The 57,671-nt window shown below is 71.0% G+C and carries 35 protein-coding genes (2 of these 35 only partly in view); 11 read left to right on the top strand and 24 right to left on the bottom strand.

Features of this window, described 5'->3' with window-relative positions:
* The 3 genes from HNQ61_RS03250 to HNQ61_RS03260 form a co-directional block, all read left to right on the top strand.
* Nucleotides 1-395 carry the 3' end of a hypothetical protein gene (locus HNQ61_RS03250; protein ID WP_205761159.1) on the top strand. 613 nt of this gene lie to the left of the window's left edge, so only the last 395 of its 1,008 coding nucleotides appear in the window; the start codon falls outside the window, past its left edge; it ends in the stop codon at nt 393-395.
* Nucleotides 396-578: 183 nt separating this feature from the next.
* The gene (locus tag HNQ61_RS03255) at nt 579-857 is read left to right on the top strand and encodes a type II toxin-antitoxin system Phd/YefM family antitoxin (RefSeq protein WP_170031766.1); all 279 of its coding nucleotides are present in this window, start codon (nt 579-581) and stop codon (nt 855-857) included.
* The gene (locus tag HNQ61_RS03260; RefSeq protein ID WP_170031769.1) at nt 845-1,255 is read left to right on the top strand and encodes a PIN domain-containing protein; all 411 of its coding nucleotides are present in this window, start codon (nt 845-847) and stop codon (nt 1,253-1,255) included. The genes HNQ61_RS03255 and HNQ61_RS03260 overlap by 13 nt, the downstream gene beginning before the upstream one ends.
* Before the next feature lie 33 nt (nt 1,256-1,288).
* On the opposite strand, the gene HNQ61_RS03265 is transcribed toward HNQ61_RS03260, so the two are convergent.
* Complete coding sequence (locus HNQ61_RS03265) at nt 1,289-3,139, bottom strand: DUF885 domain-containing protein (protein ID WP_170031772.1); 1,851 nt, start codon at nt 3,137-3,139, stop codon at nt 1,289-1,291.
* 308 nt (nt 3,140-3,447) lie between these two features.
* On the opposite strand from HNQ61_RS03265, the gene HNQ61_RS03270 reads away from it, so the two are divergent.
* Complete coding sequence (locus HNQ61_RS03270) at nt 3,448-4,776, top strand: PI-PLC domain-containing protein (RefSeq protein WP_170031775.1); 1,329 nt, start codon at nt 3,448-3,450, stop codon at nt 4,774-4,776.
* A 416-nt stretch (nt 4,777-5,192) separates the two neighbouring features.
* Here the strand turns inward: HNQ61_RS03270 and HNQ61_RS03275 are convergent, their stop codons facing one another.
* The 4 genes from HNQ61_RS03275 to HNQ61_RS03290 all read right to left on the bottom strand — a co-directional run bounded on the left by HNQ61_RS03275 (nt 5,193) and on the right by HNQ61_RS03290 (nt 10,032).
* Nucleotides 5,193-5,363: a hypothetical protein gene (locus tag HNQ61_RS03275; protein WP_170031779.1), complete on the bottom strand. Its 171-nt coding sequence runs from the start codon at nt 5,361-5,363 to the stop codon at nt 5,193-5,195.
* A gap of 355 nt (nt 5,364-5,718) precedes the next feature.
* On the bottom strand, nt 5,719-6,837 hold the full coding sequence (locus tag HNQ61_RS03280) for an alpha-hydroxy acid oxidase (protein WP_170031781.1): 1,119 nt from the start codon (nt 6,835-6,837) through the stop codon (nt 5,719-5,721).
* Nucleotides 6,838-7,032: 195 nt separating this feature from the next.
* Nucleotides 7,033-7,530 (bottom strand): hypothetical protein, encoded by a 498-nt coding sequence (locus tag HNQ61_RS03285; RefSeq protein ID WP_170031784.1) that lies wholly within the window; start codon nt 7,528-7,530, stop codon nt 7,033-7,035.
* Nucleotides 7,531-7,653: 123 nt separating this feature from the next.
* Nucleotides 7,654-10,032, bottom strand: a complete 2,379-nt coding sequence (locus HNQ61_RS03290; protein ID WP_170031787.1) for an ATP-binding cassette domain-containing protein — start codon at nt 10,030-10,032, stop codon at nt 7,654-7,656.
* A gap of 622 nt (nt 10,033-10,654) precedes the next feature.
* Here HNQ61_RS03290 and HNQ61_RS03295 point away from each other — a divergent pair.
* From HNQ61_RS03295 to HNQ61_RS03320, 6 genes are all read left to right on the top strand, one after another.
* The gene (locus HNQ61_RS03295) at nt 10,655-12,004 is read left to right on the top strand and encodes an amino acid permease (protein WP_205761160.1); all 1,350 of its coding nucleotides are present in this window, start codon (nt 10,655-10,657) and stop codon (nt 12,002-12,004) included.
* Nucleotides 12,001-13,089: an aminotransferase class I/II-fold pyridoxal phosphate-dependent enzyme gene (locus HNQ61_RS03300; RefSeq protein WP_170031790.1), complete on the top strand. Its 1,089-nt coding sequence runs from the start codon at nt 12,001-12,003 to the stop codon at nt 13,087-13,089. The genes HNQ61_RS03295 and HNQ61_RS03300 overlap by 4 nt, the downstream gene beginning before the upstream one ends.
* Nucleotides 13,090-13,478: 389 nt before the next feature.
* Nucleotides 13,479-14,270, top strand: coding sequence for a ThuA domain-containing protein (locus HNQ61_RS03305; protein WP_170031793.1), 792 nt, complete (start codon nt 13,479-13,481; stop codon nt 14,268-14,270).
* A 730-nt stretch (nt 14,271-15,000) separates the two neighbouring features.
* A complete protein-coding gene (locus tag HNQ61_RS03310; RefSeq protein WP_170031796.1) occupies nt 15,001-15,381 on the top strand; it encodes a hypothetical protein in 381 nt (126 codons plus the stop codon).
* 233 nt (nt 15,382-15,614) lie between these two features.
* A complete protein-coding gene (locus HNQ61_RS03315) occupies nt 15,615-18,122 on the top strand; it encodes a TonB-dependent receptor (RefSeq protein WP_170031799.1) in 2,508 nt (835 codons plus the stop codon).
* Between the two features lie 2 nt (nt 18,123-18,124).
* The gene (locus tag HNQ61_RS03320; protein WP_221239638.1) at nt 18,125-19,444 is read left to right on the top strand and encodes a sialidase family protein; all 1,320 of its coding nucleotides are present in this window, start codon (nt 18,125-18,127) and stop codon (nt 19,442-19,444) included.
* Nucleotides 19,445-19,774: 330 nt separating this feature from the next.
* On the opposite strand, the gene HNQ61_RS03325 is transcribed toward HNQ61_RS03320, so the two are convergent.
* Nucleotides 19,775-22,201, bottom strand: coding sequence for an alpha-ketoacid dehydrogenase subunit alpha/beta (locus HNQ61_RS03325; RefSeq protein WP_170031805.1), 2,427 nt, complete (start codon nt 22,199-22,201; stop codon nt 19,775-19,777).
* 401 nt (nt 22,202-22,602) lie between these two features.
* Here HNQ61_RS03325 and HNQ61_RS03330 point away from each other — a divergent pair, with 401 nt between their 5' ends.
* The gene (locus HNQ61_RS03330; RefSeq protein ID WP_170031808.1) at nt 22,603-22,779 is read left to right on the top strand and encodes a hypothetical protein; all 177 of its coding nucleotides are present in this window, start codon (nt 22,603-22,605) and stop codon (nt 22,777-22,779) included.
* A gap of 643 nt (nt 22,780-23,422) precedes the next feature.
* Here HNQ61_RS03330 and HNQ61_RS29460 read toward each other — a convergent pair.
* From HNQ61_RS29460 to HNQ61_RS03420, 18 genes are all read right to left on the bottom strand, one after another.
* A complete protein-coding gene (locus HNQ61_RS29460) occupies nt 23,423-24,769 on the bottom strand; it encodes an ATP-binding protein (RefSeq protein WP_170031811.1) in 1,347 nt (448 codons plus the stop codon).
* A gap of 117 nt (nt 24,770-24,886) precedes the next feature.
* A complete protein-coding gene (locus tag HNQ61_RS03340) occupies nt 24,887-26,272 on the bottom strand; it encodes a sigma-54-dependent transcriptional regulator (RefSeq protein ID WP_170031814.1) in 1,386 nt (461 codons plus the stop codon).
* Between the two features lie 11 nt (nt 26,273-26,283).
* Nucleotides 26,284-27,675 (bottom strand): TolC family protein, encoded by a 1,392-nt coding sequence (locus HNQ61_RS03345; protein WP_170031817.1) that lies wholly within the window; start codon nt 27,673-27,675, stop codon nt 26,284-26,286.
* Between the two features lie 493 nt (nt 27,676-28,168).
* The gene (locus HNQ61_RS03350; protein WP_170031820.1) at nt 28,169-28,903 is read right to left on the bottom strand and encodes an ATP-binding cassette domain-containing protein; all 735 of its coding nucleotides are present in this window, start codon (nt 28,901-28,903) and stop codon (nt 28,169-28,171) included.
* Nucleotides 28,904-28,938: 35 nt separating this feature from the next.
* Nucleotides 28,939-30,183, bottom strand: coding sequence for an efflux RND transporter periplasmic adaptor subunit (locus HNQ61_RS03355; protein ID WP_170031823.1), 1,245 nt, complete (start codon nt 30,181-30,183; stop codon nt 28,939-28,941).
* Between the two features lie 787 nt (nt 30,184-30,970).
* A complete protein-coding gene (locus tag HNQ61_RS03360) occupies nt 30,971-33,394 on the bottom strand; it encodes an ABC transporter permease (RefSeq protein WP_170031826.1) in 2,424 nt (807 codons plus the stop codon).
* A gap of 257 nt (nt 33,395-33,651) precedes the next feature.
* Nucleotides 33,652-34,686, bottom strand: coding sequence for a class I SAM-dependent methyltransferase (locus HNQ61_RS03365; protein ID WP_170031829.1), 1,035 nt, complete (start codon nt 34,684-34,686; stop codon nt 33,652-33,654).
* Between the two features lie 112 nt (nt 34,687-34,798).
* Nucleotides 34,799-36,109, bottom strand: a complete 1,311-nt coding sequence (locus HNQ61_RS03370) for a class I SAM-dependent methyltransferase (RefSeq protein WP_170031832.1) — start codon at nt 36,107-36,109, stop codon at nt 34,799-34,801.
* Between the two features lie 182 nt (nt 36,110-36,291).
* Entirely contained in the window at nt 36,292-37,872 is a 1,581-nt protein-coding gene (gene argH / locus HNQ61_RS03375) for an argininosuccinate lyase (RefSeq protein ID WP_170031835.1), read from the bottom strand.
* Nucleotides 37,872-39,098 carry an ATP-grasp domain-containing protein gene (locus tag HNQ61_RS03380; protein WP_205761162.1) on the bottom strand — a complete coding sequence of 409 codons (1,227 nt, stop codon included), beginning with the start codon at nt 39,096-39,098 and terminating at the stop codon, nt 37,872-37,874. Before HNQ61_RS03380 ends, argH begins: the two co-directional genes overlap by 1 nt.
* Nucleotides 39,095-40,156 (bottom strand): pyridoxal-phosphate dependent enzyme, encoded by a 1,062-nt coding sequence (locus tag HNQ61_RS03385; RefSeq protein WP_170031838.1) that lies wholly within the window; start codon nt 40,154-40,156, stop codon nt 39,095-39,097. The genes HNQ61_RS03380 and HNQ61_RS03385 overlap by 4 nt, the downstream gene beginning before the upstream one ends.
* Nucleotides 40,153-41,160, bottom strand: a complete 1,008-nt coding sequence (locus HNQ61_RS03390) for a GHMP family kinase ATP-binding protein (RefSeq protein ID WP_170031841.1) — start codon at nt 41,158-41,160, stop codon at nt 40,153-40,155. Before HNQ61_RS03390 ends, HNQ61_RS03385 begins: the two co-directional genes overlap by 4 nt.
* Before the next feature lie 64 nt (nt 41,161-41,224).
* Nucleotides 41,225-42,226, bottom strand: a complete 1,002-nt coding sequence (locus HNQ61_RS03395; RefSeq protein WP_170031844.1) for an ornithine carbamoyltransferase — start codon at nt 42,224-42,226, stop codon at nt 41,225-41,227.
* Nucleotides 42,223-43,491: a pyridoxal phosphate-dependent aminotransferase gene (locus tag HNQ61_RS03400; protein ID WP_170031848.1), complete on the bottom strand. Its 1,269-nt coding sequence runs from the start codon at nt 43,489-43,491 to the stop codon at nt 42,223-42,225. The genes HNQ61_RS03395 and HNQ61_RS03400 overlap by 4 nt, the downstream gene beginning before the upstream one ends.
* Nucleotides 43,492-43,538: 47 nt before the next feature.
* The gene (locus tag HNQ61_RS03405) at nt 43,539-45,314 is read right to left on the bottom strand and encodes an ABC transporter ATP-binding protein (protein ID WP_170031851.1); all 1,776 of its coding nucleotides are present in this window, start codon (nt 45,312-45,314) and stop codon (nt 43,539-43,541) included.
* Entirely contained in the window at nt 45,307-47,241 is a 1,935-nt protein-coding gene (locus HNQ61_RS03410; protein WP_205761165.1) for an ABC transporter ATP-binding protein, read from the bottom strand. The genes HNQ61_RS03405 and HNQ61_RS03410 overlap by 8 nt, the downstream gene beginning before the upstream one ends.
* On the bottom strand, nt 47,225-51,376 hold the full coding sequence (locus tag HNQ61_RS03415) for an amino acid adenylation domain-containing protein (protein ID WP_170031854.1): 4,152 nt from the start codon (nt 51,374-51,376) through the stop codon (nt 47,225-47,227). Before HNQ61_RS03415 ends, HNQ61_RS03410 begins: the two co-directional genes overlap by 17 nt.
* Nucleotides 51,377-51,378: 2 nt before the next feature.
* Nucleotides 51,379-57,671: the 3' portion of a non-ribosomal peptide synthetase/type I polyketide synthase gene (locus tag HNQ61_RS03420; protein ID WP_170031856.1), read on the bottom strand. Its footprint extends 9,076 nt past the window's final position; 6,293 of the gene's 15,369 nt are visible here — the last part of the coding sequence; the start codon falls outside the window, past its right edge; its stop codon occupies nt 51,379-51,381.

Here is a 57,671-nt window from a genome sequence, read left to right on the forward strand (position 1 = left end):
TGAAGAATGTGCCTGAGCGAGTGGTCAAGGAACTGTTCTGCGAGCTACTTGGTGAGGAATCGGTCCCGAAGGACTGGGGCGGAGAAGAAGCCGATCTATTCTCCAGCAATCTAAGTGTTAATGGAAGGAAATCAGTAGCAGCGTTTCTGCTCAAAGGCCCGTCTCGGTTTCACGAGATGACCCCGGCTGATTGCGGCAAAAACGGCGATCAGATATACCGGCTGTTCAATAGTCCTGCAGAAGTGTTTGTTGTCCAACATTGTCACAAGATTTCGCCTGCCGTGCGGAAAACGGTCGAGGCATTCGCCTTGTCGAAGTATGCGGACTCCTGCAGATACACTTTTATTGACGGCTATGACACGGCGCGCATCCTCCGCGCGCATGGCCGATTGTAGCGCCGCCAGCATTGCAAACCCGGGAAGAACTGGATTTTCCGTAGAGACCGCTTGGATAACTCGAGTTGTCACAGACGAATATCCCATGCAAGCTCCCCACATCAGTGCTGCGCCCCGCTGGACAAACACCCGCGAATCCGATAATCTGATTCATGCGATTCACCTGTTCGCAAGGATCAGCCGATGCACTTTTCTCCCTCAGTCACCGAAGTCGCCCGCAACTTCGCGGAGTACGTCAACCGCGTTGCTTTCCGGGGCGAACGCTTCGTCTTGATGCGCGGTCGCCGGGCAGTCGCGGAACTTCGTCCCGTGCCGATCGGCATGCGCCTCGGCGATCTGCCCGGGCTGCTTGCCTCCCTGCCACGTCTGAGTCCCGAGGACGCAGCAGCCTTCGAAGACGACCTGGACACCGCGCGCGGTCAGCTTGGAGCTCTGCCGGAGCACGACCCGTGGGAATCCTGATCGACACCAGCATCCTCATCGCGCACGAGCGGGGTCGGTTGGACATCACCGCGCACCTCGCGGGACGTGAGGACGAAGAATTCTTTGTGTCCGTGATTACCGCCAGCGAACTGCTGCACGGTGTTCACCGCGCCCAGGATGCGAGCGTGCGGGCCCGCCGCTCAGCCTTTGTAGAAGCGTTGCTCGAACGCTTCCCGCTGATCGGCATCGAGCTTTCGACGGCCCGAGCGCACGCGCGGCTCTGGGCTGATCTGGCGGCTGCGGGAACTCCGATCGGTCCCAACGACCTCTGGCTCGCGGCGACCGCGGTCACGCACGGATTTTCGTTGGTCACCGCGAACCTGCGCGAATTCCGCCGCGTCCCAGGGCTCAACGTCGTGGAGTGGCCCGCCGCCTGACGATCGGCTGCGGGCCGTTACGGGCTACGGCGCCTACCGCCGCAGGTACTCGTCCACGTTGCGGGCGAGGACGTCGAGGGGGACGTTGCCGCCGCGGACGACGGTGTCGTTGAACGCCTTGAGGTCGTAGCGCGCGCCGAGCGCGGCGCGCGCACGATCGCGCTGCCGGTTGATCTCGCTGTGCCCCACCTTGTATCCGCACGCCTGCCCCGGCCACGAGCAGTAGCGATCCACCTCGCTGGCCACCTCCAGCGGGTTCGATCCGTTCACATCCACAAAGAACCGCACGCCCTGCTCGCGCGTCCACCCCTTGGCGTGCAGGCCGGTGTCCACCACCAGCCGGCAGGCGCGGAACGCGATGGACTGCAGGTAGCCCAGCCGGCCGATGGGATCGCTCTCGTACGCGCCCAGCTCGTCGGCCAGCTGCTCGGCGTAGAGCGCCCACCCCTCGGAGTACGCGTTGAACGCCAGCATCTGGCGGACGAGCGGCATGCCGTGCGTGTACTCGCCCTGCCAGATGTGGCCTGGGATGGACTCGTGAAAGGTCAGGTCCGCCAGGCTGTAGCGGCTGTGCAGGTCCGTGGTGCGCAGGTTGATCCAGAAGCGGCCGGGGATGGCGCCGTCCACCGAGCCGGCGCCGCCGTACGCCGCGGGCGCGCCCGGCTCCTCCTCGGGCGGCAGGCGCTTTACCTCCATGTGCGGATCGACGACGGTGTTGAACGCCCGCGGCATCTGCGCGCGGATCCACGCCAGCCGGTCGTCGATGAACGCCCGGATCTCGGCGCGGCCCGCGTCGCCCTCCGCGAACTTGTAGCGCGGATCCCTGGCCAGCGCGTTCATCCGCTCGCCCACGGTGCCCTGCGTGTAGCCCGCCTGCTTGAGGATCACGTCCATCTGCGCCTGCAGCCGCGCCAGCTCGCTGCGGCCCAACTCGTGAACCTCGTCGGGCGACATGGACGTTGTGGTGGATGCCTTGAGCGCCCACCGGTAGAACTCTTCGCCGTGCGGCCGCGCCGAGATCCCCGCGTCGTTCGTGGCGACGGCGCGCTGCGCTTCCAGTTCGCGGATCTGCCGGTCCAGCGCGGGCGCGATCTCCCCCGCCGCGATCCGCCGCGCGCGTCCGGCCCAGTCCCCGGCGATGTTCCTCGTCCGCCGCTCCAGCGATTCCACCAGCGTGCCGCCCTCGCGCGCGTTCTGCGCGGAAAGCCGCATCTGCCCCAGCGCCTTGTCCAGCAGGAACGCGGGAGGGACGAGGCCAATCCCGCGCGCCGCCCGCACGCGCTCCAGCTCGCCATCCAGCTCGCGCGCGTACGACTGCATCCGCGCCAGGTACGCCTCGGCGTCGACGGCGTTCTCCACGCGGTGGTCGCTGTCCAGAAAGCGCGGCACGTCCAGGTACGCGCCCACGTTCTGGATGACGGTGTACGGCGTGTTGCGCCAGCCGCCCACGGTGATATCGCCGTACGGAAGCGCAAACCCTTCCAGCGCCGTCGTGTAGGCACTGCGGACGACTTCCACGCTGGTGCGCACTGGATGCGACAGACGACTGCCGTCCACCGCCGCGAGCGCCGCCAGGTCCGCGCGCAACTGCCGCGCGATCCGTTCTTCTCCCGCCGGCGAACGATCAGTCAGTTGCGCCCGTAGCCCGGCCCGCGCGCCCGTATCCAGCCCCAGAGACGTCGCCGACTCCGGGAACAGGTTCAGCAGATCGTTGCCGATGCGGTCTAGGAGCGCGACCGCGTCCCCGTCCGCGCCGCCCGCCGCAGACGACACCGGCGCGATGGCCGCGCCGCACGCGGACACGAGCGGCAGCGCGGCGGCGGCGAGCGCGGCCAGCATTTCCCTGCGCGTAAGAAGTCCGCGGGCGGTCAGATCGTTCAGCATCGTCGGGAGCTCGGGATCAGGCGTGAGGGGTTGAGACTACGCGGTTCAGCGGGATGCGACAACCCCGGACGGGCTCGCCAACTGATCGCCGGCCCATTTGAACCCGCCCATTCGCGGCCGGCGCGGGCCATCGGGCATCAGATACATTTCTTGCCGAAACTCGTCCACGGGGCTTTGGCCTGAGCATGGGCGCATCACACCGCTTCGGGCTGGCCGGAGGTCTTGCGCCCCGGCCCAGGTGGCCTGACCCTTATGCCATCAGGCCGCCTGGGCCTTCCGCTCTGAATACGCCATCCGGAGAGCACGTCATGTCCGTCGGTTTCCTCATCAACTTCGTCAACAACACTGCCGAAGACGTCGTCCTCACCGCGAAAGCCGCCAGCGAAAAAGATTGGGAAACGCCAGACCGGGCCAATCCCGAGGCCAGCATCCATGACATCCGGCTCGCCGCGTTCGCCGTCGGCGCGCCGATCCACCTGGAACGGCACGACAACCGGGCGACCGCGCCGTTCGCTGTCACGGCGGCGTTCTCGGGCGGCGGCGTATTCGTGTTCCAGCTCGACGGCTGCGACGCGACGGAGATGAACGAGCGGGCGTCGATCCCGGTCAGCCGCGGGGACGACGCGTTCTCGGCCATCCAGGTGCTCTTCCACGTCTCGGAAAACGGCGACGACACGTACAACAGCATGACCATCTTCCTGACGCCGCAGGTGGATACGAAGCGCTGGATGGCCAGCTACCCGGACCGCTCTCTTACGCAGCTCAACATTCCAGGTACGCACGACACGGGAACCTACGGCGGCAACGGCGAATCAGGCACGCGCTGCCAGACGCTCTCCATCGAGGAACAGCTCGACGCGGGCGTGCGCTTCCTTGATCTGCGGCTGGTGCTGAACCCGGGCGCCGACCCCGACGACCTCGGCATCTTTCACGGCGACTACTTTCAGCACGTGTGGCTCAGGAAGGACATCATGCCGAAGGTCGTCAAATTCCTCGCGGACAATCCGGCCGAATGCGTGGTCTTCTGCGTCAACCGCAACTCCGGCCTCCGGGGGGAAAAGGGCGAGCCGATCGACGCCGTGCTGCACAAGATCCTGCTCGAGACCGTTCCGCCCAACAAGCTGTATGATGACAACGCGACGGTGCTGCACGAGCGCACGCTGGCCGATCTGCAGGGATGCGTCGTGGTGCTGCGCCAGGACGTGCCGCGGACGTTCGGCTTCGACGTGTCGAACTGGCCGGACGACCAGGCGTGGTCGTCCACCGCCATCGGCGTGAACGGCAAAGTCGAGATGCAGAACGCGTATAGATACGGGCTCAAGCGGCTGCCGTCGATCACGTTCCACGACAAGTGGGTGAACGTCAAGGCGCATCTGGACCGCGCGTCGGCGCCGGCCGCGAATCCGGCGGACTGGTTTATCAACTTCAGCAGCGCGAGCCCCCCCGCCCCGGTGGCCGGCTACTATCCCTGGGACTTCGCGACCGGCGGCGGCTGGGGCGTCAACTACCTGTTGTCGCGCCATCTGGTGCAGTACACGGCGCCCGGCGGAGTGCGCTTCGGCACGATCGTGATGGACTTTCCGGAGAAGCCCGACGCCAACACGCTGATCCGGCTGCTGATCGGCCTCAACGGATAACGCGGGGCGGAAGAAGTTCGTGCAGGCCGCGAACCTCCCGTGAGCGAATGAGTCCACCGTTCAAACGGCGCCAAGCCCCGACACCGGCCGCTGGCGCGTCCGGTTCGGGGCTTCAACAGCCTTCGTGACCGCAACACGAAGTCCGCCGCCGCAGTCCGCGGGGGCGGACTTCGTGTTCTTCAAGGCGCGGTTTCAACCGCCGGGCCCACGACCGCCGACGCGCACCACCGTTTCCCGCCCTGTGGATGCGTCCGAGTCACCGCCCGCGGCGCCCCGTTCACCGGACCATGCGCACGGTGGGCGGAACGATGAAGGGCCGAGCCCGTGCGGGTTCGGCCCTTCATCGTGTAACACCGTCGCTCGGAACCCCGCTCACCAGCCGATGGTGCACCAGGAGCCGTCGACAGGTGACTGCTTCAGTCGTTCGCGTTCGACTCCCACCCAGGCTGGTGCGTGTCCACGGTCCGGGTTTCCGTGTAGAACGATCCGTCGGAGTAGTAGTACGTCGAGACCTCCGTCATGATGCCGGTGCTCACATCGTAGGTGCCCGTCGTTTCCACGTGCGTGACTTCCTTCGTCGCCCTCATGAGAACTCTTCCTTGATTGGGTGCGAAACAAAAGATCCACACATTATAAGCCATGATTGATGAATTGCAAACAGATGGCGCCCCCGCGGGAGACCGATGGCAGAAAGAGGACGTGGAGGGCACCTGGCACCTCCGCGTCCTCTCGTTATGTATGCGCCTGTATCCGGCGGTGTGCGACAGCCGCCTCTCACCGCCTCCAGAACTCCAGGCCTGCCGCGCCCACGCACGCGGCCCGGCGCTCACCGGCCACTTCCATCGCGCGGCACGCAACGGGCGGGAGTGCCCTCCGGCCCGATGTGTCCGCCCCTCCCGGCGGGCACCGGGCCCGGATCGGCGATTCAGCCGGCGCGCGCCGTCATCCCCGCGGGGGAAGGACGAGTCCCTGGATTTCGGTGATGGCGCTCGCGTCCACCGCGCTCACCGACGGCCGGCCGAGGAGGGCGAGGGTGCGGCGCAGCTCGCCGCCCAGCATCTCCAGCACCCGCTCCACCCCGGGCTGCCCGCCGGCCGCCAGCCCCCAGAGCACCGGCCGTCCCACCAGCACGGCGCGCGCGCCCAGCGCGAGCGCCTTTACTACGTCGGTGCCGCGACGGATGCCGCCGTCCATCAGCACGGGAATGCGGCCCGCGACGGCGTCGGCCACGCGCGGAAGGGCCAGCAGCGTCGGCTCGGCGCAGTCCAGCTGGCGCCCGCCGTGGTTGGAGACGATCACCGCATCGGCGCCGTGCTCCACCGCGAGTGCGGCATCTTCCGGCGTCACGATCCCCTTGAGCACGATGGGGAGCCGCGTGATGGAGCGCAGCCAGTCCACCGCGCTCCAGGTCAGCGTGGGATCGAACTCGCGGGCGATGAACGCCTCCAGCCCCGATCCGGCCGCGTCGTCGGGAAAGGCGGCCTGCGGCATCCCGGCAAAGTTCGCCATCTCCAGCTCCGGCGGAAGCCGGAACCCGGTTCGCGTGTCGCGCTCGCGGTTCCCCTGCACGGGCACGGTCACGGTCAGGCAGATGGCCGTGCACCCCGCCGCCTCGGCCCGCTCCACCAGCGCCCGCGTGATGTCGCGCTTGCGGTAGACATAGAGCTGAAACCAGAGCGGCCCCGGCGCGGCGGCCGCGGTGTCGCCCACGGAGGTGGTGGAAAGCGTGCTCGCCACCATCAGCGTACCGGCCGCGCGGGCGGCGCGGGCGCTGGCCTTTTCGCCATCGGGGTGCGCCAGGCGCTGAAAGGCGGTGGGCGCGAGCAGAATGGGCATCGACAGCCGCTCGCCCAGGATCTCGACGGAGGTGTCGACCTCGCCCACGTCCACCAGCACGCGCGGGCGCAGGTACAGCCGGCCGAACGCGGCGCGGTTGGCGCGCAGCGTGGTTTCGTCTTCGGCGCCGCCCGCGTAGTAGTTGTAGGCGGCCTCGCTGAGCACGGCGCGCGCGGCCGGCTCCAGCGCCTCGCAGTTGGCGGTCTTCAGGTCAAGAGTTGTCATGCGTGGGATTATGTCGTCCCCCCACCCCGGAGCGAAAGAGCCCCGCGCGGAGGATCGGGGTCCCGTTGTGCCCGGCAACGGGCCGAGGTCGACGATCCGGTTCGCGTCGGCAATCCCGGCTTGGTGGTGCTCGACCAAATGCGAAGTATTCTGACTCACCAAACCTATGGCAGATCGACAGACCCTGAGACTCGTTCACCGGCGCGCTGCAACTTCTCCTCGACCTTCTATAGTTGTAATCTGGTGCTCGTCCCGAGAAATACGTTTCAGCCGGAATGCCTGCCGGAGAATTGGTACCATCATGAAAGCCGCTAGGGCTCCGGCGAGAACAACCGGAATTGGACCAACAACAAAAGCGCCGAGGGCGTAGTCGATCAGCGAAAGAACTACCCAGACAATGAAGAAATCCAGCAAAAGGAGCAACGGACCGCGAAGGCGCTGATCGTAGAACATCTGGATGTTTACCTGACCGCCATTCACGTCGGCTACGCTGATTGATCCTGGGATGTCTATTGGGGTTTGAGTCGCGGCTTTAGCCTCAAGAGCATGGATCTCCAGTTCAACCTTTCTGATCTCCACCCGTGTCTTGCTGATTTGGAAAAATGCAACAGGAACGCCCAAAGTACCTGCCACTGCGGCTGTGACTGCCGCGACCACTTTGGATTGTTCACCGATGTTTACCAAGTCGATCATCTGAGCATGTATGTGTGAGGATCAAGGATGAAATCCAACCGATAACATCATCGGAAACCTCCGGAGAAGAGGGTGTTCGTCTCCGCAGGCTCCCCTTACCAACGCACCGGATTACATCGGGGATCACGCACCCACGTACGCGGCCAGGTGCTCGCCGGTGAGGGTGGAGCGCGCAGCGACGAGGGCGGCGGGGGTGCCTTCGAACACGATGCGGCCGCCGTCGTGGCCGGCGCCGGGGCCCAGGTCGATGATCCAGTCCGCGTGCGCCATCACCGCCTGGTGGTGCTCGATCACGATCACCGACTTGCCCGCGTCCACCAGCCGGTCCAGCAGCCCCAGCAGATGCTCCACGTCCGCCAGGTGCAGGCCCGTCGTCGGCTCGTCGAGCACGTAGATGCCGCCCTTGCCGCCCATGTGCGTGGCCAGCTTCAGCCGCTGCCGCTCGCCGCCGGACAGCGTGGTAAGCGGCTGGCCCAGCACCAGGTAGCCCAGCCCCACGTCCGCCATGCGCGAAAGAATGGCGTGCGCCGCCGGCGTCTTCGCCTCACCCTCCCCGAAGAACGCCACCGCTTCCGCCACCGGCATCGCCAGCACCTCGCTGATGTCCCGTCCGCCGAACTTGTATTCCAGCACCGCGGCCTGAAAGCGCTTCCCCTCGCACTCCTCGCACGGCGTGGCCACGCCGGCCATCATCCCCAGATCCGTGTAGATGACGCCAGCGCCGTTGCAGGTGGGGCACGCGCCTTCGGAGTTGGCGCTGAACAGCGCGGGCTTCACCCCGTTGGCCTTTGCAAACGCCTTGCGGATGGGCTCCAGCAAGTCCGTGTACGTGGCCGGGTTGCTGCGCCGCGAGCCGCGGATAGGTGTCTGATCCACCGAAACCACGCCGGCGGACGCGGGAATGGAGCCGTGGATGAGCGAACTCTTTCCGGAACCCGCCACGCCCGTCACCACGCACAGCACCCCCAGCGGAACGTCCACATCCACGCCGCGCAGGTTGTGGCGGGTCGCGTCGCGGATCTGAAGCGCGCCCTTGGGCTTCCGCACCGCCGGCTTGAGCGCGGCGCGGTCGTCCAGGTGGCGGCCGGTGAGGGTGCCGCTGGCCCGCAGCCCGTCGATCGTGCCCTGAAAGCACACCGTGCCGCCCGCCGTGCCCGCGCCGGGGCCCAGGTCCACCACGTGGTCGGCGATGGCGATCGCCTCCGGCTTGTGCTCCACCACCAGCACCGTGTTCCCCTTGTCGCGCAGCCGCAGCAGCAGGTCGTTCATCCGCTGGATGTCGTGCGGATGCAGGCCGATGGTGGGCTCGTCGAAGACGTAGGTGACGTCGGTGAGCGATGAGCCCAGGTGGCGGATCATCTTGGTGCGCTGCGCCTCGCCGCCGGAAAGCGTGCCCGACGGGCGATCCAGGCTCAGGTAACCCAGGCCGATGTCCACGAATGAATCCAGCGTCTCGCCCAGCGCCTCCAGCAGCGGCGCCACCGACGGCTCGTTGAGCCCGCGCACCCACGCGGCCAGGTCGCTGATCTGCATGGCGCACGCGTCGGCGATGCTGATCCCCTCGATCTTGGACGACCGGGCCGCCTCGGACAGCCGCGTGCCGCCACACTCCGGACAGGTGGTGAACGTCACCGCCCGCTCCACAAAGGCGCGGATGTGCGGCTGCATGGCCTCCACATCCTTGGACAGATAGGACTTCTGGATGGAGGGAATCAGCCCCGCGTACGTGAGGTTGATGCCGTCGATCTTGATCTTGGTGGGCTCCTTGTGCAGCAGGTCGTGCAGTTCCTTCTTGCTGTAGTCGCGGATGGGCTTGTCGGGGTCGAAGAAGCCGCAGCCACGAAAGATGCGGCCATACCATCCGTCCATCGTGTAGCCGGGGATGGTGAGCGCGCCCTCGTTCAGCGACTTGCTGTCATCGTACAGCGCGGACAGGTCGATGTCGTTCACCGCGCCGCGGCCCTCGCAGCGCGGGCACATGCCGCCGGTGATGCTGAAGCTGCGCTTTTCCCTGACCGTCGTCCCGCCGCGCTCCATCGTCACCGCGCCCGCGCCGCTGATGGAGGCCACGTTGAACGAGAACGCCTGCGGCGACCCGATGTGCGGCTGCCCCAGGCGGCTGAAGACGATGCGCAGCATGGCGTTGGCATCCGTCGCGGTGCCCACGGTGGAGCGCGGGTTGGCGCCCATCCGCTCCTGGTCCACGATGATGGCCGTCGTGAGCCCCTCCAGCACGTCCACGTCCGGCCGCGCCAGCGTGGGCATGAAGCCCTGCAGAAACGCGCTGTACGTTTCGTTGATCATCCGCTGCGATTCGGCCGCGATCGTGCCGAACACCAGCGAGCTCTTGCCCGAGCCGGACACGCCGGTGAACACGGTCAGCCGGCGCTTGGGGATGTCGATGCTGACGTCCTTGAGGTTGTTTTCGCGCGCGCCGCGGACGCGGATCAGGTCGTGGCTGTCGGCGGCGTGCGGGAGGTGCGTGTCCGTCGTCGTGGCCATGCTCGTCGTGTCGTCATCGGTTTGCGCGGGCCTCGGAGGCCGGAAACCCACATGGTAGGCCCGCCGCTCCGCGCGCCACAAGGGAACAACCGTCACGATCGGAGATCCAACCTCGAATGCGCTGCGGATGGCTTTGCTCCTCGCCGGGCGTGCCCCTCCCCCGGCCCCTCCCCGTGCAAACTGCGCACGGAGAGGGGAGAACTGCGGGTTCGGTTGGCTCCGGACGGTGCGGGGCGGCCGGATGGGCCCCCTCCCCCCAACCCCCTCCACCCGCTCCGCGGGAGAGGGGGAGCCGTTCGGCGCGAAGGCGTGCCGCGCCTTCTTCCCGCCGGTCCGATGCAGTTGAAGCCCCGAACCGGATGCGCCAGCAGCCGGTGTCGGGGGTTCCCGCGGTTTGAGCGGCGGATTCATTCGCTCAACACCGCCTGCCGACTGGACCCGTTTCAGGGTCGGCCAGATCGGCTCGCCGCCGGCTCCGGGCCGTCCAGCGCCGAATCAACTACCACCGCCGCTGACGCTCAAACGGGGCTGGCGATCCGCCGATCTTGCGCGGGTGCGGCCTTGCGCCTGATTCTGTCGCATCCTCCCGGCTCCATCATCCCTCCCCGCCCCGCCACCGCCCGTGACTCCATCCCCGGCACCCCTCCCGCTCGACGGCCTGGCCGGCCAGCCGCAGCTTGCCCGCAGGCTGGGGCTGTTCGACGCCACCATGATCGTCATGGGCGGCATCGTGGGCAGCGGCATCTTCGTAACGCCATACGTGGTTGCGCGGCACGTGCACACGCCGGCGCTCATCGTGGGCGCGTGGCTGGCGGGCGGGCTCATCGCGCTGGCGGGCGCCTTTGTGTACGCGGAACTCGCGGCGCGCCGGCCGCACGTGGGCGGGCAGTACGCCTATCTGCGCGACGCCTTTCATCCCTCAGTGGCGTTCGTGTACGGCTGGGCGCTGCTGCTAGTGATTCAGACGGGCGGAATGGCGGCCGTGGCGGTTACCTTTGCGCGCTACTTTCGCGAGGTGACGCACGTCCCGCTGGGCGAGCCCGTGGTCGCGGCGCTGGGGATCGCGCTGCTGGTGGCGGTAAACTGCATGGGCGTGCGCTCCGGCAGCACCGTGCAGAACGGGCTGATGGTGCTCAAGATCATCGCCATTCTGGGCCTGGTGACGGCCGGCCTGATCTTCGTCACGCCGGACGCGGCGGTTGTGGCGGCGCCGCCGGTGGCGCAATCCGGAAGCCTGCTGCTGGCCTTTGGCGCGGCCATGACGCCGGTGATGTTTTCGTACGGCGGATGGCAGACGGCCAGCTTTGTCGCGGGCGAAATGCGCAACCCGCGGCGGGATCTGGCGCGCGGGCTGCTGATCGGCGTCGCCGGGGTGATCGCGCTGTACGTGGGCGTCACGCTGGCGTGCATCCACGCGCTGGGCGCGGACGGGCTCGCGGCGACCACGACGCCCGCATCCAGCGTGATGCGCCTGGCGTTCGGCGAGCGCGGGGCCACGCTGATCGCGGCGGGCATCGCCATCAGCACGCTGGGCTTTCTGAGCCAGGGAATGCTCACCGCGCCGCGCGTCTACTTCGCCATGGCGGCGGACGGCTTGTTCTTTCGATCCGTCGCGCGCGTGTCGGAAAAGACGCGGGCGCCCGTCGTCGCCGTCGTCCTGCAGGGCGTGCTGTCGCTGCTGATTGCGCTGTCCGGCACGTACGAGCAGATCCTGAGCTACGTGGTGGCGGTGGACTGGGTGTTCTTTGCCCTCACCGGCGCCGCGCTCTTCGTTTTCCGCCGCCGCGCGGGCGATGGGGATGACGGCGCGCGCGTGCCCTTTCACCCGCTCACGACCGGCCTGTTCGTCGCCGCGGCGGCGCTGATTGTGATCGCCACGGTGGTGGAGGCGCCGGTGAACAGCGCCGTGGGGCTGGGGATCATGCTGGCCGGCCTTCCCGTCTACCTCCTCTGGCGGAGGCGCGCGGCATGACGGATCTCCCCTTTCCCGCCGGCTCCGCGTACCTGCGCTGGGCCAAGCTGCACCCGCCGGTGCGCTACAATCTGACGTCCAGCGGCGTACCGTACCTGCCGCTGCGCGAACTCCCCGTCACGCTGGACGACCTGGAGATCAGCGGCACGGGCGCGTACGGATACGCGCCGCTGCAGGCCGCCATCGCCGCGCGGTACCGCGTGGACGTGTCGTGCGTGGCGGCGGCGATGGGCGCGTCGGCGGCCAACCTGCTCGCCCTTGCCGCCATCGCGCAGCCCGGCGACGAGGTGCTGGTGGAGACGCCCACATACGAGCCGCTGATGACCGCGGCGGAGTGGCTGGGCGTGGAAGTGCGCACCTTTTCCCGCCGCGCGGAGGACGGGTTCCGCATCGATCCGGACGCGGTGCAGCGGGGGATGACAGACCGCACGCGCGCCATCGTCATCACCAACCTGCACAATCCTAGCAGCGCCTTGGCGGACGACGACACGCTGCGGCGGGTCGGGACGATCGCGGAACGGGCGGGGGCGCGGGTGATCGTGGATGAGGTGTACCTGGACGCGCTGTGGGAGCCCGCGCCGCGCACCAGCTTTCACCTGGGCGAAACGTTCATCGCCACGAACAGCCTGACGAAAGTCTACGGACTGAACGGGTTGCGCTGCGGATGGATTCTGGCCGCGCCGGAAATCGCGGAGCGCGCGTGGCGGCTTACGGAACTGTTCAACAACATCGGGGTGCACGCGGCGGAGCGGATGAGCGTGGTGGCGTTCCAGAACCTGGACAGAATCGCCCTTCGCTCGCGCGCGCTGCTGGAGGCCAACGGCGCCGCGCTGAACGAGTTCTACGCGGCGCACGGGCGCCTTTTCGCGGCGCCGCCGCACACGCACGGCACCGTGTCGTTTCCTCGGCTGCTGGCGGGAGAGGTGGACCCGCTGTGCGATCTGCTGAGGGCGCGGTACGAAACGGCCGTCGTCCCGGGCCGCTTCTTCGGGTTGACGGATCACCTGCGCATCGGGCTGGGCGCGGACCCGGAGGTGTTTCGCGAGGGGCTGGAGCGGCTGTGGTTTGCGGCGGGGTCGTTCTGAGGGACGCCGGCGGCGTAGACCCACCGCGCGGGATGAGGGCGGCTCCCGCGCGGGCCGGCATGACCGGGCCACCCTCCGCAGGAGAGCGAATGAATCCGCCGCTCGAACAGCGGGAACCCCCGACTCACGGCCGCTGTCGCGTCCATGATCGGGGCTTCAACTGCTTCACGAGACCCACGCGAAAATGGCGGCCACAGTCCGCGGAGGCGGACTTCGTGTTTCTCGAGGCGCGGTTTCAACCGCCGGGCGGAATCCCGCCGTCGCGCGACCGTTTTCGCCGGTTCGATGCCTGCCGTCGTGAGACGCTCGTCGCGTGCGGGCACATGATGTAGTTGCCGCGGCATCCGCTCGCGGCTGATTCCGATCCACCCCTTTCCTTGCCTGATTCCATGGATCGAAGAGAGTTCTGCGGCACCGTGGCGATTTCGCTGCTAAGTGCAGCATGCGGAAAACCCGCCGCCGCGCCGGTGTCCACGCCCCGGCGCCTGCTGGTGGTGACGGAAACGGCCGGCTACCGGCACGCCTCCATTCCCGTCGCCGTGCGCACCATCGAGGAACTGGGGCGCCAGACCGGATCGTGGCGGATCGCCGCGACGGCGGGGACGCGCGACGACGTGGCGGCCGCGATCTCGGAGGCCGGCCTGGCGCAGGTGGACGCGGTGGTGTTCGCCAACACCACCGGCAACATCGGGTTCACGCCGGAAGGGACGGACGCGTTCTACCGCTGGATGGAGAACGGCGGCGCGTACATCGGCCTGCACAGCGCCACCGACACCTTTCTGGGCAACGCGCGTTACGTGAACCTGACGCGCGGCGAGTTCGACAAGCACGGCCCGCAGACCGACGTGGTCGTGCACGTGCAGGATCCCGCGCACCCCGCGTGCGCCGGGCTCCCCGCGTCGTTCCCAATCCACGAAGAAATCTACGAGTTCAAGAACTGGAGCCGCGGCGCCGTGCACATGCTGCTGGCCATGCACGCGCATCCGCAGACCGGCGCGCCGGGCGACTATCCGCTGGCGTGGACGCACCGGCCGGGACGCGGGCGCATGTTCTACACGGCGCTCGGCCATCGCGACGACGTGTACGCCAACCCCATCTTTCTGCAGCACCTGCGCGGCGGGATGGAGTGGGCGCTCGGCCTGCGCCCCGGCGACGACACGCCCGGCAACGCCATCGTCTGACGCCGCCGTTCAGCGTCCGTTTCGATCGATTGATCGGCATCAACAGAACGGGGACGCAGCCACGGGCGGCTGCGTCCCATTGTCGTGCTCGTCCTCGTTCATCGATCCAGAGCGTTTTCACCCTCTGCTCGCGAAAGAGTCTGCGCATCGCCGGACTGGGACGCCCCTCCCCCGGCCCCCATAGGCGCGAACTTAAGCCATATCGAGCCTTCTTAGCCCCGTATTTTTACAATCACGGTGGCGCAAAGCTGGCGAAATCTGGTCGAATTAGCCGTCGCAGATAGGCTTTGCAAAATAAAGTTGACGCCCATGCCCCCGGCCCCTCCCCGTGCAAACTGCGCACGGAGAGGGGAGAACTGCGGGTTTGGTGTGTTCCGGATGGTGCCGCGCGGTCGGAGAGGCCCCCTCTCCCCGGCCGTCTCCCCCGCTCCGCGGGAGAAAGGGAGACCTCAGCGCGAGGGCGGAGACCGGCATGCGCCGGCGGCTCCCACCCGGCCGTTGCAGTTGAAGCCCCGAACCGGACGCGCCAGCGGCCGGTGTCGGGGGTTCGCGCTGTTCGAGCGGCGGATTCATCCGCTCAACGCAACTCGGGCGTCGAGAGGAGGTCCCGGGCACCACAGAACAGGACAGGCGTTCTTCCCTCGCCGATGTACGGCGTTTCCCCGCTTTCCCGCCGTGGACGCCGCCCGTACATTTGCGCCACGGATCCAATCACCCGCACCCGCCATTCGTGCAACGCTCGCCCGTGCACCGCCTGATCGCCCTCTGGGCGTGGCTCGTCCTGCTCCTGAACTGGAGCGGGGACGCGGCCGGCGCGCACGCATGTGCACACCACGACGCCATCCGCCGTCCCGCGGCGGAGGCGCACGCCGGCATGCACGGGGGCGGCGCGCATCACGGCCACGAGGCGCCCGCGCACGCGGAGCACGGCGGATCGTGCACGTGCCTGGGCTCGTGCATGGCGTCCAGCGCGGCGCCGCTCCCCACCGCGGCGGTGCTCCCCGTCGCGCACGTGGCGCGGGTGGAATCGCCGGTCCTCGCGACCGAGACCACTCCCCTTCCCGGCCGCCAGCCGTACGTTCTGCCGTACGCCACCGCCCCTCCCGCCTGACCGCACGCCGCTCATCCTCCAGAGCCCGCGCGCTGACCGCCTGAACGGCGGCGGCGGCGAGTCCGCGTGCACCCATCCCGACATCGACCGATGAAACGCGCCACCGCCGGTGGCGCCGACTTCCGGCTCGGAGCGCACCCGCGCCCCGGCTGGCTTCCACGCATCCGTGCGCGGAACCGGCGGGCCGGGCCGTGCGCGTCCGCACCGGGACCACGCACGCGATCAGACATCCAATGCACAACCGCATCATCCCGGCGGAAGCGGACCGCGCGTCCGGCCGCACCGGGGATTGTTCGATAGATCAGCAGCCCTCCCGCGCCGCACTGCCGCGCGTTCTCAGACGCCTCGCCATCCTCGCCCTCGCGCTTGGCGCCATCGGGGGAACCCGCGCACCCGCGGCCGCGCAGGCGGGCACCGGCCGGGTGCAGGGCCGCGTGGTCGCCGCGGAAACGGGAGAGCCGCTGGCCGGCGTGCGCGTTTCGCTGGCCGGCACCGCGCAGGGCACCGTGAGCGACGCGGTCGGGGCGTGGCGCCTGAACGGCGTGGCCGCGGGCGAGCAGACCATCATCCTGCAGGCGATCGGGCGCGCGGCGCTGCGGCTGAACGCCAGCGTCCGCGCCGGAAGCACGGTGGAGCTGAACGCCCGCCTGGCCCCCGCCGCGCTGATGGTGGATTCGCTGGTGGTGACGGCGGAACGCACCTTCGCATTCACGCGCGACGTGGAATCCGCGTCGCGGCTGGGGCTTACCGTGCGCGAGATCCCCGCGACGGTCAACGTAATCACCCAGGGATACATGAAGCGCCGCGGCCTGCGCACCGTGACCGAGGCGTACAACGCGGCGCCCGGCGTGAGCGCGGGCAACATCCCCGGCTCCCCCGCCACGCTCTCCATGCGCGGCATAACCTTCGGCGGCAACGCGTACCTGATGGATGGCGTGCGCGTCACCAACTCGGACTTCATCTCCCGCAACTGGGACACCTGGAACTACGAGTCCATCGAAGTGCTCAAGGGCCCCGCGTCGGTGCTGTACGGCGTGGGCGTGCTGGGCGGCGCCGTGAACCTGATCCCCAAGCGCGCGTCGTTCGGCGACGACCACAGCGAGGCGCTGCTGAGCGCGGGCAGCTTTGGCACGTACCGCGTGGCGGCGGGGGCCAACCGCGCCGTGAGCGACCAGGTGGCGGTGCGCGGCGACGTGGAATACAGCCGCTCCGCGGGATGGGTGGACCGCACGGGACGCGAGCAGGGGCAGGCCAAGGTGGACGTCCTTTATCAGCCAATGGACGCGCTGCAGCTGGAGCTGAGCGCCGACTACGCGCGCGACGACTACGGCACGGCGTACTTCGGCCAGCCGCTCACCGCCCCAGGGATCGCGCGCCATCCCACGGACGTGGTGAAGGCGGAAAACGGACTGGTGCTGGACCGGGCGCTGCGCACGGCCAACTACGACGTCACGGACGGGTTGATGGACAGCGAATCGTACTGGCTGCGGTCGCGCGCCTCGTACCAGCCCACGCCGCGCCTGCGCATCGTGAACGACCTCAGCCGCTACGATGGCGACCGGCACTGGTCCAACGCCGAGGACTTCTCGTTCAACGCCGAAACGGGGCTGCTGGACCGCACCACGACGCGCATCGACCACGACCACCAGTTCTGGATGGAGCGTGCCTACCTGAACTGGGACCTGCGCCGCAACGGCCTGGGGCACCGCCTGAGCGCCGGCTTCGAGCACGGGGAAACGGACTTCTTCACGCCTCGCCGCTTTGGCGAGACCACGGCGGTGGACCCGTTCGCGCCCGTCCGCGGCACCTTTCCGGCGGACACGCGCGAGAACTTCTCGTCGCGCGTGGACTTTGAGACGGACCTGGCGGAAACGGCGCTGTTCCTGGAAGAAGCGTTCGACGTTACCGACCGCCTGCTGCTGGTGGGCGGGCTGCGCTACGACCGCATCGCCGTCGACCGTACCGTCGATGACCTGAACGCCGGCACCGAGAGCCGCTTCGACCGCACCTTTTCCCCGCTCAGCTGGCGCGTGGGCGCGGTGGTCGACGTCCACGCGTCCACGCAGCTGTTCGGGCAGTACACGGCGGCCGTCACGCCGGTGAGCTCGTTTCTGACGCTGAGCCAGAGCCGCGCGGGGTTCGATCTGAGCCGCGGCACGTCCATGGAAGCGGGGCTCAAGAGCACCTTTTACGACGACCGTGTGGCGCTGACCGCGTCGGTGTACCGGCTGCGGCAGAGCGACATCCTCACCCGCGATCCCAGCGACTTTGCGCTCACCGTGCAGGGCGGCGAAAAGTCCAGCACGGGCGCGGAGCTGGCGTTCTACGCGGGCCTTACGCAGCGGCTGCGCGTGGACGGCAACCTGGCCGTACTGGATGCGCGCTTCGATGAACTGCTGGCGGGCGGCGGCGTGAACCTGCGCGGCAACACGCCGGCGAACGTGCCGGAGCGGGTGGCCAACGGCAACGCGTGGTACGTGCTTCCCGGGCTCCCCGTCACACTGGGCGCGAACGTGACCTCGGCGGGCGGATTCTACACGGATGACGCCAACACCGTCCGTGTGAGCGGCTACACGGTGTGGGGCGCCTCGGTGAGCCACGACTCGCGCTGGGGCACGGTGACGCTGCGGGCGCGCAACCTGGCGGACCGCTTCTACGCGGAATGGTCCGGCTACAGCCCCACGCAGATCTACGTGGGCGAGCCGCGCAGCGTGGAGATCGCCTGGACGGGGCGCTTCTGATGATGACCATCCACACGAGCAACCCGGCCCCGCGTTCCTCCGCGAGCCACGGACGCGCGCCGATGATCGCCAGCGTTTCGCGCCATGGAACGATGATCGCCATCGTTCTCGCGGCGCTGGCCGCGTGCACCGGCGAGACCGCGCCGCCGCCGCCGATGGCGACCATCGCCGTCCCCGCCGCGGCGGGAAGCGGGATGTACACGCTGACGCAGGCGCCGGACGCGGAATCCACGCTGAGCTGGGTGCAGAGCGACTCCGTATCGAAGACCAGCGTCTTGCGCGCATCCACCTTTCGCGACGGGGGATGGACCGCGCCGCGCACCATCTCCACCGGAACCGGCTGGTTTCTCAACTGGGCGGACCGGCCCAGCGTTACGGGACTTCCCGGCGGCGCGACGGCCGCGCACTGGCTGGAAACCAACCCCGGAACCGCGCCCAGCGCCTACACCTACGGAATCAAGGTCGCGTACTCGGCGGACGGAGGCGCGAACTGGAAGCGCGTTCACCACGCCGGGCGCGGCTTCCGGGGAAAGAACCAGTACACGGGCTTCCTTTCCTTCCTCCCCGGGCGCGACGGCTTTCTGGCCGCGTACCTGACGCCCCCCGCGGAAGCCGCCGCCGCGCCGTCCGCGCACTCCGCGGAAGACCATGAGCACCGGATGACGCTGCGCGTGGCGGAGTTCGGCCCCGGCGGGCAGCTGCGGAGCGACGTGCAGCTGGATTCCAGCACCTGCACCTGCTGCCCGCTGGGGATGGCGCAGGCGGAGGCGGGGCCGGTGGTGGTGTACCGCGACCGCTGGCCGGGCGAGGTGCGCGACGTGTCCATCATCCGCCGCGTGAACGGCCGGTGGACGGAGCCGCGCCCGGTTCACCGCGACGGCTGGGTCTTTCCCGGCTGCCCCACGAACGGTCCTGTGGTGGCGGCGAAGGGACGGCGCGTGGCCGTGGCCTGGTTTACGGGGGTGGATGACAGGCCGGAGGTGCGCCTGGCCTTTTCGGCGGATGGCGGCGAGACGTTCGGCGCGCCGGTGCGGATCAGCGCCACGCGGGCCGTGGGATACGCGGGGCTGGTGATGCTGGAGGATGGAGGCGCCGCCGTGAGCTGGATGGAGGCCGGGGCCGGCTCCGCACCCGCGCTGCGCATCCGCCGCGTGTCCCCGGACGGCAAGCCGGGTTCCCCCGTCCAGGTCGCGGCGGTCGCGGGCGGGCGGTCCGGGGGCATGCCGCAGCTGGGACGTTCGGGGGATGGGCTGCTCCTCGTCTGGAAGAGCGGCCAGGAACTGCGGAGCGCCATCGTCCCCGTCGCCCGGCTGGGATCGTAGCGAATGCCCGCGCTTACGCCCACCGGCGCAAAACCGTGCGAATGCCTGCATGTACGCCTAAAGGCGTAAGGCCGTGCGAGTGCCTGCGCATGCGCCTGACGGCACGAAAACGTGCGAATGCCTGCATTTACGCCTAACGGCGTAGAGCCGTGCGAGTGCCTGTACTACACCTCGCGGCGTAACGCCGTGCGAGTGCGTGCGCATGCGCCTGACGGCGCTCTCCCGACGCGGCGACGGATGGGAACGCCGCGCAGGACCGAGGGCGCACAAAAAAGCGGGGACACGGCGCTGCCGTGTCCCCGCTTTCCGTCCTGAACGGACCCGCCGTGCTCAGCTTCCGATGTCCGGGAAGTCGCGCGGGTTGGTCTCCTGCATCAGCCCGTACACCGCGTCGAACACGTCCTCGGCGTTGGGCTTGGACCAGTAGTCGCCGTCGCGGCCGTACGGCGCGCGGTGCTCGGCGGCGGCAAGGGTGCGGGGCAGCGCGTCCAGCCAGTGGAATCCGCCCTGCTTCTCCAGCACTTCCTGCATCATGTACGCGCTGGCGCCGCCCGGCACGTCCTCATCCAGAAACAGCACGCGATTCGTCTTCTGCAGCGACTTCACGATGTCGCCCTGGATGTCGAACGGCAGCAGCGACTGCACGTCGATCACCTCCACGTCGATGCCGGCGCTGTCCTGCAGCATCTTGGCCGCCTGGAGCGCGACGGCGCAGCACGCGCCGTAGGTGACGACCGTAACGTCGCGCCCCGGCCGCAGCGTCTCCACCACGCCGATGGGCGTGGTGAACGTGCCGATGTTGGAGGGCAGCTTCTCCTTGAGCCGGTACCCGTTCAGCACCTCCACCACCACGGCCGGGTCGTCGGAGCGCAGCAGCAGGTTGTAGAAGCCGGCGGCGCGCGTCATGTCGCGCGGAACGAGGACGTGCATGCCGCGCAGGGCGTGCACCATCATCCCCATGGGCGATCCGGAGTGCCAGATCCCCACCAGCCGGTGCCCGCGCGTGCGCACGATGACCGGTGCCTTCTGCCCGCCCTTGGTGCGGTAGCGCAACGTGGCCAGGTCGTCGCTCATCACCTGAAGCGCGTACAGCAGGTAGTCCAGGTACTGGATTTCGGCGATGGGACGCAGCCCGCGCATCGCCATCCCGATGGCCTGCCCCACGATGGTGGCCTCGCGGATGCCGGCGTCGCCCACGCGCATTTCGCCAAAGCGCGCCTGCAGGTCCACGAAGCCCTGGTTCACGTCGCCCAGCTTGCCCACGTCCTCGCCGAACGCGATCACGCGCGGATCGCGCTCCAGAGCCGCGGCAAACGCGGCGTTCAGGATCTTGTAGCCGTCCACCTCCGCCGCGCCCTCGCCGTACTCCGGCGCCTCGTACGCCACGCGCATCGGCGACTCGTCCGACTCCGACAGCAGCAGCGAATGGAAGCGGTCCTGCTCCAGCGGCTTCTGCTCGCGGCGCCAGTCCACCAGCGGCTGGCGCACGCGGTCGCTTTCGCCGCGCACGGCCACCAGCGCGCGGTGCATGGATACAGCGATGTCGCGGCGCAGCGGGTCGCGGCGCTTGGCCAGTTCGTCGCGCGCGGCGGCCACCTGCGCGCGCGCCGGCTCGCTCGCGGCTTCGGCGGCGGCGGCCAGCAGCGCCGTGGCGGCCTCGGCTTCACGGCGGATGGGCGACTGGTACGCCTCCCAGGCCTCGTCGCGCGCCTGGCGCACGTGTTCGGCCTCTTCCTTTTCCAGCGCGGCGAGCTCGTCCTCGGTGGTGATGCCCTGCTCCAGCATCCACGCGCGCATGCGGGCCAGCCCGTCGTGCTCCTTTTCCCATCCCAGGCGCTCGGCGGACTTGTAGCGCTCGTGGCTGCCGGAGGTGCTGTGGCCGAACGGCTGCGTCAGTTCAATGACGTGCACCAGCGCCGGAACGTGCTCCGTGCGCACGACTTCGGTGATGCGCTGGTACGTGTCGACGAGCGCCGGGTAGTCCCACCCGCGCACGACCTCGATCTCGAAGCCCTTGGGGCTTTCCTCGCTGCGCTGGAATCCGGCGATCAGCTCGCTGATGCTGTCCTTGGCCACCTGCAGCTCGTTGGGCACCGAGATGCCGTAGCCGTCGTCCCACACGGAGACGAGCATGGGGACCTGAAGGACGCCCGCGGCGTTGAGCGTTTCCCAGAAGATCCCCTCGGCGCACGACGCGTTGCCGATGGTGCCGAAGGCGATTTCGTCGCCGTTGCGGCTGAACTGCGTCATCTCGCGCAGGTCCTCCAACTCGCGGTACAGCTTGGAGGCGTACGCCAGCCCCAGCAGGCGCGGCATCTGCGAGCCGGTGGGGGACGCGTCGGCGGAGGACTGCGGGCCGTCCGTCAGGGTGCCGAAGCGGCCCTGGGCGTCCACCATGCGCGTGCCGAAGTGCGCGTTCATTCCGCGGCCGCCGGACGCGGGCTCGGCTTCCACGTCGGTGTGGGCGTTGAGCTGGGCAAAGAACTGGCGCACGTCCAGCAGCCCCAGCGCGAACATGAGCGTCTGGTCGCGATAGTAGCCGGCGCGCACGTCGCCGGCGCGGATGGAGCGGGCCAGGGCGACCTGGGCCACTTCCTTGCCGTCGCCAAAGATGCCGAACATCGCGCGGCCCAGCATCACCTCGCCGCGCGCGAGCACGCTGACCTGGCGGCTGCGGTACGCGATCCGGTAGTCGTGGACCACGTCGCCGGGCGCCAGCGCCTCAGCCGCGGTTGCTTCGGTGGTCGTACTCGACATCGACATCAGTTTCCTCAGCTATGATGGTTTCAGCCCGGCCGTACGATTGCCTGAATGAGCCGGGCGCCTGATCGTTCCCATGGCGCAGCCCCTGTCCGGCACGTCCCGGTCCCGGGGGACGGACGTGCGCCGCACGCGTACACTTCTCCGCGCCGGGCGGTCGCGAGCCCGGCAAATTGGCCCCGGAGCCGCGGTGCCGCAATCATCCCCGACCCGACAGCGGTGGTACGGCGGCTTCCACGGCGGAGGCAGCGGGGGTGGATGGATAATCTTTGCGGCCAGCGCCGGGCATATTCTTGCACTCCCGCAGAACCTCGCACCGGCGGGGCAGCGGCCCGGGCCCGTCCGCCCGGCGCCCTGCGCGGGCCGCCGAAGACTACTCAGGCACACGATTGTCGATCATGACCAGACCCGTCGCGCAGATGACGCCGGCCGAGCTTTACGAGCACTTCACCGCCGATGACCTGAAGGCCATGGTGGATTCCGTGGCGGATGACCCCGACTTTGATCCCGGGTTCCGCCAGCGGATCACCGACGCCGCGGCGATGGCCGGCCACGCGGTGAGCGCCCCCGCGTAGGCGCGGGCGCACGTGACAGGCCCGACCGTCCGCGCGGCCGACAATCTGGCGCCGGAGGCCCGCCGCCGGGTAGGGGCGGATGAACGGCGCGGCAGATGGGGATCGGCTGGCGGTGGTGCAGAGATCCTGATTCGCGTCCATCGGGATGAGCGAAGACCCCGCGGCGGTTCCGCCGCGGGGCCTTTTTGCGTCGAATGGAGGGAGCGTGGAGGCGTGGTTCTGCCCGGCGGCGGGCTGGGAGGCCCCTCCCCGTGCAAACTGCCGCACGGAGAGGGGAGAACTGCAGGTTGGTGTGCTGCGGACGGTTCGGTGCGGCCGCGGGCTCCCCTCTCCCCCCGGCCCCCTCTCCCGCAAGCGGGAGAGGGGGAGACCTCAGCGCGGGTATCGGGGGCGGCTCGGACCGGCGGGCATCGTCCCCGGCGGTTGAAACCGCACCTCGAAACACACGAAGTCCGCCTGCGCGGACTGCGGACACACCCTCGGCGCGGGTCCCATGCAGTTGAAGCCCCGAACGGCGCCTGTGGGCGTCGTGTCGGGGGTTCCCGCTGTCGGAGCGGCGGATTTATTCGCTCCAGGGAGACGGCCCGGCGCACGCGGCCGTTAACCGGACGGATGCTGCCGCGCCGCCTGCTGTCGAGCTGACTCAATCGGGCGAGTCCGGCCCGCGCTCGGGGAGCGTGACCTCCACGCGGCATCCGCGCGCATCGACGCGGTTCTCCAGCGTGATGGTGCCGCCGTGCGCCTCCACGATCTGCCGGCTGAGCGCCAGACCGATCCCCGTGCCGTTGGGCTTAGTGGTAAAGAAGGGGACGAACAGGTTGTCCGTCGTCCCGATCCCCATCCCCTCATCCTCTACCCACAGCAGCAGTTCGCCGTCGCGCCACGACCAGCCCACCGCCACGCCCCCCTCCGTCTCCAGCGCCGCGTCCCCCGCGTTGCGCACCACGTTGATGAGCATCTGGTCCAGCTGGTCGCCATCCGCCCGCAGCGTGCACGGCGGCCCCTCGCGCACGGCCACGGGCACGCGTCGCTCCAGACGCGCCACGCGCCGCACCCACTCGCCTACCTCCACCTGCTCGCGCCGTGGCGGCGGAAGGCGCGCCAGCCGCGCATACGACGACATGAAGCGCGAAAGCGCGGCGGAGCGACCGGCCACCACCGCCAGCCCCTGGCGCAGATCTTCTTCGCGGTCGTCGGGCGGCGGATCAGCGCGCAGCAGGTCGAGCAGCGAGCCGGCGATGGAGTTGATGGGCGCCAGCGAGTTGTTGATCTCGTGGCTCAGCACGCGCACCAGCCGCTGCCACGCCTGCCGCTCCTCCTCGCGCAGCGCGTGGCTCAGGTCGGTGAGCACCAGCAGCTCGTGCCGCTGGCCGCCCTGGCGAAAGGCGCGGCGCCGCACCTCCCACCGGCCGCTACCGCCGGCAAAGGCGTGGCGAAAGGTGCGCGTCGCCTGTCCGTGCAGGCACACGTCCAGCCCCAGTGCCTCCGCATCCAGCCCCAGAAGCCGTTCGGCGGGGCGGCCCAGCAGCCGCTCGCCCGTGCGGTTCACCAGCCGCAGCTTGCGGTCGGCGCTGAAGGCGAACACCGCCACGTCGATCTCCGCCATCACCGTGCTCAGCAGCGCCGAGGCCTCCAGGTTTCCCACCCGCTGCTCGCGCAGGGTGACGCTGAGCGCGTTGGCCTCCATCAGCGCCAGCCCCAGCGCGTCGTCGCCGCGCGCACCCGTGGCGCGAATGGCGAAGTCGCCGCGGCGCAGGGCGAACAGGAGGTTGGCCAGCGTCTGCAGCGGCCGCACCATCTGCGTGCGCACCATCCCCGCCAGCATCACCGCCAATCCCACCAGGAGCGCGGCGACGATCCAGCGCACCAGCGGCGGCAGATTCACCGCGAACAGCAGAACGACCGCCGTCCCGGTGCCGGGAACGGCGGTCAGCAGGGCCAGCGCATGAACGCGCTGCTCGTGGGTCAGGGGACGGCGGATACGTTTCACGACAACGGGGACGGACGTGTGGCGGCAGCTTCAGCCCGGGCGGCGGATCGCGGCGGCGGGGCTCGGGAGACGGACGGCCGCCGTTACATCCAGCGAGCGCTCGTCCATCCAGCGAGGTCAGAGCCCGTACCGCTGCAGCCGCCGGTAGAGCGCGCTGCGCGACAGGCCCAGCGCCTCCGCGGCCTGGCTGACGTTGCCGTCGTGCCGCTGCAGCGCCTTGCGGATCAGCAGCCGCTCCACCTCTTCCAGCGGCATCTCGTCGATGCTGGCCGCGGCCGCGCCGCCCGCCGTGGGAAGGGACAGGTCCGCCAGCTGAACAGTATCGCCCTGCATGAGCAGCAGCGCGCGCTCCACCGTGTGCTCCAGCTCGCGGATGTTGCCGGGCCACGAGTAGTCCAGCAGCGCCTGCATGGCCTCCGGCGCAAAGCCGTGCACCGTGCGCCCGTAGCGCACCGAGCGCGCGCGCAGGAAGTGGTTGGCCAGCAGCGGCACGTCCTCCCGCCGCGCGCGCAGCGGGGGAAGGCGGATTTCCACCGTGTTCAGCCGGTACAGCAGGTCCTCGCGAAAGCGCCCTTCGGCGATTTCGCGCGCCAGATCGGCGTTGGTGGCGGACAGGATGCGCACGTTCGCCCGCGCGGTGCGCGACGAGCCCACGCGCTGGTACTCGCCCGTCTGCAGCACGCGCAGCAGCTTGGCCTGCAGCTTGGAGCCCAGGGTGCCGATCTCGTCCAGAAAGAGCGTTCCCCCGTCCGCCATCTCAAAGTACCCCGTGCGGTCGGCCTTGGCGTCGGTGAACGCCCCGCGCACGTGGCCGAACAGCTCGCTTTCAAACACGCCTTCCGAGATGCCGCCCGCGTTCACCGTCACCAGCGCGTGGCCGGCGCGGGCGGAGGCGGCGTGAATCCACTGCGCCACCACCTCCTTGCCCGTCCCGTGCTCGCCGGTGATGAGCACGTTGGCGTCCGACGGGGCCACGCGCTCCATCATCAGCCGCACCGGCTGCATCGCCCTCGACTCGCCGATGAACTCGGGAAGGCCGCCGCGGCGCAGGCGCCGGTTCTCCTCCTCCAGCCGCCCCGTCTTCTGCAGGGCGCGCCCCAGCTCCACCTGCGCGCGCAGCACGGCCACCAGGCGGGCGTTGTCCCACGGCTTCTCGATGTAGTCGCGCGCGCCGCGCCGCATGGCCTCCACCGCGCCCTCCACGCTCCCCCACGCGGTCATCACCACGATGGGGAGGGCGGGATGGACGGCGTTCACCCGCGTGAGCAGGTCCATCCCTTCCCGGCCGGAGGTGGTGTCGCGGGCGTAGTTCAGGTCCAGCAGCAGCGCGTCGAAGGGCTGCTCCGCGACGGCGGCGGCCACCGCCGCGGGCGACGCCGCGGTGGTGACCTGGAACCCTTCGCCGCGCAGCAGCAGCCGCAGCGCCTGCAGGATGTCGGCGCGGTCGTCCGCGACCAGGACGCGCGGCGCGGACGAGGGGGACGGGAGAGACTCGGCTGCCATGGACCCGGGAATCAGTAGCCGTACGGCAGAACGGGAGCGCCGGACGCGCGCTGCAGTTCCGCCAGGGCGCGCAGGGGGGCGAAGCGCGCGGCGACGGCCTGGCGCTCGGCCTCGCGGGCCAGCCCCTCCGCCTGCAGCCGCTCCACGATGGGCGCCAGCCCCAGCCGGTAGCGCTCCACCGCCGCCTCGCGCTGGCGGGCGGCCAGCACCACGTTGGCCGCCGAGCGCTCCCGCAGCAGCGCCGCGCGCCCCAGCGTGCCCACGGCGATCTCCACGTCGCGCGCCAGCCCGGCGCGGCGCACGGCCAGCCGCGCCTCCGCGGCCTGCACGGCGGCGCCCGTGCGGCGGCGCGCGCCCAGGCGCACCCCGGGCTGCTCCAGCAGGTCCCAGGTAAAGTTCACGCCGTACACACCCAGTTCGTTGCGGGGCTGGTAGGTGAGCGCGTCGCGCGTGGCCCCGTACTCGGAGCGCACCCACTGCGCCCACACGCTCACCGTGGGGATCAGCCGCAGGCGCTCGGCGCTGCGGGCCAGCCCGGCGGCGGAGCGGCTGGCCCGCAGCGCGGCCAGTTCGCCGCTCTCATCCACCACCCGCCGGCGTAGCGCATCGGCGTCGGGGAGCGAGGCGGCGTCGGGAATGGCCGGTTCCGCCAGCGGGCCGGACAGCGGCGCGTCCGGCCCCAGGTACTGCTGCAGGGCCAGCCGCCGGGTCTGCGACGTGGTCTGCGCCTCCATCAGCGCCAACTCCGCGTCCCCCACGCCCAGCCGCGCCTGCAGCACGTCCAGCTCCGGCACGCTCCCCACCGACAGCCGTCCCTCGGCAATGCGCAGCAGTTCGTCCGCACGTTCTTTTTCCGCCGTGCGCAGGTCCAGCAGCGCCTGCGCCTCCAGCGCGTCCAGGTACGCCAGCGTGATTTCGGCGGCGATGCGCGCGCGGGCGCCGTCCAGCGTGCGGTCTCCCGCGGCGGCCTCGGCGTTGGCGGCGCGGATCTGCATCATCGCGGAGGGATCGATGATCTGCCAGCGCGCGGTGAGGGCGGCGTCCGTTCCGTAGCTGTTGCGCAGGTCGATCAGCGAGTCCGGCAGGTTCACGATGCCGCCGGTGATGGGGTCGCTTACGGTGCGCTGAAGCACGCCCGTCTGCACCAGCCCCACCTGCATCTGCACCGTGGGAAGCAGCCGCCCCCACCCCTCCCAGCGGCCGGCCTGCGTGGTGCGCTGCTGCGCCTGCGCCTCCTGGATGGCGGGGCTGGCGGCCACGCCCCGCCGCACCGCCTGCTCCAGCGTCAGCACCCCGGGCCCGGCCGGCGTCTCCTGCGCACGCGCGCGCGCCGCCGGGATGGCGAGGAACAGGAAGAGCGCGGCCGCGCCGATGCGGCGGGTGCGTCGAACGTGCGTCATCATCGAACGTTGCCTGCGAATGCGGTTGCGGCGGCCACCCGGCCCCGTCAAGCGTGGTTGCGGAAAGGCGGATCCCCGGGCCGCGGCGCGCGGCCGCAGCCCGGGCGGAAGTTCATCGTCCGCGGGATCCGTCTGGATGGGAATCCGTCCGTCTGGATGAGAAACTGTCCGTCTCGATGGGAGTCGGTGCCGGAGCGTGATTCGTGTGGTTCGATGGGTGCCGCTCGCGCGGAAAGGCCCCCTCTCCCCGGCCCTCTCCCCCGCTCCGCGGGGGAAAGGGAGACCTCAGGGCGCGGGCTGTCACCGGCATGCGCCCGCCGCTCCCATCCGGCGGTTGAAACCGCACCTCGAAACACGCAAAGTCCGCCTGCGCGGGCTGCGGCGAGGCGTTCCGGCGCGCGGCGGCGAATCAACCCGCTCGCGCATCCGGAACCCGCCGTCCACCGGCGGCTGGCGCGGGCAGGTTTCCCGGCCGTCCAAACGAATCAGACGGAGATCAGAGCGCGGCGGACGCGTGGCGCTCCGCAGCGGCGGCGCCGGCGCGCTCGTCGCGCACGATCTGCCCGTCGAACAGGTGCACGGTGCGCTCGGCGTGCTCGGCGTAGCGGGGATCGTGCGTCACCATGCAGACGGTGGCGCCTTCCTGGTGCAGCTCGCGCAGCAGCGCCATCACCGACTCGCCGTTCACCGAGTCCAGGTTGCCCGTCGGTTCGTCCGCCAGCAGCACGCTGGGCTTGCCCGCGATTGCGCGCGCCACGGCCACGCGCTGCTGCTGACCACCGGAAAGCTGCGCGGGATAGTGGTTCACCCGGTGCGCCATCCCCACCCGCTCCAGCGCCTCCAGCACGCGCTGCTTGCGCTCCGCCGCCGGCATCTTCCGGTAGGTCAGCGGCAGTTCCACGTTTTCCTGCACGCTCAGGTCGCCGATCAGGTTGAAGGCCTGAAAGACGAAGCCGATTTCGCGGTTGCGGATGTGGGCGCGCTGCGCGGCCGTCAGCCGGGCCACCGAGTGCCCGTTCAGCTGGTACTCGCCGCCGGTGGGGCTGTCCAGCAGGCCCAGGATGGAAAGCAGCGTGGTCTTGCCGCCGCCCGACGGCCCGGCGATGGCCAGGTATTCTCCCTCGCGCACCTCCAGGTGCACGTTGGCCAGCGCGTGCGTCTCCACCTCGTCGGTGTAGAATACCTTGGTCACGCCCTCGAGCCGGATGAGGGCCTTGGATTGCTGTTCCACGGGGATTCGCTTTCGGTTGGGTTTGATGGATGGGCTCAGCGCAGGCGGACCTTCTTGGAGCGGTCCCACGCGGTCATGTCCGACAGAATCACCACGTCGCCCTCGCGCAGCCCGCTGAGCACCTCGACGGTGTTCACGGAGCTGCGGCCCAGGCGCACGTCGGTGCGGGCGGCGGTGCGGCCGCCCTCTTCCACCCGGAACATTCCCAGGGTGCCGCCGGCCTGCCCGTACGCCGGGCGGTCCACGTACAGCACGTTGGGAATGCGCTCGATCTCGATCACCCCGTCCACGCTCAGGTCGGGGCGGGCGCCGCGCGGCAGCTCGCCCTCCAGCGTGACGTCGACGGTGACGGAGCCATCCTGCACGGCCGGATCGATGCGCGACACGCGGCCCTGGGCGATTCCGTTGCGCGTGTCGATGCGGGCCGTCTGGCCCACCACCAGGTCGCGCGCCTGCGTTTCGGGAATGCGGAGCTGCGCCTTGAGGCGGCCGGGGCGCACGACGACCGCCAGCGGCGATCCCGGCGTCACCCACTGCCCTTCCTGCAGGGGAAGCTCGCGCACCACGCCGTCGGTGCCGGCCAGCACGCGCATGCTTTCCACGTATCCGCGCTGAAAGTCCGACAGGCCGCGCAGCCGCTCCACCTGCGTCTGCTGGGCGGAAAGCTGGTCGCGCATGCTCTGCGAAAGAAAGCGCAGGCGCTGCTCTTCCACCCGCAGGCGGCTGGACAGCTCTTCGGCGCGGTCTTCGGAGCGCTGCAGCTCCATGCGCGAGATCAGACCCCGGCCGGCCAGCTCACGGTTGGCTACGGCCTGGCGCTCGGCCTCGCGCTGGTCGGCGCGCACGGTGGCCACGGCGGCCTCCTGCGTAAGGCGCTGGTTTTCCAGCGTGGCGCCCAGGGTGGTCTTGTCGGCCTCGGCGCCCACCAGCTGGCGCTGCGCCTCCAGCGCGTCGCGCTGCACGTCGGCGTTGCTCAGCACCAGCAGCGGCGTTCCGGGCTGCACCGTCATGCCGGGCTGCACCAGAATGCGCTCCACGCGGCCGGCGGTCACGGCCGACACCCAGCGGATCTGCTCGGGAACCAGCGTGCCGGGGCCGCGCACCTCGCGCATCATGGTGCCGCGCTTGACGGTGTCCGTCCACACGGATGCGCCGTCCAGCTTGGGCGCGGCCGGCTCCATGCGGGCCAGGGCCACGGTGGCCACCGCCAGCACCATGGCGACGGCGCCACCGATCACATAGCGGCGGGGGGTGGTTCTGGGAGCGCGCGGAATATCCACGAGATTACCTTCTTGAAAGCAGATTCCTGAGTGTTGGCGGGCTTTCGCGGAGCCCGGAAAAGGCAAGGACAGGTCCATCCGGCCCGACCACGCCAAACACCACCATTGCAAGCACTTACGTCATTCGATGGCGGGGCGTGGGGCCAAAAGGTGTCCGGTTGTGGGATTCCGCTGTCGCGCATCCGGTTACCGCGGCCCATCCGCTGGCCCTTCATCCCCCGATACACGTCCGCCAAGCAGCGTCCGAGTCCTTCTGTGCCACCCGTCGTTGTCCCGCGCGTCCGGCAGATCCACCTCGTTCCCCGTCCGGCGCGCGGCGGCCCATCACGACGACGCTGCTGTCGATGGATGACCTTCCGCAACGCCCTGTCCGGAGCGGGGCCGCAGGGTGTCCGCGCGGCGCGATCCGCGAAACGTCAGGCGCGCTGGATGACGACGCCGGGGCACGGCGACGCGCCCACCACGCGCAAGAAAGCCGCGGGCCGGGTCACCCACGCGTGCCTGGTGGGGTGCAAAGCGCTGCTGTTCGATTGTGGGACAATGTATAAGCTTGTCGGGAAAAACATGCAAGTACACCCCCACCCACATTGCGCCACCCAAACGCTCCGCATCCACAAAATCCCCTGCGGAATAGCGTTTTCCGCCACCCAGGCGCGACCGGCCCCACGATCGCCCTCACCATATACTTTTGTTTTACGTCGCAATACGTGCGCGCTGCGAACACCCGCGACATGCACGATGCCGGTTTCGCCCCGCCCGCGTGGACGAGGCGAAACCGGCATCTCGGTCAGTCCGCGCGCAACGCCTGCGTGGGCTCGATGCGGGCGGCGCCGCGAGCGGGAAGCCAGCTGGCCACCAGCGCCACCACGCCCAGCAGCAGCGCCGCGCCGATAAAGGTGGCCGGGTCCGCCGGGCGCACCTGAAAGAGCATGGACGCCATCAGCCGGGTGAGCAGCAGCGCGCCGAACGCGCCCACCAGGATTCCGGCGCCGGTGGGCAGCGCCGAGCGACCCACCACCATCTGCACCACGTCGCGAGAGCGCGCGCCCAGCGCCATGCGGATGCCGATCTCCGTCTTGCGGCGCGTGACCGTGTAGGCGACGACGCCGTACAGCCCCAGCGCCGCCAGCAGCACCGCCACCCCGCCGAACAGCGTGAGCAGGATGGTGAAGAAGCGCGGCTGCGCCACCGTGTCGGCCATGGCGCTGCTCAGCGGGCGCACCTCGGCCAGCGGCTGCAGCGGGTCCACGCCGTGGATGGCCTTGCGGACGGCGGCCGCCATCAGCGCCGGGTCGCCGGAGGTGCGGATGAACAGCTGGGTGGCGGAGCGCGGCGCCACGCCGAAGGGAAAGTACACGGTGGGCTGCGGATCGGCGGCCAATCCCTCGGTGCGCACGTCGCCCACCACGCCGATGATGGTGAACGGCGTTTCGCCCAGGCTCACCGTCTGCCCCACCGGGTCCGCGCCCGGCCAGTAGCGGCGCGACGCCGCCTGGTCAATCATCAGCACCGCGGGCGATTCTTCCAGGTCGTCGTTGGCCTCGAACGTACGGCCGCGCAGCAGCGGAATGCCCAGCGCGGAAAAGTAGCCCGGGCTCACGATGAGCGTGCCCGACGCGGGGCTCATGGTGGCGTCGGCCCCGGTGCGGCCGGGAAGGGTGAACTCGTACGCCTCTCCCCCGCCCTGCAGCGGCTGCGTCTTGGCCGCGCCCACCGCGTTCACCCCGGGAAGCTCCCCCAGCGTGCGGATGAGCTCGTTGCGGTAGACGTTCTTGGCCAGCCCGTCGTAGCGGTCTTCCGGAATCTCCAGCGAGGCCAGCAGCACCTGCTCCGAGCGGAAGCCGGGATCCACCGACACCAGCTTCCAGAACGACTTCACCAGCAGCCCGGCGCCCACCAGCAGCACCATGGCGGCGGCGGTCTGCGCCATCACCAGCACGGCGCGGGTGGTGCCGCCGCGGCGCTCGCTGCCGCCGCGCCCGCCGTCGCGCAGCGTGTCGGAGGTGGAGCCGCGGGCCGCGCGCAGCGCCGGCACCATCCCGAAAAGGACGGCAGTGACGATGGAAAGGAGGAGGGCAAAGACGGCCACGCGCGCGTCGATCCCCACCTCTTCCGGACGGGGGATGGTGCCCGCGCTCAGCCGCAGCAGCGCGCGGACGCCCACCACCGCCAGCAACAGCCCCAGCACGCCGCCCATCAGTGCCAGCACGAGGCTTTCGGTGAGCATCTGGCGCACCAGCCGGCCCCGCCCGGCGCCCATGGCGGTGCGCACGGCCAGCTCGCGCTCGCGCGCCGAGGCGCGGGCCAGAAGCAGGTTGGCGAGGTTGGCGCACGCCACCAGGAGGACGAGAACCACGGTGCCCAGCAGCACCAGCAGCGCCGGCCGCACCGGGCCCACCACGCTGTCGCGCAGCGTTTCCAGCCGGGCGCGTCCCCATCCCTCGTTGGTGTCGGTGTGCTCCGCGGCCAGGCGCGCCAGCACCGCGTTCACCGATCCCAGCGCCGCCTCGGGCGAGGTGCCCGGACGCAGCCGCCCCACCACGTTCATCCACCGCAGCCCGCGCTCACGCGGAATGTCGTCTTCCCCGATCAGCGAGATGGGGACCCACGCCTCCACCTCCGTGGCGGGGAATGAGAAGCTGGGCGGCATCACCCCGACCACGGTGAACGGCTCGCCCTGCAGGGTGATGGTGCGCCCCACCAGCGAGCGGTCGGCGTTGAAGCGGCCGCGCCACATGGCGTCGCTCAGCACCACGACGCGGTCCGCGCCGGGAACGTTCTCCTCCGGGCGCAGCGTGCGGCCCAGGGCGGCGTTCACTCCCATGACGGGAAAGAACTCCTTGGACACGTGCGAAGCCTGCACCTGCGCCGGCTCGCCGTTGCTGGTGAGGTTGAGCGCCGCGTCGCCGGCCTGGTACAGGTAGCCGGCCAGCGCCTCGAAGCCGGTAGCCCCGGCCTGCAGGTCTTCCAGGTCCTGCGGGCTGAAGGGGCCGCCCTCCGCCGCCTTTTCGGGGTGCGTGTGGTGCAGCCGCACCAGCTGGTCCGGGTCGCGGAACGGCAGGGGCCGCAGCAGCACCCCGTTCACCACGCTGAAGATGGCGGTGTTGAGCCCGATGCCCAGGGCCAGGGTGAACACCGCCACCAGCGCAAAGCCGGGGGAGCGGCGCAGCGTGCGCAGCGCGTAGCGAAGGTCCTGCAGCAGGGTGTCCATCGGTCTGTCGCGGTAAGGCGGTAGGGAGGGGCGGAGGGTGCGGAACCCCCACGCGGGTGCGGAGACGGCGCACGCCCGTACAAGGCGAAGCGCGTGCCGGTCTCCCGTTCAGGTCAAGTCGTTGCGCCGCATCCACATGACGTTTCGCGGACCGCGCGGGACCGTCCGCTGGCGGAACGGGGCCGTCCCATAAGCGGACACTTCCCGCGATTCATCCGCGGAAAACGGTCTCCGCCGACAGCGGCCGTCCGCGCCGGTCAGACGCGGAAGATGCCCTCGTCCGGGGCCGGCAGTTCGCCCGTGGGGACGGCGTTGCCCGCGATGCGCGCGGTGAGTCTGGCGGCCGCGTTGCCGCGCCCGGCCACCAGGGTGAACCCGGTGGGCTTCATCAGCAGTTCGATCGCGCGGTAGCGCTCCGTGCGCGGGAGCGCGTCAAAGCGGCGGGCCAGGTCGCCGCTCTGGAACAGGTCTTCGGCGCGCAGGCAGAACTCGCGGCCGGCGTCTTCCACCCCGTCCAGGTCCACCAGCTTCATCACTTCCGGCGTGTTGATGCCGTTGACGGCCACCCACTCCACGCCGCTGTCGCGGAACAGGTCCATGGCCTGTCCGAAACGGTACGCGTGCACGATGGGGTGCATGAAGGCGTCGGCGTCCGCGGACAGCTGGCCGCGGCGCGAGGCGGGCTGCGATGCGTCCGCACCGTGGCCGTAGCGCCCGGCGCCCAGCCGCAGCTGAAGCTGTTCCATCACCCGCTGCCCTTCGGCCAGGTCGCCGCGGTCCGCGCCCCACAGCGTCTGCAGCAGCTCCCGGCCGATCAGGCGCTCCATCTCGCCAAAGGGGTGATAGACCCACACGCAGATCACCCCGTCCGGCGACAGGTGGCGGCAGAGGTTGTGCAGCCCGCGCCGGGGGTCCTCCAGGTGGTGCACCACGCCGGTGGAGATGATGAAGTCGAACGTTTCCCCCATCTCCAGCTTCATGATGTCGCCGCGGGTGAAGGCGACGTTCTTTACTGCGTGCCGGGTGGCCAGCTCGCGGGCCACGTTGAGCGCGGGCTCCACCGCGTCCATCCCCCGCACCCGCGCGCCGGGGTAGCGCTGCGCAAAGCCCACGGCCCGCTGCCCCGTGCCGCACCCGGCGTCCAGAACGCTGCTCCCCTCCAGCGCGTCGCCGCCGCACAGCAGGGAAAACAGGTTGGCCACGTCGTACGACAAGCCCCCGCCCACCACCGGGGTGGGATAGGGATAGCGGGAATACATGGCGACGACTTGGTCGGTGCTTACCGGCGGCATGGACAGCTCGCTTCTGGAACGGGAGGATGGGTTGCCGTGTGGTGGATCATTCACTTCGTCGCCGCATCCGCCGCGGGCCGTCCGTCATGGAGGGCCCGCCGCGGATGCGGGGCTACGCCGGGCGCAGGAACGGATAGGCGGAGGAGGCCAGCTGAACGCGCAGCCGGTTCACCGTCCGCGGGTCGGCGGTGTCGATCCCCAGCCGCCGCATCGTCTCCTCCATCGTCTCGCGCGGATCCAGCGCGTCGAACACACGCTTCGCGTCGCCCTTGCCGCGCCAGACGGGAAACGGCATCTGCTGGCTGGGCTCAGCGGCGTACACGCCGCCCGGGCCGACCAGGTGCATCCCCCGCGTGGTGGCGGCGCGGACGTAGCGCCCGGCCAGAAAGGCCTCGCACAGCTCCCGGGTAGAGCGGCGCGACTCGGGCGAATCCTGGCGCTGCAGGTAGAACCAGAGCATGGGCGAGCCCTCCATCGACAGCAGGTTGGTCACCTGCCACCGCCGCGCGTCGGGAAGCTCGTCGTAGCCGCGCTGCAGCTCCGGATCGCCCAGCTCCATCTCCCAGTGCAGCGTGCCCTTAGCGGCGTCGAACGGGTTGGGAAAGGGGGTCAGCAGCTCCAGCCCCGCGCCCTGCGCCAGTGAGTCCAGCGACTCCACCGTAAAGCTGTGCTCCACCGGCTGGATGAGGGAATCCGCCAGCTGCGCGTCCGGCGCGGAGCGGTAGCCGGCCAGCCACGCGCCCATGTTCGCCGCCCCGCCCACCGCGTTCTCCGGCGGGGTGAAGTGATGGACGAAGCGGCGGGCCATCTCCAGCTCGCGCTCGTACGCGTAGCCGGAGTCGCCCAGCAGCGCGCGCATGGCCTTCTGGAACGCGGTGCTCAGCGTGCGGTGGTAGCGGTTGTAGACCATCAGCTGCATGACCCCGCCCGGACGCAGCGCGGCGGACAGGTGCGCCAGCGTGCGGCCGGGGTCGGCCGTGTGGTGGATGACGCCCGTGCAGATGACGTAGTCGAACTCGGCCTGGTAGCCAGCCTCGTGAATGCTTTCGCGCCGCAGTTCCAGGTTCTGCACGCCAAGCTGGCCGGCGCTGCGCTCCGCCATCTCCAGCGAGGCGGCGGACAGGTCAGAGCCCACCACCCGCGCGCCGGGAAACATGAGCGCGGTGATGACGGCCTGGTTGGTTCCGCACCCGGCCACCCACACCCGCGCGCCCTCCACGGGAAGCACGGGGCGGCCGGCGCGGCCGATGTCGTGGTCCAGTGCGTCGGCCCAGAAGCGCGCGTCGGCGAGCCGCTCAAAGGACATGGGCGGGCCGGGGTAGCGGATGGCGCCGTAGAACTCGGCGTTCAGCCCATCCACCTCGGCGTCCCCCGTGGCCAGGGCAAGGCTCTGGGCGTCCTGGTCGCGCACGGTGGTCTGCATGGGTTCCAGCGGGTCAGAAGGGAAAGCGGGTGTGCCGCGGGGCGGCGTGGCTGCGATGCGACTCATGAAACCGGGCCGGCGGCGAACGCGGGATCCGCGGCGTCCGCCCGCGAGATTTCCGCGATGGTGAGACGCAGGGGGATGAGCTCCGCCGCGAACCGGAGGGCGCGCGCGAACGAAGATCACGCTCCATGCACCCGCTCCTGCATCGGCGATGCGGTCGATGCGGTCGATGCGGTCGATGCGGTCGATGCGGTCGATGCGGTCGATTGGGTCGACGCGGCCGATCCGGCCGGATGCGTTCCCGCCAGCACCGCGGCCACGGCCGCGTCCAGCGCCGCGTCTCCCCGCCGCCAGCGGCGCGACCGCTCGCGCACGCGGCTGGCGGCGGCGCCCCACGCGGCCCGCAGCTCCGCCAGAACGCGGCGCAGTGAAGAGGGCGCGGGCCCGCCGCCGTACGCGGCGGACGCGGCCACCCGCGCGGGGTCCAGCCACGCGGCGTCGAAGAGCGCGCCGAGCTCCGCAAAGCAGCGCTCCGCGGAAGCGGCCATGGGCTCGCCGCCCTCCGCCGCGGCGGCCACCAGCTCGCCCACGCGGTGGTGCGCCTGGCGAAAGGAAAGGTCCGACCCCAGCACCAGCCGGTTGGCCAGCTCCGTGGCGGGGGTGAATCCTTCCACCGCGCGGCGGCGCATGGCGTCCGGCCGGGGCTGCGCGCCGGCCACGCACAGCCGCGCCAGGAGCGCGGCCTCCGTCACCTGCTGCAGCGCGTTCCACAGCGGCCGCACGCCCTCCGTGCCCACCGCCACGGAGTTGCTGAACGGCGTGGCGTGCATGGACATGGCGGCGGCGCTGAATGCGCCCAGCGGGGCCCCCGCCCGCCCCTGCACGTGCTCCAGCAGAAAGGCGTTGCGCTTCTGCGGCATCATGGAGCTGCTCCCCACCAGCTCGTCGGGAAAGGCGATCAGCCCGAACTCCGCCGTGCTCCACAGCTGCAGGTCCGTGGCGAGGCGGCTGAGCGTCACCCCCAGGACGGCGGCCGCGGAAAGCAGCCGCAGCACCAGGTCGCGCGAGGCCACGGCGTCCAGCGAGTGCAGCACGCCGCGCCGGAATCCCAGCAGCGCCGCGGTGCGCTCCGTGTCGATCGGGACCGTCGTCCCCCCCGCGGCGCCGGCGCCCAGCGGGCAGCGCTCCAGCTCCGCCGCGGCGGCCTCGATCCCTTCCGCGTCGCGCAGCAGCGCCGCGGCCACGCCGGACAGGTAGTGGCCCCAGGTCACGGGGAGCGCCGCCTGGTGGTGCGTGTAGATGGGCATCACCATCTCCGCGTGCCGTTCCGCGCCCCGCAGCAGCGCGGCGGCCAGGCGCAGCACCTCGCGCGCGAGGCCGTCCACCACGGGGCGCAGCCGCAGCCGCAGCACGGTGGCGTTGATGTCGTTGCGCGAGCGGGCCAGGTGCACGGCGCCGCCGTCGCGGTCGCCCAGCCGCTCGATCAGGTGGTTTTCGTACAGCAGATACAGCCCGCGCGGCGCGGCCCGGCCCCGCAGCGCCGCATAGTCATCCGCCTCCAGCTCCGCCATCGCCCCCAGCAGCCGGCGGGCGGATTGCGCGGGGAGGATCCCCTGCTCCACCAGCATCACCAAGTGCGCGCGGTCGATGCGCAGGTAGTGCGGAAACTCGTCGCGCAGGGCGCCGTCCACCTGGTCGCCAAAGACGATGGGGCGCGCGCGCGGGTCCAGCTGCCGGCGGATGCGTCCGGTGCTTTCCATCACCCCACCCCCAGCGCCGCGGGCCGGCCGATCACCACGCGGACGGCGCCGCGCGCCCGCTCCGCCGCGGAGGCCGAATCGTCCTCCGTCTCCCCCAGGGCGACCACGTGGCCGATGCGGTCGCGAAAGTCGCCGCGCACCTCCAGCACGTCCCCCAGGGCGCGGTAGAGCGCCGCGTCCACCACGCCGGACATCCCGCGCGCGGCGTCCATCCCCACCACCCCCGCCAGCGGCCCGTCCCCCGGGGCGAACAGGAAGCGGATGGAGGCGTGGCGGTGCGCGGAGGGCGCGAGGTCCGGTGCCAGCCCCACCACCAGCCGCAGCGTCTGTCGGATCAGATCGATCCCCTGCGCGTGGCGCACCAGCTCGGGAATGAAGCCGCCCGCCAGCCGCGGATTGACCTCCATCACCACCGCCTCGCCGCCACGCATCCGCAGCTCCCAGTGCAGCGGCCCCCATCCCAGCCCCAGCAGCTCCGTGCCGCGCACGACGGCGGACTCCAGCGCCGCGGCGTCCCCCGCGGACAGGGCGGCGGGGTAGTCGTGCCCCGTCTCCACAAAGGCGGGCGGCGCGCCCAGGTGCTTGCGGGTGATCCCCACCACGCGCCGGCTGAACATCTCCACCGAGAACTCGGCGCCCTCCACCAGCGCCTCCACCAGCACCCGCCCGCCGTCGCCGGACTCCAGCAGCGCGGCCGCGTGGCGCTCCGTCTCACCCGCATCGGCGCAGGCGCGGACGCCCACGCTGCCGCTGCCGCCCACGGGCTTGAGCACGACGGGAAAGCCGATTTCCCGCGCCGCCGCGACCGCGTCCGCCACGCGATCCACCGCGCGCCAGGCGGGAACGCCCACCCCGCCCGCCCCCAGCACCCGCCGCTGGTGCGACTTGTCGCGCGCGGCGTGCACGGCGGCCGCGTCCGGCCCGGCCAGCCCCAGCCGGGCCGCCAGCGCCGCCGCCGTGGCGATCCAGTACTCGGAGCTGCTGGTGACCCCCGCCACCGCCGCGCCGCCGCCGAAGCGCGCGCGCACCAGTTCGTCCAGCGCCGCGTCGTCCACACGGGGGAGGACGACGACCTCCGGGGCGTCCGCCTCCGCCAGATACGCGTACTTCGCCGGCGCGGCGGTCACCAGCACCGGCCGCAGCCCCATCTCCCGCGCGGCGCGGACGAACAGGCGCCCGGTGCCGCTGGTGTTGCTTTCGATGAAGAGGACCGCGTCGCGGGTCACGACGGCACCCCCTGCAGCCGCGCCGCGCCGCCCATCACCCCGGCGTGCGTGCGCCGGCCCCACTGATAAAAGGCCCACGGATCGGTGCCGTCGTGCGGATGGTCCCACTCCACCGGCTCGCGGGGAAGCACGTCCAGCCGCGCGCCCTGCGCCTCCAGCCAGGCGTCGTCGTACACGGTGTCCAGGTAGCGGTAGCCTTCATCCGGAAGGATCACCGCGCCCAGCCGGTCCGGGTTGCGGCGCGCCCACCAGTCCGCCACCAGGTACGCCGCGCCGCTGGTGGGGCCCATGAAGAGCGAATGGCCGCGGTGCAGTTCGCGCGTGGCGCGGAACGCCTCGGCCGCGCCCACCCAGTGCACCTGGTCGAACGCGGTGTGGTCCACGTTGGCGGGCATCAGGCTGTTGCCCAGCCCGCGCAGCAGGCGCCCGCTTCCCGCGTCGCTCTGCCCGAACAGCACGCTGCGGTGCGTATCCACCCCCACCACCTCCAGCTCCGGGCCCAGCAGCCGCAGGTACGACGAGATGCCGCACACCGAGCCACCGGAGCCCACCGAGCCGATCAGGCAGTCCACCGCGCCGGCGGCGTGCGAAAGCTGCTCGGCGCAGGGGGCGTAGCTTTCCGGGTTGTGCGGATTGGTGTACTGGCGCGGGCAGAACGAGCCCGGGTTTTCGCGCAGCACCCGCTCCAGCACCTCCAGCCGCGCCTGCTGGTAGCCGCCGGACGCGCCGGCCTTGTCCACGATGTGCACCGTGGCGCCCAGGTCCTCCAGCCGGCGCTTGAGCGGCGCGTCGATGGCGGGGTCGCTCACCAGAAAGAGCGGGTGCCCCTGCAGGCGCGCCACCATGGCCAGCGCCAGGCCAAAGGTGCCCGAGGTGGTTTCGGCGATCAGCCCGCCGGGGCGCAGCTCGCCCGATTCGCCCGCCTTGCGCACGATGTGGCGCGCGGGAAGCAGCTTCATGAGGGTGAACGCCAGCCCGATCAGGTTGGGGCGCAGCCACACGATGCGGGGGAGGGCGATGGCGTCCACGATGTTGGCGTGGATGACGGCTGTACTCACGGGAGTCCTGCGGGGTGCGGGGCGGAATCGGTGGAAAAGTCCCAGGTGCGGTCCATTCCCAGGCGGTGCAGCCCGGCGCGCGCGCGGCCCACGTCCGCCTCCGAGCGCGCCCCGGGGTGAAACAAAAAGCCCACCACGGTGCCGCTGTGCGCCACCTGCACGCCCAGCGCGCCGCACTCGGACGCCAGCCGCAGCAGGTCGGCCATGCCGCGCTTGGGGCGGTGGCGCTGCATGATGAGGGTGCTGGCGGTGGCCACCCGGCCCAGCAGCACCGGGTTCTGCCGCTCCACCGCGTGGCGCAGCAGCCCCAGGATGGGGCGGAAGGCCTCGGCCTCCCACGGCGAGTACTGGCACGGGGGAAGGGCCAGCGTTTCCACCCCGCGGTCCGCCTCGGTGTTGAAGCCAAGGACGCGCACCGGGGGAAGCGGCGCCCCCAGGTCCATCAGCACGGTGCCCAGCCGCTGGGCAAAGAGAATGGCGCGCTCGGGGCCGTACATGAGCGAGTCGCTGGCGCTTTCCGCCGCCACGGAGATGCGCGCGATCCACTCGCGCGGCAGCTGCGTGCCAAAGGCGTCGCACACCGCGAAGATGGCGGCCAGCACGTCGGTGGTGGACGAGCCGCACCCCCAGCGCAGCGGCACGTTGCCCTCCATGCGCAGCGAGCCGCCCCAGCCGGTGCGCCCCAGCGCGTCCAGCGTCATGCGCGCGGCCTTGAGGGCGCGGCCGCGGTCCGACGGCTCCACCGCCAGCGGCCCCGTGGGGCGGGCGTGAAAGCGGGCGCGGGCGCTGAACAGGGGACAGGGAAGGGTGACCAGCCCGTGCTCCAGCGTGCCGTCCGCCGAGTAGAACACGCCCTGCACGATCTCCCCGTGGTGCGCGTGCACCACGGCCGACCCCGCGTGGCGCGGCGGGGCCGGGGCGAGCGGAAGGCTCGCCGGCAGCTCCACGGTGCGGCGGCCGGGCCCGCCCCGCGGCTCCAGGTTGTGTGCGGCCGATTGGCTCATGATTTCGTCGCCATCCGTGAGTCCATATGGCAGTGCGCCGCCCCGGAAGGGGGGTGGCGCCGTGTCAGCCCTCATCCGCCACGCCCGCCCCGCACCACTCCATGACGCTCATGGCGCTCCACATCTTGTACTGCGCCTGCACCCAGGCCAGGCTGCGTTCCCCGTCCAGCACCTCATCGTCCACGTCCTCGTTGCGCACGGCGGGCAGGTCGTGCATGAACACCGCGCCCGGCGCCGACACGCGCTCCGCCAGCGCCCGCGTGACGCGGAACGGGGCGAACCGCGTCTTCCACTCCGGGTCCGGCTTGCTCACCCCCATCTCCTGCCAGCGGCTGGTGTAGACCACGTCGAAGCCCGCCTCCAGCCCGTCCGCGTCGTGCGTCTGCTGCACCACGGCGCCGGACGCCGCCGCCAGCTCGAGCGCCTTTGCCAGCACCCGCGGGTCCAGCCCGTATCCCTCCGGCGCGGCCACCACCAGGCGCGTGCCCGGAATGCGGCTCATGGCCAGCGCCAGCGACGCGGCCGTGCGGTTGCCCTCGCCCAGGTACAGGACGGACAAGCCTTCCAGCCGCCCGAAGTGCTCCAGCATGCTGCTCAGGTCCGTCAGCGCCTGCGTGGGGTGCTCGTCGGAGCTGAGCGCGTTGATCACCGACATGGACGGGTGCGCGGCGAACGCCTGCATCTCGGCCACGCTCTCGTTGGTGCGCATCACCAGCACGTCCAGGTAGCCGGCCAGGGTGCGCGCGGTGTCGCCCAGCGACTCGCCCGTGTTGGTCTGCAGCTCGGTGCTGCCAAAGGCCACCGTCGTGGCCCCCAGCCGGCCGGCGCCCACCAGAAAGCCGGTGCGGGTGCGGGTGGAGGTCTTGCGGAAGTACACGCCCACCGTGCGCCCGCGCAGCGTCTGCGGATCCGCATCGGACCGCTTGATGGCGACGGCGCGGCGGCACAGGTACAGCACCTCGTCCGCGGACAGGTCCAGAATGGACAGGACGTGGCGGCGGGGCGCTCCGCCGCCGCGCACCGCGATGGGGGGAATGGGAAGGATCCCGGTCTGCGTGTCGCTCATGCCATCACCTCCGTGCCCGTAGTGGCCAGCAGGCCGTTTTCCATCGCCAGTACCTCGATCAGTTCATCCACCAGGACGATTCCCCGCCGCGTGCGCTCCATGTTTTCCGTCCCCACCGACACCCGGATGAAGCCGTCGCACGAGTCGCCGTAGCCGATGCCCGGAACGGTGCTTACGCCGTGCGCCGTGAGCAGGCGGGTGCAGAACTCCTCCGACGACACCCCCGCGCGCCCGATGGAAACGAAGAAGTAGAAGGTGGAGTCGCCCGGCAGGTACGTCATGCCGCGCGCGTCCATGAAGGCGGCCAGCTCGGCGCGCCGGCGCACCACCTCGGCGATCTGCGGCCGGGTGATTTCCAGCACCTCGGCAAAGTGCCGCTCCAGGTAGTACTGCAGGATGGTGGGCGGGCAGGTGACCAGGTGCTGGTTGATCTTGAGCACCTCGTCGATCACCGTGGGCCGGCCGATCACGTATCCCAGGCGCCACCCCGACATGCCGTGGTTCTTTGACATGGAGTTGCAGATGAGGGTGTGGCGCTTTTCCGGGTCGCCCGCGCCCAGGGAGATGAACCGGCCTTCGGGGACGAAGTCGCTGTACGCCTCGTCGGACAGGATGAACAGCCCGTGCTCGTCCGCCAGCTCGTGCAGGTGCGCCAGCTCCTCCGCCGTCAGCAGCTTGCCCGACGGGTTGTTGGGGTTGTTGACGATGATGACCCGCGTCCGGGCGGTGATGAACTCGCCCAGGCGGAAGATCCCCGCGTCGTGCGGCACCATGACCGGCACGGCGTGGCAGAGCTTTACCTGCTCGGTGTAGCTCACCCAGGCCGGCTCCAGCACCATGGCCTCGTCGCCGGGGTTGAGGATGGCCATGAGCGACATGTGGATGGCGATCTTGCTCCCCGCGGTCACGAGGATTTCATCCGCCGGATCCACCGGCACGCCGTAGCGCTCGCCGTAGTAGGCGGCCAGGCGGCGGCGCAGCTCCGGCACGCCGCGCGAGTGCGAGTAGTGGTAGCCGTCCGGCATCGGCAGGTCGTCGAAGCGGAACAGCGGGATGTCGAAGAAGGCCTCGCCCAGGGACAGGACGATGACGTCCTCCCCCCGCGACTTCATGTCGTAGACGAGGTTGTTGTAGCGGATGCTGAGCGCCTGGGCGATGCCGCCCATGTGCTCCGCCGGCACCGGCCCCGCGTCCGCGGAGGCCGGGCGTGTCCCGAGCGCGGCGGCGAACCGCGGGGCCCGCGCGAGCGAAGGGTGAGGTTTCATGCTGTCGGCCCCTGAGGAGGAAAGGGAGTGGTTCGTGCGCGGCGCGGTCATGCGTACGACCTCGCCTGAAGCTGGTACAGTTCGGCGTACAGCCCGCCACGCAGCAGCAGCTCGTGGTGGGGCCCCAGCTCCGCCACGCCGCCGCCGTCGATGACCAGGATCAGGTCGGCCCCGCGGACGGTGCTGAAGCGGTGCGACACCAGCAGGGTCACCGCGCCGCGCGACGCGCCGGAGCGGGCTTCGTTCGTGTAGCGCTCAAAGAGCGCGTGTTCGGTCATGGCGTCCAGGCTGGCGGTGGGCTCGTCCAGAAACACCACCAGCGGGTCCTGCCGCATCAGCGCGCGGCCCAGCGCCAGCTTCTGCCACTGCCCGGTGGAAAGGTCCACGCCCCCCTCCCACCGCCCGCCCAGCTGCGACTCCGCGCCGTCCGGCAGCCGGGTGAGCACGTCGGCGGCGCCGGCCCGCTCCAGCGCTTCGCGGGCGGCGGCGCGGTCGTCCAGCCGGGGCAGGTGCCCCACGCCCACGGTGCGCTGCGCCGTCAGCTCGAAGCGCGCAAAGTCCTGGAACGCCGCGGAAAGCCGCTCGCGCCACGCGTCCACCCCGATGCCGGCCAGGTCCACGCCGTCCACCAGGATGCGGCCCTCCGTCGGCTCGTACATGCGGCACAGCAGCTTGACCAGCGTGGTCTTGCCCGCGCCGTTCTCCCCCACCAGCGCCACCACGCTCCCCGCGGGAATGCGGAACGACACGTCGCGCAGCGCCCAGCGGCCGGTGCCGGGGTAGCGGAAGGAGACGTTCTCAAAGACGATCCCTTCCGCGAGGCGCGCGGGGGCGGGGCGGTCTCCCCCGCGGCCGACGCCGCCGGCGTAGTCCTGCAGCCAGAGCAGGCGGCTGGCGGCGCGGAGGGCCTCGCCCAGGCGGGCCACCTTCCAGATGGGGTCCATGACCGCGCCGCGAACCTGCTGCGCCAGGTAGACGACCATCACCACCTCGCCCAGCGTGGCCCGGCCCTGCCCCGCGCGCCACAGCATCAGCAGCACGGCGCCCAGGTAGCCGGCCATGAAGACCAGCTCGCCCGCGCTGTTGAGCAGCGCGGCGCGGCGGTCGGCGGCGTGCGTTCCCCGCCACGACTCGCGCCAGGTGCGGCGGAAGCGGGACAGGATCTCCGCCTCCAGCCCGAACACGCGCAGCTCCATTCCCGCGTTGCGGTCCACCGTGAGCGCGCGCAGGTGGCGCGCCCGGCGGGTGGGCTCGGCGAAGCGGTCTTCCGCGTCGCGGTACCACCGCTGCTGCACGGTGGAGATGGGAATGACCGGGAGCGCAAAGGGCACCAGCAGCAGGAGCCAGGGGCTGGCAAAGGCCAGCGCCACCAGGGTGCCCACCCCCGCCACCACCGCGTTGGCGGTGTTGATGAGGGTGTTGAGCGAGTTGCCCAGCACGCCCTGCTTCTGCCGCAGCATCTCCAGCCGGTCCTGAATGTCGGGCCGCTCGTGGTGCTCCACCCCGGGCAGCTCCGACGTGAGCCGCGCGATCTCGCGGTCGAAGGCGAAGCCCACCCGCTCGGTGAGCCCGATGCGGATCCAGCTTCCCGTCCACAATCCCACGAACCAGAGCACGCGGGTGGCGGTGATCCCCGCCGCGCCGGCCGCCAGCATCCGCGCGTCGTGCCGCACCGCGCCGTCGGCCATCAGCTTGAGGCACCAGGCGAACAGGGCGAAGCGCAGAAAGCCCGCGGGTTCCAGCAGCAGCGCCAGCGAGCGCCAGCGGTCCGTGCGCCACGCCGTGCGCAGCAGAAGCCGCAGCGAGCGCCAGTGCTCACCCATGCTCCACCTCCCGCTCCGCCGCGTCCCCGTCCGGCGCCGCGGCAAACCGGTCCGCCTGCAGCGAGTACATGGTCGCGTACAATCCGCCCGCCTTCATGAGTTCGTCGTGCGTGCCGTCCTCGGCCACGCGGCCGCCGTCGACGACGACGATGCGGTCCGCCCGGCGCACGCTGCTGAGCCGGTGGGAGACCAGGATGGTGGTGATGCCGCGCGTCAGTTCCAGAAAGCGCTCGAACAGCTCCGTCTCCGCGCGCACGTCCAGGGCGGCGGTGGGCTCGTCCAGAATCAGCAGCCCCGCCCCGCCGCGCACCGCCGTGAGCGCCCGGGCCAGCGCCACGCGCTGCCACTGCCCGCCGGACAGATCTGCTCCATTCTGAAACTCGCGGGAAAGGACTGTATCCCATCCGCAGGAAAGTCGCTCAAGAAGCTCTTTTCCGCCAGCGTCCCTCAGCGCACCTTCCAGCGCGGCGGCGTCGTTCATCAATCCCAGGTGGCCGAAACCCACGTTTTCGCGCAGGGGCAGGCGGTAGCGCACGAAGTCCTGAAAGATGACGGCGATGCGACCGCGCGACTGCTGCGGCGTGCGTCCCCCGTCCAGCGTGATGCGCCCGCCGTCCGGCTCGTACAGCCCGCACAGCAGCTTGATGAGGGTGCTCTTGCCCGCCCCGTTCTCGCCCACCACGGCCAGCGACTGCCCGGCGGGAACGTCCAGCGTCAGCCCGTCCAGCGTGGGAAGCACGCGCCCCCGGTAGGTGAAGCGCACGCCGTCCAGCCGCAGCGCCACCGCCCCGCCCGCCGGCGCCGCGCGGACGCCGTCCATCGACCCCTCCGACGGCTCGCCGTCCGCCGCGGCGGCCGGGACCGCGCCGATCGATCCGGAGGGCATGCGGTGTCCCGGAAGGCGCTCGCGAAGGGCGGTCAGCCGCCCGGCCAGGTGCAGCGTCTGCGAGGTCCAGTTCTGCGCGTCGCCAATGAGTCCCAGGTCCGCCGTCGCCAGCACGGCCTGGGCAAAGACAAAGAGCCCGGCCAGCGCCACCTCGCCGCGGCTGGCGGCCATTCCCAGCGCGCCCAGCACCAGCGCGTGCGACACGCCCAGCGCCACGATGGCGGCGGCGTTCAGCCGGCGGCTGGCGCGGCGGTTGGCCCACAGCACCTCCAGCGCCTCCATCCACGCGTCGCCGTACTGGCCCACGGACCACCCGGCGAGCCCGAACACGCGGATCTCCTTGGCGGCGGCAGGCTCCACGGCCAGCGAACGCAGGTACTCCGACCGGCGCAGCCGCTCTGCCCCCGGGCCCGACTTGGCGCTCAGCCCGCGCTCCATGGCGGTGAGGTACACGCGGTTGGTGAGCTGCCAGGCGATGAACAGCACCAGCGGCGCCCACCAGCGGAACCCCAGCAGCACCGCGAACGCGCCCAGCCCGCGCAGCCGGGCGGTGACCACCCCCGCCAGCTGCGTCACGGGGCGCTGCAGCACGCCGCGCCGCTCCGCATCCTGCACCGCCTCCAGCTCGTTGGCCACGGCGGGGTCTTCCAGCGGGGCCACGCCGGGCGTTTCCAGCGTCATGCGCGCGACGGTGTGGTGCACCTCCAGCGCGAGGTCGGAATCCAGCACCCCGGCCTGCTGCGACATCACGTTGCCGCCGACGGCCAGCGCCGCCAGCCCGACGGCCAGCCCCGCCAGCGCCAGCAGCGCGGGCGTCCCGCCGGGGCCCTGAAGCCCGTCGCGGATCACGCCCGGAATGGCCTGGATCAGCGCGCCGGTGGTGAGCACCACCGCCGTGGGCAGCAGCCCCACCAGCGCCACGACGAGTCCAAAGAAGGCCACCCGCCAGCGGGACGCGCTCCACAGCAGCCCGCCCAGCGCGCGCCAGCGGGACAGGTCCATCATCCGCGGGGGCGCGGCGCGCTCAGCCTCGTGCGGCATCCGCCCCGCCTTCCGCCCGGCTCACCCGCGCCCGCGCCTGGGCGAGGGCCTCCGTGGCCTGCCGCGCCAGCACGCGCACGTGCGGCTCGGAGCCCAGGGTGACGTGCGCACCGGGAACGGGGCGCACCTCCACGTCCGGGGTGTGGCGGCACCACCCCATGGTGGTCTTTTCCTCTTCCGAGTAGGCGGAAAAGAACTCGATCCACCGCTCCTTGACGAAGCTGGCGCGGAACAGGGTCAGCGTGCCCTGGAAGGGCTCCGCCACGTAGCCGGCGCGGCTGCGGATGCGGGCATTGAGCGTCTCGTAGTTTTCGCGCAGCGACGATTCCTCGAAGTCCGCCGGCGCGGCGCCCTGTTCGCGGAGCTGCGCGGCCACGCGGCGCACCTGCTCGTCCACCGGCAGTCCCTCGAGCTCGTCGCGGCGCAGGGTGAACGGCTTGCGGCTCAGCGCGGCCACGTCGCTGGCGGAGCCCACGATCAGGTCCAGGTCGTCCGTCCACGGCCACGCGTGCACCAGCTCCGGCGACAGGGTGTCCAGCATCCCCATGAACGCCACCGTTTCCCCCGCGCGCTGCAGCTGAATGGCCATCTCGTACGCGACGAATCCGCCGAACGACCAGCCCAGCAGGTGGTACGGGCCCTCCGGCTGGACGGCACGCATGGCCTCCACGTGCTCGCGGGCGATCTGGGGGATGGGGCGCGACAGATCCTCGCCCACGTCGCGCAGGCCGTACACCGGCTGGTCCGGGCCCAGGTGGCGCACCAGGTTCACGTAGCCCGCCACGCTGCGGCCGGCCGGGTGCACGCAGAACAGCGGCGGCAGCGATCCGCCCGGCTGCATGGGGACGATGGCCTCCGGGGCGACCGGGGCGGCGGTGCGCTGCTGCTCCAGCGTTTCCGCCATGTGCCGCACCGTGCCGCCGGCGAACAGCGTGGCCAGCGGCAGGTCGCCGCCCAGGCGGCGGTTCACCAGCGCCACCAGGCGCAGGGCCAGGAACGAGTTGCCGCCCAGCTCAAAGAAGTTCTGCGTGGGCGCGATGTCGTCCACCTCCAGCACCTCTTCCCAGATCTGGAGCACCTGGGCCTCCACGAAGCTTTCCGGCTCGCCCGCGTCGCCCGCGCCCGCCGCGGCCCGCCCGTAGTCCGGCGCGGGAAGGGTGCGGCGGTCCAGCTTGCCGGTGGCGGTCTGCGGCAGCGACGCCATCACCACGAACGCGGCGGGAACCATGTACTCCGGCAGCTTTTCGCGCAGGTACTCGCGCAGCGCGGCGGGGTCGGCCGCGTCCGCCACGACGTACGCCACCAGCCGCTTGTCGCCCGGCCGGTCTTCGCGCAGCACCACCAGGACGTCGCGCACCTCGGGACGGCGCCGCAGCACCGCCTCGATCTCCCCCAGCTCCACGCGGTAGCCGCGCACCTTTACCTGGTTGTCGGTGCGGCCCAGGATCATGAGGTTGCCGTCCGCCTGCCAGCGCGCGCGGTCGCCCGTGCGGTACATGCGCTCGCCCGGCCTGTCGGTGAACGGATCGGGGACGAACTTTTCCGCCGTGAGCGCGGGGCGCCCCAGGTAGCCGCGCGCCACCCCCGCGCCGCCGATGTACAGCTCGCCCGGCAGCCCCAGCGGCACCGGCTCCATGTGTACGTCCAGCACCTGGAAGGTCAGGTTCTGGATGGCGCGGCCCACCGGCACCGGGCCCGACAGGTGCTTGCCCGTGGGAAGCACGTACGCCGAGCAGCCGACCACCGTCTCCGTGGGCCCGTACTCGTTCATCAGCCGCACCCCGGGCGCCTGCTCCTGCCACAGCACCGTGGGCTCGGCGGAAAGGAAGTCGGCGCCGATCACCAGCGTGCGCGCCGCGCCAGCCAGCTCCTCCGGCCGCAGCATGGTGTTCAGCAGCCCCAGGTGGATGGGGGTGATCTTGATGAGCCCGAAGCCCGGGCGCGCGCGGATGGCGCCGGCCAGCGCTTCCACCGGCGACTCTTCCGGCAGCAGGCGCACGGTGCGCCCGGCGAACAGGGGGAGGAGGTTGGTGACCGTCAGGTCCACCGCCATGGAGGAAAAGACGGGCGCGCCGTTGCCCCCGTCCGCGCCGTAGAAGCGGATGCCCCAGTGGATGTAGTTGGCCACCCCGCGGTGGTGCATGGCCACGCCCTTGGGCCGGCCGGTGCTGCCGGAGGTGTAGATGACGTAGCACAGGTTCTCGCTCGTGACGCCGCTTTCCACCGCCTCCGCGCTCTCGGTGCCGATGCGGTCCCACGCGGTGTCCACGGCGATCACGGCGACGGATTCGCGCGGGGGAATGCGGCCGCACAGCTTTTCCTGCGTCAGCAGCACGCCCACGCCGGAATCGTCCAGCAGGTAGGCGATGCGCTCCGCGGGGTGCGCGGGGTCCATGGGCACGTAGGCGCCGCCGGCCTTCATCACCCCCAGGATGCACACCAGCAGCTCCAGGCTGCGCTCCAGGCACACGCCCACGCGCACCTCCGGCCCCACGCCCATGCCGCGCAGGTGGCGGGCGAGCTGGTTGGCGCGCGCGTCCAGCTGCGCGTAGGTGAGCGATTCATCCCCGAAAGCGAGGGCGAGGGCGTCCGGCGTTTCCGCGGCCTGCGCCTCGAACAGCTGGTGGATGCAGCGGTCCGACGGGTAGCGGGCGGTGACGCGGTTCCATCCCACCAGCCGCTTGCGCTCTTCGCGGCTCATCAGGTTCAGGCGCGACACGCGGCGGTCGGGAAAGGCGGCCGCCTGCTCCAGCAGCCGCTCCAGGTGCTCCATCATCCGCGACGCCTTGCCCCGCTCGAACAGGTCGGTGCTGTACTGCAGGCCGCCGGTGATGCCCCCCGCGTGCGCGTGCAGCATCAGCGCGAGGTCCAGCTTGGCCGTATCCGCCTCGCGCGGCATCTGGTGCACCTGCACTCCGCCAAACGACGGCACGCCGCCCTCGCCCGCGGTGTCCAGCTGAAACAGGACCTGGAACAGGGTGGAGTGGCTGAGCGAGCGCTCCGGGCGCAGTTCGGCGATCACCCGTTCGAACGGCACGTCCTGGTGCTCGTAGCCGCCCAGCACCGTCTCGCGCACGCGGCCCACCAGTTCGCGAAAGGTGGGGTCGCCCGACATGTCGGTGCGCAGCACCAGCGTGTTCATGAAGAGGCCCACGACCTGCTCCACCTCGCTGCGGGTGCGCCCGGCGATGGGGGTGCCCACCACGATGTCGTCCGCGCCGCTGTATCGGCCCAGGAGAAGCTTGAAGCCGGCGAGCACCACCATGTACAGCGTGGCGCCCTCCGCGCGGGCCAGCTCGCGCAGCCGCTCCGCCGCGTCGGCGGAGACGTTGACGGGGACGCGCGCGCCGCGGAACGAGGGGAGCGGCGGGCGCGAGTGGTCCGCCGGCAGCTCCAGCAGCTCCGGCGCGCCCGCCAGCCGGTCGCGCCAGTAGCCCAGGTGCTTCGTTTCCGCGTCGCGCTGCGACTGGGCGCGCTGCCACACGGCCCAGTCGCCGTACTGCAGCAGCGGCTCCTTCAGCGGAGACGGATTGCCCCGCGACCAGGCGTCGTACAGCGTCCACGCCTCGTCCAGAATCAGCTGCAGGCTGCCGCCGTCGGTGACGATGTGGTGCACGCACAGGAGCAGGGCGTGGTCGCCGTCGCCCATGCGAACCAGGCGCGCGGCCAGCAGCGGGCCGCGCTCCAGGTCGAACACGCTTCCCGCCACCTCGCTCACGCGGGCGCGCAGCCGGGCGTCGCGCTCCGCCGCGTCCAGTTCCGAGAAGTCGTCGCCGGGAAGGGTGAAGCCGGCAAAGGGCGTCACCACCTGCCGGGCGATGCCGTCCACCTCGTGAAAGACGGTGCGCAGCGCCTCGTGCCGGCGAACCACCTCGCCCAGCGCGCGCTCCAGCGCCACGGCGTCCAGCGTGCCGTGCAGCCGCATTCCCGTGTAGATGTTGTACGCCGAGCCGCCCTGCCCCAGGCGGTGCAGAAACCACAGCCGCTCCTGGTCAAACGTCAGCGGAACCTCCACCCCCGGGGCGCGGGGCTCCACCACCGCCGCGCGGTGCAGTCCCGACAGGCGGGCCTCCAGCAGCGCGCGCTTGGCCGCGCTGAGCTCCGGCCGCGCGAGGTCCTTGTCCTGAATACTCACCGTCAGTCTCCCGCTACAGGGTTCAGTTCGGCCAGCTGCTGGGCCTGCGCATCCGTCATTTCCAGAATGTCCTCGTAGACCTTGCGTTCGATCTCGGCCGCCATGGCTTCCAGCGTGGGCGCCGAGAACACCGTGCGGATGGAAAGCTCCAGCCCGAACGCGCCCTGCACGCGGGCGATGAGCCGCATGATGAGGAGCGAGTGGCCGCCCAGCCCGAAGAAGTGGTCGTTCACCCCCACCTGGTCCACGCGCAGTACCTCGGCCCAGATCGCCGCCAGCGCCTCTTCCACCGGGGTGCGCGGGGCCACGTAGCGGTCCTCGCCCCCGGCGTACTCCGGCGCGGGCAGCGCCCTGACGTCCAGCTTGCCGTTGGGGGTCAGCGGCAGCCGCTCCAGCACCACGAAGGCGGCGGGGAGCATGTACTCCGGCAGCGTTTCCGCCAGAAACTCGCGCAGCTCGTGCGCGTTCACCTCGCCCACCACGTACGCCACCAGCCGGTGCTCGCCCGGCTCGTCCTCGCGCGGAATCACGCGGGCCTCGTCCACCCAGGGGTGGGCGCACAGGGCGTTTTCCACCTCGCCCGGCTCAATGCGGAAGCCGCGGATCTTTACCTGTTCGTCCACGCGCCCCACGAACTCCAGCGTCCCCTCCGCCGTCCACCGCAGCCGGTCGCCGGTGCGGTACATCCGCGCACCCGGTTTGGCGGCGAAGGGATCGGGGAGGAAGCGGTCCGCCGTGAGCCCGGGGCGGTCCAGGTAGCCGCGCACCACGCCTTCGCCGCCCACGTACGCCTCGCCCGGCACGCCCACCGGCACCGGCTGCAGTGCCCCGTCCAGCAGGTACACGCGCTGGTTGGCGGTCGCCCGCCCCACGGAAACCGTGGTGGCACCTTCCGGCACGTGTTCCACCTGCTGCCACGACGACCACGCCGTGGTTTCCGTGGGCCCGTACATGTGCAGCAGGCGCTGCGGCCGGCCGCCGGCCAGAATGCGCCGCACGCCGTCCGCGTCCACCGCCTGCCCGCCGAACAGCACTTCGCGCAGCGAGTCGAAGATGTCGGGCTGCTCGCGCGACAGCTGGTTGAGCAGCGCCGTGGTCTGATAGAGGGTGGTGACACGGCGCTCCCGCAGAAACGCGCGCAGCGCGGGGGGCGACAGCAGCACGTCGCGGCCGATGCCCACCAGGGTGGCGCCATTCAGCAAGGCGCCCCAGGTCTCGAATGCCAGCGCGTCGAAGCTGGCGTTGCTGGCCTGCGCGATGCGGTCGCCGGGGGCAAAGCGCACGTAGTCCGTGCCCACCACCAGCTGGACGACGTTGCGGTGGCTCACCATCACACCCTTGGGGCGGCCGGTGCTGCCGGAGGTGTAGACGATGTAGGCCAGGTTCTCGGCCGTGGCCCCGCTGGCCGGCGTGTCCGCGGACTCCGCGGCGATCACCTCCGCGTCGCCGTCCAGCGACACCGTCCGCATCCCCTCCGCCGCCGCGTCGCCGGAGCTACCCATGGTCACCAGCACCGACGCGCCCGCGTCGGCCAGCATCATCCGCAGCCGCTCCGCCGGATACGAGGGATCCAGCGGCACGTAGCAGCCGCCGGCCTTGAGCACGGCCAGGATGGAGATGATCAGCTCCGGCCCGCGCTCCAGCATCACCCCCACCCGCGCGTCGGGGCCCACGCCCAGCCGCGCCAGGTGGTTGGCCAGGCGGTTGGTCCGTTCATCCAGCTGCGCGTACGTCAGGCTCACCTCGCCCCACTCCATGGCCACCTCGTCCGGCCGCCCGGCCACGTGCGCGGCGAACATCTCGTGCAGGCAGACGTCCGCGGGATACGGGCGCTCCGTGCGGTTCCACTCGTCCACCAGCCGCAGGCGCTCCGCCTCCGGCAGCAGGGGGATGGCATCCACCCGCTGGCGCTCATCTTCCACCATGCCGCGCAGCACGTTGCGCAGGTAGCCCATCCACCGCTCCACCGTCGCCGCGTCGAAAAGCGAGGTGGCGAAGGTGGCGCCGCCCAGGATGCGGCCGCCGGACTCTTCGCCAAAGAGCGACAGGTCGTATTTGGCGATGAGCTGCTCGCCGCCCTCCACCCCTTCCACCGTCAGGCCGGGAAGATCCAGCGTGCCGCCCGGGGTGTTTTCCCAGACGAACATCACCTGGAACAGCGGCGAGTGTGACAGGCTGCGCGCCGGCTGCACCAGTTCCACCACCCGCTCAAAGGGGATGTCCTGGTGCTGCTGCGCGTCCAGCGCCCGGGCGTTCACCCGGCCCAGCAGCTCCGCCACCGTGGGCGCGCCCGACAGGTCCATCCGCAGCGCCAGCGTGTTGACGAAGAAGCCGATGAGCCCCTCGATCTCGCGCCGCCCGCGGTTGGCCGCCGGGGTGCCCACCACCAGGTCGGCCTGCCCCGACAGGCGGCCCAGCACCGTGGCCCATCCCGCCAGCAGGGTGGTGTACAGCGTGGTCCGGTGCCGGCGGGCCAGCGCCTTGAGCCCGGCGGTCAGCGCCTCGTCCAGCGTGAAGCGCACGCGCCCGCCGGCAAAGTCCTGGTGCGCCGGCCGCGGGCGGTCCGAGGGCAGCTCCAGCACCTCGGGAACGCCGGCCAGGGTGTGCTTCCAGTAGTCCACCTGCCGCTGCAGCACGTCGCGGTCAAGCCAGCGGCGCTGCCAGGCGGCGTAGTCGGCGTACTGCACCGCCAGCGGCGGCAGCGGATCGGCGTCGCCCCGCAGAAAGGCGCGGTAGTACACGCCCAGCTCGTTCACCAGCAGCCCCATGCTCCACGCGTCGGAGGCGATGTGGTGCATGGTGATGAGGAGGACGTGGTCGTCCGCGGCCAGGCGCAGCAGGCGCCCGCGGATCACCGGCCCGCGCTCCAGGTCGAAGGGCGCGGCCACCTCTTCGGCCATCGCCCGGCGAAGCTCCGCGGCGGGGTCCGCGTGGTCCGACACGTCTTCGAACGCCAACTGGAAGCGGCTTTCGTCGATGGGAAGGATGCGCTGCGCCGGCTCGCCCTCTTCCTGCGCGAACACGGTGCGCAGCGTCTCGTGCCGCTCCACGATGCGGTCCAGCGTGCGGCCCAGCGCCTCGCGGTCCAGCTCGCCGCGCAGCCGCAGCCGCGCGGGAACGTGGTACGCGGTGCCCGCGCTTCCCATGCGGTCCAGAAACCACAGCCGCTGCTGCGCGAAGGACAGGTCCAGCCGCTCGTCGCGGTGCGCGCGCTCAATCTCCGGCAGCTCCGAACGCAGCGCCTGCCCCAGCGCCAGCGCGAAGTCGGCCAGCACGGGGTAGACAAAGACGTCGCCCAGCGCCGCCTCCATCCCCATCTCCTGCCGCACCCGCGACACCACCTGTACGGCGCGCAGCGAGTGGCCGCCCAGCTCAAAGAAGTGGTCCCACCGCCCCACCCGCTCCACCCCCAGCACGTCGGCCCAGATGGCCGCCACCGCCGTCTCGGCCTCGCCCGCCGGGGCTTCCCAGCCGCGGGTGGCGAATGCGTCGCCGCCGGGCTCGGGAAGGGCGCCGCGGTCCAGCTTGCCGCTGGGCGTCAGCGGCAGCCGCTCCAGCCGCACGTACGCGGCGGGAACCATGTAGTCCGGCAGCCGCGCCGACAGGTGCGCCCGCAGCGACTGCGCATCCGCCTCGTCCGAGCCCGTGTACCAGGCCACCAGCCGCGTCTGGCCGGTGGCGTCCAGGCGCCCCATCACCACGGCCTCGCGCACGCCCGCCGCCTCGTCCAGCCGCGCCTCGATCTCGCCGAGCTCGATGCGGAAGCCGCGCACCTTGACCTGAAAGTCGTTGCGGCCCAGGAACTCCACCGCGCCGTCCGCCAGCCAGCGGCACAGGTCGCCGGTGCGGTACAGCCGCGCGCCGTGTTCCGCGCTGAACGGATCGGGAACGAAGCGCTCCGCGGTCTGCGCGGGGCGGTCCAGGTAGCCGCGCGCCACCCCCGTCCCGCCGATGTACAGCTCGCCCGCCACCCCCACCGGCACCGGCCGCCCGGCCGGGTCCAGCAGGTAGACGCGCGTGTTGGCGATGGGCCGGCCCACGGGGACGGTGGCCCGCGCCTGCTCCGCGCCGCAGTGCAGCGAGGACAGCGCGGTGGCCGCCTCGGACGGGCCGTACAGGTTGTGCAGCGCGGTGCCGGCAAAGCGCTCGCGGAACCGCTCCAGCAGCGCGCCCGGCAGCGCCTCGCCGCCGCACAGGATGCGCGCCAGCCCGGTGCACCGCTCGAACTCCGGATACTCCAGCAGCAGCTGAAGCATGGTGGGGACGAGGTTCACCGTGGTGATGCGCTCGCGGAGGATGACGTCCACCATGTAGCCGGGGTCGCGCTGCCCGCCGGCGCGCGCCATCACCACCCGCGCGCCCACGCTCCACGGAAGAAAGAGCTCGCGGACGTGGCCGTCGAAGTTGAGCGAGGTCTTGCACAGCACGGCGTCGGCGGCGCCCAGCGCAAAGGCGCGGCTCGCCCACGCCACGCGGTTGGCCACGGTGGCGTGCTGGTTCATCACCCCCTTGGGGCGGCCGGTGCTGCCGGAGGTGTAGATGACGTAGCACAGGTGGTCCGGCGTGACCTCCACCTCCGGATTGGTCTCCGGCAGCTCCGCCCACGCCGCGGCGTCCGCGTCCAGGCGGATGACGGGCAGGTCCATCCCCGCCGTCAGCGCGTCCAGCACGCCGTCCACCGGGGTGTGGGCGATCAGCGCGGCGGGGGCGCTGTCCAGCATCATCTGCCGCAGCCGGTCCGCGGGATAGTCCGGGTCCAGCGGCACGTAGCACCCGCCGGCCTTGAGGATGGCGAGAAGCCCCTCGGCTATCTCCACCCCGCGCTCCATGCAGAGGGCCACCCGCGCGTCCGGCCGCACGCCCAGCGCGACCAGGTGGTGCGCCAGGCGGTTGGCGCGCGCGTTCAGCTCGGCGTAGGTGACGTCGCGCTCACCGGCGCGCACGGCCACCGCGCCGGGGGTGCGCTCCGCCTGCGCCTCGAACAGGGTGTGCACGCACACGTCCGCCGGCCCGGCGTCCGTATCGTTCCACTCGCGCACCACGCGGGTGCGCTCCGCGGGGCTCAGCAGCTCCAGCTGCGACAGCCGCAGCTCCGGATTGGCGGCCACCTGCTCCATCGTCTGCTCCAGGTGCTGGAGCATGCGCTCAGCGGTGCCCTGGTGGAACAGCTCGGTGCTGTAGCCCAGGCTGGCCCACAGGTCCGTGGCGCTTTCGGCAAAGTGCAGCGTCAGGTCGAACTTGACGGCGTCGGCGCCCTGGGTGAGGTCCTGCACCCGGAGGCCCGGCAGCACCACCCCCGACGGCTCCGACCCGGTGGCCGAGTCGATGGTGAACATCACCTGAAACAGCGGCGAGTGGGCCAGCGAGCGCTCCGGGTGCAGCGCCTCCACCAGCTTCTCGAACGGCACCTCCTGGTGCTCGTACGCGGCCAGCGTCATTTCGCGCACGCGTCCCAGCACTTCGCGAAAGGTGGGGTCGCCGTCCAGCCGCGTGCGCAGCGCCAGCGTGTTGACGAAGAAGCCGATCACCCCTTCCACCTCCGGGCTGGTGCGCCCGGCGATGGGGCTGCCCACCACCACGTCCTCCGTCCCCGCGTACTTGGCGAGCAGGACCTGGAAGAGGCCCAGCAGCACCATGTACATCGTGGCGCCTTCCTTTCGCGCGAGCGCGTTCAGCCGCGGCGCCAGGCCGGGGAACGACGCCTGCTCGTACGCGCCCCGGTGCGTGGGGACGGCCGGGCGCGGGTGGTCCGTCGGCAGCTCCAGCAGGGCGGGCGCGCCGGCCAGCCGCTCCGTCCACCAGGCCAGCTGCTTCTCCAGCGCGTCGCCGGCCAGGTGCTCGCGCTGCCACGCGGCGTAGTCGGCGTACTGCACCACCAGCTCGGGAAGCTCCGCCCGCCGTCCATCACGGAAGGCGCCGTACAGCGCCGCCAGCTCGCCGAAGAGCACGGCCAGGCTCCATCCATCGCTCACCACGTGGTGGATGGTGAGCAGCAGAACGTGCTCGTCCGCCGCCAGCCGCAGCAGCCCGCCGCGGAACAGCGGGCCGGCCGACAGATCGAACGCGCGGTTGGCCTCGTCCGATGCCAGACGGAGCGCCTCCGCCTCTCGTTCATCCTCCTCCATCCCCGACAGGTCGGTCACGTTCAGGACGAAGGTGGAGGCGGGGTTGATGACCTGCATGGGCACCCCATCGCGCTCCACGAACACGGTGCGCAACGATTCGTGGCGGCGCACCACCTCGTCCAGCGCGCGGCCCAGCGCCCGCTCGTCCAGCGCGCCGTTCAGCCGCAGCG

The organism is Longimicrobium terrae (genome assembly GCF_014202995.1).
Classification (GTDB): Bacteria; Gemmatimonadota; Gemmatimonadetes; order Longimicrobiales; family Longimicrobiaceae; genus Longimicrobium; species Longimicrobium terrae.

Bases quoted from the DNA above. Each gene is read 5' to 3' on its own strand.
- HNQ61_RS03410 (WP_205761165.1), bottom strand. From the start codon at position 47,241: ATGCCGCACGAGGCTGAGCGCGCCGCGCCCCCGCGGATGATGGACCTG.
- HNQ61_RS03265 (WP_170031772.1), bottom strand. From the start codon at position 3,139: ATGCTGAACGATCTGACCGCCCGCGGACTTCTTACGCGCAGGGAAATG.
- HNQ61_RS03320 (WP_221239638.1), top strand. From the start codon at position 18,125: ATGACCATCCACACGAGCAACCCGGCCCCGCGTTCCTCCGCGAGCCAC.
- HNQ61_RS03405 (WP_170031851.1), bottom strand. From the start codon at position 45,314: ATGGGTGAGCACTGGCGCTCGCTGCGGCTTCTGCTGCGCACGGCGTGG.
- HNQ61_RS03330 (WP_170031808.1), top strand. From the start codon at position 22,603: ATGACCAGACCCGTCGCGCAGATGACGCCGGCCGAGCTTTACGAGCAC.
- HNQ61_RS03365 (WP_170031829.1), bottom strand. From the start codon at position 34,686: ATGCCGCCGGTAAGCACCGACCAAGTCGTCGCCATGTATTCCCGCTAT.
- HNQ61_RS03325 (WP_170031805.1), bottom strand. From the start codon at position 22,201: ATGTCGAGTACGACCACCGAAGCAACCGCGGCTGAGGCGCTGGCGCCC.
- HNQ61_RS03280 (WP_170031781.1), bottom strand. From the start codon at position 6,837: ATGACAACTCTTGACCTGAAGACCGCCAACTGCGAGGCGCTGGAGCCG.
- HNQ61_RS03400 (WP_170031848.1), bottom strand. From the start codon at position 43,491: ATGAAACCTCACCCTTCGCTCGCGCGGGCCCCGCGGTTCGCCGCCGCG.
- HNQ61_RS03345 (WP_170031817.1), bottom strand. From the start codon at position 27,675: ATGATGACGCACGTTCGACGCACCCGCCGCATCGGCGCGGCCGCGCTC.
- HNQ61_RS03340 (WP_170031814.1), bottom strand. From the start codon at position 26,272: ATGGCAGCCGAGTCTCTCCCGTCCCCCTCGTCCGCGCCGCGCGTCCTG.
- HNQ61_RS03255 (WP_170031766.1), top strand. From the start codon at position 579: ATGCACTTTTCTCCCTCAGTCACCGAAGTCGCCCGCAACTTCGCGGAG.
- HNQ61_RS03370 (WP_170031832.1), bottom strand. From the start codon at position 36,109: ATGCAGACCACCGTGCGCGACCAGGACGCCCAGAGCCTTGCCCTGGCC.
- argH (WP_170031835.1), bottom strand. From the start codon at position 37,872: ATGGAAAGCACCGGACGCATCCGCCGGCAGCTGGACCCGCGCGCGCGC.
- HNQ61_RS03305 (WP_170031793.1), top strand. From the start codon at position 13,479: ATGGATCGAAGAGAGTTCTGCGGCACCGTGGCGATTTCGCTGCTAAGT.
- HNQ61_RS03300 (WP_170031790.1), top strand. From the start codon at position 12,001: ATGACGGATCTCCCCTTTCCCGCCGGCTCCGCGTACCTGCGCTGGGCC.
- HNQ61_RS03275 (WP_170031779.1), bottom strand. From the start codon at position 5,363: ATGAGGGCGACGAAGGAAGTCACGCACGTGGAAACGACGGGCACCTAC.
- HNQ61_RS03360 (WP_170031826.1), bottom strand. From the start codon at position 33,394: ATGGACACCCTGCTGCAGGACCTTCGCTACGCGCTGCGCACGCTGCGC.
- HNQ61_RS03270 (WP_170031775.1), top strand. From the start codon at position 3,448: ATGTCCGTCGGTTTCCTCATCAACTTCGTCAACAACACTGCCGAAGAC.
- HNQ61_RS03315 (WP_170031799.1), top strand. From the start codon at position 15,615: ATGCACAACCGCATCATCCCGGCGGAAGCGGACCGCGCGTCCGGCCGC.
- HNQ61_RS03390 (WP_170031841.1), bottom strand. From the start codon at position 41,160: ATGAGCCAATCGGCCGCACACAACCTGGAGCCGCGGGGCGGGCCCGGC.
- HNQ61_RS03290 (WP_170031787.1), bottom strand. From the start codon at position 10,032: ATGGCCACGACGACGGACACGCACCTCCCGCACGCCGCCGACAGCCAC.
- HNQ61_RS03395 (WP_170031844.1), bottom strand. From the start codon at position 42,226: ATGAGCGACACGCAGACCGGGATCCTTCCCATTCCCCCCATCGCGGTG.
- HNQ61_RS03285 (WP_170031784.1), bottom strand. From the start codon at position 7,530: ATGATCGACTTGGTAAACATCGGTGAACAATCCAAAGTGGTCGCGGCA.